This window comes from Brevibacterium yomogidense (assembly GCF_900163715.1).
GTDB lineage: Bacteria > Actinomycetota > Actinomycetes > Actinomycetales > Brevibacteriaceae > Brevibacterium > Brevibacterium yomogidense_A.
In genome coordinates this window covers 1-57,671 of sequence record NZ_FWFF01000008.1, presented here as the reverse complement: position 1 = coordinate 57,671, position 57,671 = coordinate 1, and the positions used below count along the sequence as shown (strand labels likewise).

47 protein-coding genes, 3 tRNA genes and 1 pseudogene (1 of these 51 running past the window's edge) are annotated in these 57,671 nt (G+C 68.5%); 14 read left to right on the top strand and 37 right to left on the bottom strand.

Translation table 11 applies throughout. The features are described from left to right. The 3 genes from FM105_RS05635 to FM105_RS05625 form a co-directional block, all read right to left on the bottom strand. Positions 1-133, bottom strand: the 5' end (the start) of a protein-coding gene (locus FM105_RS05635) for an alanine/glycine:cation symporter family protein (protein ID WP_179207087.1). It extends 1,442 nt beyond the left edge of the window; only the first 133 of its 1,575 coding nucleotides appear in the window; it begins with the start codon at positions 131-133; the stop codon falls past the left edge of the window. A 179-nt stretch (positions 134-312) separates the two neighbouring features. After that, positions 313-3,876 (bottom strand): Rne/Rng family ribonuclease, encoded by a 3,564-nt coding sequence (locus FM105_RS05630; protein WP_256970253.1) that lies wholly within the window; start codon positions 3,874-3,876, stop codon positions 313-315. A gap of 264 nt (positions 3,877-4,140) precedes the next feature. Further along, positions 4,141-4,692: an NUDIX hydrolase gene (locus FM105_RS05625; protein ID WP_087006255.1), complete on the bottom strand. Its 552-nt coding sequence runs from the start codon at positions 4,690-4,692 to the stop codon at positions 4,141-4,143. 107 nt (positions 4,693-4,799) lie between these two features. On the opposite strand from FM105_RS05625, the gene FM105_RS05620 reads away from it, so the two are divergent. After that, positions 4,800-5,435: a vitamin K epoxide reductase family protein gene (locus FM105_RS05620; RefSeq protein ID WP_256970252.1), complete on the top strand. Its 636-nt coding sequence runs from the start codon at positions 4,800-4,802 to the stop codon at positions 5,433-5,435. A 193-nt stretch (positions 5,436-5,628) separates the two neighbouring features. Here the strand turns inward: FM105_RS05620 and ndk are convergent, their stop codons facing one another. The 7 genes from ndk to FM105_RS05585 all read right to left on the bottom strand — a co-directional run bounded on the left by ndk (position 5,629) and on the right by FM105_RS05585 (position 14,943). Beyond that, positions 5,629-6,051, bottom strand: coding sequence for a nucleoside-diphosphate kinase (gene ndk, locus FM105_RS05615; RefSeq protein ID WP_087006048.1), 423 nt, complete (start codon positions 6,049-6,051; stop codon positions 5,629-5,631). A 112-nt stretch (positions 6,052-6,163) separates the two neighbouring features. Next, positions 6,164-6,535 (bottom strand): DUF4233 domain-containing protein, encoded by a 372-nt coding sequence (locus FM105_RS05610; RefSeq protein ID WP_087006045.1) that lies wholly within the window; start codon positions 6,533-6,535, stop codon positions 6,164-6,166. After that, positions 6,532-8,094 carry a bifunctional folylpolyglutamate synthase/dihydrofolate synthase gene (locus tag FM105_RS05605; protein ID WP_256970251.1) on the bottom strand — a complete coding sequence of 521 codons (1,563 nt, stop codon included), beginning with the start codon at positions 8,092-8,094 and terminating at the stop codon, positions 6,532-6,534. The genes FM105_RS05610 and FM105_RS05605 overlap by 4 nt, the downstream gene beginning before the upstream one ends. Continuing rightward, positions 8,091-11,369 (bottom strand): isoleucine--tRNA ligase, encoded by a 3,279-nt coding sequence (ileS, locus tag FM105_RS05600; protein WP_087006042.1) that lies wholly within the window; start codon positions 11,367-11,369, stop codon positions 8,091-8,093. The genes FM105_RS05605 and ileS overlap by 4 nt, the downstream gene beginning before the upstream one ends. A 265-nt stretch (positions 11,370-11,634) precedes the next feature. Next, complete coding sequence (locus FM105_RS05595; RefSeq protein WP_087006039.1) at positions 11,635-12,879, bottom strand: FAD-dependent monooxygenase; 1,245 nt, start codon at positions 12,877-12,879, stop codon at positions 11,635-11,637. Between the two features lie 4 nt (positions 12,880-12,883). Next, positions 12,884-13,636, bottom strand: coding sequence for an SDR family oxidoreductase (locus FM105_RS05590; protein WP_087006036.1), 753 nt, complete (start codon positions 13,634-13,636; stop codon positions 12,884-12,886). 116 nt (positions 13,637-13,752) lie between these two features. Then, positions 13,753-14,943, bottom strand: coding sequence for an acyltransferase (locus tag FM105_RS05585; RefSeq protein WP_087006034.1), 1,191 nt, complete (start codon positions 14,941-14,943; stop codon positions 13,753-13,755). 83 nt (positions 14,944-15,026) lie between these two features. Between FM105_RS05585 and valS the strand changes: the two genes are divergently transcribed. Both valS and FM105_RS05575 read left to right on the top strand, forming a co-directional pair. Then, entirely contained in the window at positions 15,027-17,705 is a 2,679-nt protein-coding gene (gene valS / locus FM105_RS05580) for a valine--tRNA ligase (RefSeq protein ID WP_087006031.1), read from the top strand. A gap of 183 nt (positions 17,706-17,888) precedes the next feature. Next, positions 17,889-18,554, top strand: a complete 666-nt coding sequence (locus FM105_RS05575; protein ID WP_087006028.1) for an AIM24 family protein — start codon at positions 17,889-17,891, stop codon at positions 18,552-18,554. 132 nt (positions 18,555-18,686) lie between these two features. Here FM105_RS05575 and FM105_RS05570 read toward each other — a convergent pair whose 3' ends face one another. From FM105_RS05570 to FM105_RS05515, 12 genes are all read right to left on the bottom strand, one after another. Continuing rightward, positions 18,687-19,412, bottom strand: a complete 726-nt coding sequence (locus FM105_RS05570; protein ID WP_087006025.1) for a transcriptional regulator — start codon at positions 19,410-19,412, stop codon at positions 18,687-18,689. 261 nt (positions 19,413-19,673) lie between these two features. After that, positions 19,674-20,957, bottom strand: coding sequence for an ATP-dependent Clp protease ATP-binding subunit ClpX (gene clpX, locus FM105_RS05565; RefSeq protein ID WP_087006247.1), 1,284 nt, complete (start codon positions 20,955-20,957; stop codon positions 19,674-19,676). Between the two features lie 162 nt (positions 20,958-21,119). Further along, positions 21,120-21,770, bottom strand: a complete 651-nt coding sequence (locus tag FM105_RS05560) for an ATP-dependent Clp protease proteolytic subunit (protein WP_087006244.1) — start codon at positions 21,768-21,770, stop codon at positions 21,120-21,122. Between the two features lie 35 nt (positions 21,771-21,805). Next, positions 21,806-22,396: an ATP-dependent Clp protease proteolytic subunit gene (locus FM105_RS05555; protein ID WP_087006241.1), complete on the bottom strand. Its 591-nt coding sequence runs from the start codon at positions 22,394-22,396 to the stop codon at positions 21,806-21,808. A gap of 270 nt (positions 22,397-22,666) precedes the next feature. After that, positions 22,667-24,088, bottom strand: coding sequence for a trigger factor (gene tig, locus FM105_RS05550; protein ID WP_087006022.1), 1,422 nt, complete (start codon positions 24,086-24,088; stop codon positions 22,667-22,669). A 177-nt stretch (positions 24,089-24,265) separates the two neighbouring features. Then, complete coding sequence (locus FM105_RS05545) at positions 24,266-24,892, bottom strand: ABC transporter permease (protein ID WP_087006019.1); 627 nt, start codon at positions 24,890-24,892, stop codon at positions 24,266-24,268. 102 nt (positions 24,893-24,994) lie between these two features. Further along, positions 24,995-25,642, bottom strand: coding sequence for an ABC transporter permease (locus FM105_RS05540; protein ID WP_087006016.1), 648 nt, complete (start codon positions 25,640-25,642; stop codon positions 24,995-24,997). 10 nt (positions 25,643-25,652) lie between these two features. Beyond that, positions 25,653-26,738, bottom strand: a complete 1,086-nt coding sequence (locus tag FM105_RS05535) for an ABC transporter ATP-binding protein (protein ID WP_087006014.1) — start codon at positions 26,736-26,738, stop codon at positions 25,653-25,655. Further along, on the bottom strand, positions 26,735-27,628 hold the full coding sequence (locus FM105_RS05530) for an ABC transporter substrate-binding protein (RefSeq protein WP_087006011.1): 894 nt from the start codon (positions 27,626-27,628) through the stop codon (positions 26,735-26,737). Before FM105_RS05530 ends, FM105_RS05535 begins: the two co-directional genes overlap by 4 nt. A 222-nt stretch (positions 27,629-27,850) precedes the next feature. Next, positions 27,851-28,450, bottom strand: a complete 600-nt coding sequence (locus FM105_RS05525; RefSeq protein ID WP_087006237.1) for a cysteine hydrolase family protein — start codon at positions 28,448-28,450, stop codon at positions 27,851-27,853. A gap of 59 nt (positions 28,451-28,509) precedes the next feature. Further along, entirely contained in the window at positions 28,510-29,934 is a 1,425-nt protein-coding gene (locus tag FM105_RS05520; protein ID WP_087006234.1) for a purine-cytosine permease family protein, read from the bottom strand. 279 nt (positions 29,935-30,213) lie between these two features. Further along, the gene (locus tag FM105_RS05515) at positions 30,214-31,455 is read right to left on the bottom strand and encodes a hypothetical protein (RefSeq protein WP_087006008.1); all 1,242 of its coding nucleotides are present in this window, start codon (positions 31,453-31,455) and stop codon (positions 30,214-30,216) included. A 243-nt stretch (positions 31,456-31,698) separates the two neighbouring features. Here FM105_RS05515 and FM105_RS14660 point away from each other — a divergent pair, with 243 nt between their 5' ends. Beyond that, positions 31,699-31,848, top strand: a complete 150-nt coding sequence (locus tag FM105_RS14660) for a hypothetical protein (protein WP_179207084.1) — start codon at positions 31,699-31,701, stop codon at positions 31,846-31,848. A gap of 333 nt (positions 31,849-32,181) precedes the next feature. On the opposite strand, the gene FM105_RS05510 is transcribed toward FM105_RS14660, so the two are convergent. Further along, positions 32,182-32,255: transfer RNA gene (locus FM105_RS05510), tRNA-Pro, on the bottom strand. Positions 32,256-32,371: 116 nt separating this feature from the next. On the opposite strand from FM105_RS05510, the gene FM105_RS05505 reads away from it, so the two are divergent. The 4 genes from FM105_RS05505 to FM105_RS05490 all read left to right on the top strand — a co-directional run bounded on the left by FM105_RS05505 (position 32,372) and on the right by FM105_RS05490 (position 36,012). Next, positions 32,372-32,442: transfer RNA gene (locus tag FM105_RS05505), tRNA-Gly, on the top strand. Between the two features lie 186 nt (positions 32,443-32,628). Next, on the top strand, positions 32,629-33,504 hold the full coding sequence (locus tag FM105_RS05500) for a CPBP family intramembrane glutamic endopeptidase (protein ID WP_143275831.1): 876 nt from the start codon (positions 32,629-32,631) through the stop codon (positions 33,502-33,504). A gap of 117 nt (positions 33,505-33,621) precedes the next feature. Then, the gene (locus tag FM105_RS05495) at positions 33,622-35,379 is read left to right on the top strand and encodes a DNA-3-methyladenine glycosylase 2 family protein (RefSeq protein WP_087006005.1); all 1,758 of its coding nucleotides are present in this window, start codon (positions 33,622-33,624) and stop codon (positions 35,377-35,379) included. Positions 35,380-35,466: 87 nt separating this feature from the next. Next, positions 35,467-36,012: a methylated-DNA--[protein]-cysteine S-methyltransferase gene (locus tag FM105_RS05490; RefSeq protein WP_087006002.1), complete on the top strand. Its 546-nt coding sequence runs from the start codon at positions 35,467-35,469 to the stop codon at positions 36,010-36,012. A 15-nt stretch (positions 36,013-36,027) separates the two neighbouring features. On the opposite strand, the gene FM105_RS05485 is transcribed toward FM105_RS05490, so the two are convergent. After that, the gene (locus FM105_RS05485; RefSeq protein WP_087005999.1) at positions 36,028-36,690 is read right to left on the bottom strand and encodes a TetR/AcrR family transcriptional regulator; all 663 of its coding nucleotides are present in this window, start codon (positions 36,688-36,690) and stop codon (positions 36,028-36,030) included. A 260-nt stretch (positions 36,691-36,950) separates the two neighbouring features. Between FM105_RS05485 and FM105_RS05480 the strand changes: the two genes are divergently transcribed. Next, entirely contained in the window at positions 36,951-38,150 is a 1,200-nt protein-coding gene (locus FM105_RS05480; protein WP_179207083.1) for a DUF418 domain-containing protein, read from the top strand. On the opposite strand, the gene FM105_RS05475 is transcribed toward FM105_RS05480, so the two are convergent. Together FM105_RS05475 and FM105_RS05470 are read right to left on the bottom strand one after the other, a co-directional pair. Next, entirely contained in the window at positions 38,074-38,532 is a 459-nt protein-coding gene (locus FM105_RS05475) for a ribose-5-phosphate isomerase (protein WP_087005993.1), read from the bottom strand. The genes FM105_RS05480 and FM105_RS05475 overlap by 77 nt on opposite strands. 89 nt (positions 38,533-38,621) lie before the next feature. Beyond that, a complete protein-coding gene (locus FM105_RS05470; protein ID WP_179207082.1) occupies positions 38,622-39,227 on the bottom strand; it encodes a mycothiol-dependent nitroreductase Rv2466c family protein in 606 nt (201 codons plus the stop codon). 170 nt (positions 39,228-39,397) lie between these two features. Here FM105_RS05470 and pepN point away from each other — a divergent pair, with 170 nt between their 5' ends. The 3 genes from pepN (at position 39,398) to FM105_RS05455 (ending at position 44,019) form a co-directional block, all read left to right on the top strand. Next, on the top strand, positions 39,398-42,022 hold the full coding sequence (gene pepN / locus FM105_RS05465; RefSeq protein WP_087005988.1) for an aminopeptidase N: 2,625 nt from the start codon (positions 39,398-39,400) through the stop codon (positions 42,020-42,022). A gap of 217 nt (positions 42,023-42,239) precedes the next feature. After that, positions 42,240-43,412 (top strand): mechanosensitive ion channel family protein, encoded by a 1,173-nt coding sequence (locus FM105_RS05460; RefSeq protein ID WP_256970250.1) that lies wholly within the window; start codon positions 42,240-42,242, stop codon positions 43,410-43,412. Positions 43,413-43,575: 163 nt separating this feature from the next. Continuing rightward, a complete protein-coding gene (locus FM105_RS05455) occupies positions 43,576-44,019 on the top strand; it encodes a globin (RefSeq protein WP_087005985.1) in 444 nt (147 codons plus the stop codon). A gap of 48 nt (positions 44,020-44,067) precedes the next feature. On the opposite strand, the gene FM105_RS05450 is transcribed toward FM105_RS05455, so the two are convergent. Both FM105_RS05450 and FM105_RS05445 read right to left on the bottom strand, forming a co-directional pair. Beyond that, positions 44,068-44,760 (bottom strand): hypothetical protein, encoded by a 693-nt coding sequence (locus FM105_RS05450; RefSeq protein ID WP_087005983.1) that lies wholly within the window; start codon positions 44,758-44,760, stop codon positions 44,068-44,070. Then, positions 44,753-45,307 carry an acyl-CoA thioesterase gene (locus FM105_RS05445; RefSeq protein WP_256970249.1) on the bottom strand — a complete coding sequence of 185 codons (555 nt, stop codon included), beginning with the start codon at positions 45,305-45,307 and terminating at the stop codon, positions 44,753-44,755. Before FM105_RS05445 ends, FM105_RS05450 begins: the two co-directional genes overlap by 8 nt. A gap of 190 nt (positions 45,308-45,497) precedes the next feature. Between FM105_RS05445 and FM105_RS05440 the strand changes: the two genes are divergently transcribed. Further along, positions 45,498-46,385: an acyl-CoA thioesterase gene (locus FM105_RS05440; protein ID WP_087005980.1), complete on the top strand. Its 888-nt coding sequence runs from the start codon at positions 45,498-45,500 to the stop codon at positions 46,383-46,385. Between the two features lie 122 nt (positions 46,386-46,507). Here the strand turns inward: FM105_RS05440 and ettA are convergent, their stop codons facing one another. The 8 genes from ettA to FM105_RS05400 form a co-directional block, all read right to left on the bottom strand. Continuing rightward, positions 46,508-48,190, bottom strand: a complete 1,683-nt coding sequence (gene ettA, locus FM105_RS05435; RefSeq protein ID WP_087005978.1) for an energy-dependent translational throttle protein EttA — start codon at positions 48,188-48,190, stop codon at positions 46,508-46,510. Between the two features lie 112 nt (positions 48,191-48,302). Next, a complete protein-coding gene (locus tag FM105_RS05430) occupies positions 48,303-49,067 on the bottom strand; it encodes a DUF6993 domain-containing protein (protein WP_087005976.1) in 765 nt (254 codons plus the stop codon). 150 nt (positions 49,068-49,217) lie between these two features. Then, entirely contained in the window at positions 49,218-49,730 is a 513-nt protein-coding gene (locus FM105_RS05425) for a single-stranded DNA-binding protein (RefSeq protein ID WP_087005973.1), read from the bottom strand. 174 nt (positions 49,731-49,904) lie between these two features. Continuing rightward, the gene (locus FM105_RS05420) at positions 49,905-51,512 is read right to left on the bottom strand and encodes a GTPase (protein WP_087006222.1); all 1,608 of its coding nucleotides are present in this window, start codon (positions 51,510-51,512) and stop codon (positions 49,905-49,907) included. Positions 51,513-51,610: 98 nt separating this feature from the next. Beyond that, complete coding sequence (locus FM105_RS05415; protein WP_087005970.1) at positions 51,611-53,320, bottom strand: dynamin family protein; 1,710 nt, start codon at positions 53,318-53,320, stop codon at positions 51,611-51,613. A 199-nt stretch (positions 53,321-53,519) separates the two neighbouring features. Continuing rightward, positions 53,520-53,592 (bottom strand) — tRNA-Arg (locus tag FM105_RS05410). Between the two features lie 159 nt (positions 53,593-53,751). Beyond that, positions 53,752-54,069, bottom strand: coding sequence for a thiamine-binding protein (locus FM105_RS05405; protein WP_087005966.1), 318 nt, complete (start codon positions 54,067-54,069; stop codon positions 53,752-53,754). Between the two features lie 6 nt (positions 54,070-54,075). Continuing rightward, complete coding sequence (locus tag FM105_RS05400; protein ID WP_087005962.1) at positions 54,076-55,272, bottom strand: acetyl-CoA C-acetyltransferase; 1,197 nt, start codon at positions 55,270-55,272, stop codon at positions 54,076-54,078. A gap of 375 nt (positions 55,273-55,647) precedes the next feature. On the opposite strand from FM105_RS05400, the gene FM105_RS05395 reads away from it, so the two are divergent. Then, entirely contained in the window at positions 55,648-57,228 is a 1,581-nt protein-coding gene (locus tag FM105_RS05395; protein ID WP_087005959.1) for a cell division protein, read from the top strand. A gap of 139 nt (positions 57,229-57,367) precedes the next feature. Here the strand turns inward: FM105_RS05395 and FM105_RS14655 are convergent. Then, positions 57,368-57,671, bottom strand: a pseudogene (locus tag FM105_RS14655) (HNH endonuclease signature motif containing protein); the annotation flags it as partial.

The window sequence follows — 57,671 nt, the reverse complement described above, 5'->3', positions numbered from 1 at the left end:
CAGAGAAGAAGACGATGCCGGAGAAGACTCCGACGACGGGATCGAGGACGCTGTTGACCGTCTCCTCGATGGAGGATACAACGCCCTGACCCGCGGGTTGCGCGCTCAAGGCAGCGCTCAAGTATGTGTTCATGGTCACAGAGACTACAAGCGCGCATGACTCACGTCACACTCAGGATCGATCGCCGCGCCACTGTTTATCTGATTGTTACCTGTGCAGATATGAACAGATCACCGAAAACGCAAAGACCCGGCCATCGCCGCAGCGATGACCGGGTCCCGACCCGACGGAGGAACACCGTCGAACGAGCGTCAGTCGTCCATGCCCAGCATGAGGATGGGCCCGGCAGACGCCGGCGGCTCCGACGTCGCGGCGGGGCTCTCCGTCGACGGCTCCGCACTCGAGGATTCTGTGCTCGACGGCTCAGCACCCGACGGCTCGGCGCTCGACGGCTTCGCCGCGGGCCGGTCCGCCTTCTTCGCGACCTTCGTCTGCACCGTCGTCGTGGAGTCGGCGCCGATCATGAGCGGCATCGGTCCCGTCGGCTCCGGCAGTGCCGGCGCCTTCGGCTCGGAGTCCGCGGGAGCTGCCTCGGCTGCAGGTGCGGCGTCGACAGCGGGTGCGGCCTCTGTTGCAGGTGCGGCCTCGGCTGCGGGTTCAGCAGTCTTCGCAGACGAGCGAGAACGACCACCCCGACGGCGTGACCTGCGTCCGTCCGACGTCGACTCATCTGTGCTGCTCCCCGACGACGTGCTCCCCGACGACGTGCTCGCCGACACATCGGAGGTCGATGCGGCCTCTGTGCCCGTTCCGTCCGCGGATTCGTCGTCGGACTTCTTGAGCGTGGCCTTCGCGATGGCTGCGACGGCAGAGCGCGACTGGCTGTTCAGCTCGTCCAGGTCCCGCTCCTCGTCCTGCCCTGCATGCTGAGCCTTCGACCCGCGCGACGATCCGTCCGAACCGCGTCCGCCGTCCGCAGCGCGGCGCGAGTCGGACCCGCGGTGAGAGTCGGAGCCGCGCGACGATCCGCCGTCGCCGCCCTTCCGCTGCCCGCGGCCGCGCTGGCCGCCTCGCTGTGATCCGCCCGAGTCCTTCTCATCGGTTCCCGGCAGCATGAGTCCGCGTCCCGACAGATCCTCTCCGGCCTCGGACAGCGATTCTGCGAGACCGGTGCCGATCCGCTTGCGCGTCATCTGCACGAGTCCCAGGGACGTGACCTCTGCGACCTGGTGACGGGTCCTGTCGCGCGCGAGGCACTCGACGAGCCTGCGTGTCACGAGGTCGCGGTTCGACTCGAGCACCATGTCGATGAAGTCGACGACGATGATCCCGCCGATGTCCCGCAGACGCAGCTGTCGGATGACCTCGTCGGCCGCCTCGAGGTTGTTCTTCGTGACCGTCTCCTCGAGGTTGCCCCCGGAGCCGGTGAACTTTCCGGTGTTGACGTCGACCACGGTCATCGCCTCGGTCCGGTCGATCACCAGCGAACCGCCCGACGGCAGGTTCACCTTCCGGCTCAACGCCTTCTCGATCTGCTCGTTCACGCGGAAGTGATCGAAGATGTCGGTGCCTGACGCACCGGACTCTGCGGTGTCGGTCCCCTCCGCTCCGTAGCGGCTCACGCGCTCCAGGAGGTCGGGTGCGACCGCTTCGACGTACTCGTGGATCGTGTCCCACGCGCCTTCGCCGTCCACGACGAGCGAATCGAAGTCCTCATTGAAGACGTCACGGATGATCCGCACGATCATGTCGGGCTCGCTGTAGAGCAGCTTGGGTGCGGACGCCTTGGGTGCCTTCGACTTCTTCTCGATCGACTCCCAGCGCTTCGTGAGGCGGTCCACGTCGCGACGCAGCTCGTCGTCCGACGCGCCTTCCGACGCGGTGCGCACGATGACTCCGGCCTGCTCCGGCAGGATCTCCTTGAGCAGCTTCTTGAGGCGTGCGCGCTCGTTGTCCGGGAGCTTCCGGCTGATGCCCGTCATGGAGTTGCCGGGGATGTAGACCAGGAAGCGGCCGGGCAGCGAGATCTGGCTCGTCAGCCGCGCGCCCTTGTGGCCGACCGGATCCTTCGTCACCTGGACGAGGACCGAATCGCCGGAGCTGAGCGCCTGCTCGATGCGCTGCGGCTTGCCGTTCATCCCCAGAGCGTCCCAGTTCACCTCACCGGCGTAGAGGACCGCGTTGCGGCCCTTCCCGATGTCGATGAACGCGGCCTCCATGCTGGGCAGCACGTTCTGGACACGGCCCATGTAGACGTTCCCGATGAGGGACGCCTGCGCCTTGTGCTCGCTGAGGTAGTGCTCGACGGTCACGCCGTCCTCGAGCACTGCGAGCTGTGTGCGATCCGACTGCTCGCGGACGAGCATCGTCCGGGTGACGGATTCGCGACGTGCGAGGAACTCCGCCTCGGTCAGCAGCGGGCGTCGCCTGCCGGCCTCCCTGCCCTCGCGACGACGCTGGCGCTTCGCCTCGAGGCGCGTCGAGCCCTTGATCGCGGTGACCTGATCGTCGCCCGTCGAACCGGTGTCTCCCCCACCGCTGTCGCGACGGGATGAGCGCCCACGACGGCGACGGCGACGGCGCGAGGAACCGGAGTCGTCGTCGGAGTCGTCCTGCCCGTCGCCCGATCCGTCGGAGGATCCGCTGTGGCCGTCATCCGACGAACCGCGCCCGGAGGCATCGCCATCGGCCTGATCGCCGTCGGTGCGTCCGCCGTCGGAGCGCCCGCTATCGGACCCCCGGCTGCCGGAGCCTCGCCTGTTGGACCCCCTGCTGCCGGAGCCGTCGGAGGCGGACTCGTCGTCGGAGGAGCCGTCGTCCGCGCCTCTCCCGCCGTCCGCGTCCGAGGCCGAACCACCATCGCCGTGCGCGTCATCGCTGCCGGATGACCTGCGGCGGCGTCCGCGTCGGCTGCCGCGACGGCCGCCGTCCGCGTCTGAGGTCGACTCGTCGTCGTCGCCGTGCCCGCCGGCCTGGTCACTGCCGTTCGCATCATCGTCGGACCCGTCCTCCGAGGACCGGTCACGACCGCGCGAGCGACGGCCACGGCCTCCGCGGCGGCGACGGGAGCGGCCGCGGCCGTCCCCTGACCCGTCGTCAGACCCGCTGTCGTCGGAATCGCTGCGGTCGGATCCGCTGCGGTCGTCCGTCGACGAGTCCGCGTCGTCGTCTGTCTGCCCCTGATCGTCGTAGCGGTCGTCGGAGTCGTAGTCGTCGTCCGAATCGTCGTCGGAGTCATCGTCCGCGTACCAGTCGGGGTCCGCCGGCTGCGCGTAGTCCTCCTGCGGCGGCTGGAAGAGCAGGCCGCCCCCGGCCGGCGCGGCGACCGGTGCGAAGGCGCCGGTCGTGGCATCGGTCGAGTGGGAGAACGGATTGCGAGGATCCACCGCGCGCGACGAGCTCACGCTGGTCGCATCGTCTTCCTCGTCGGCACGTGAGCCGGCCGACGCATGAGCACCGTCACCGGGGTGGGTGCCGGAACCGCTGTCGCTGTGGGCGTCGTCCTCGTCGGAGTCGCGATCGGATGCATACGACTCGAAGACGAGGCCGCGCAGAGATTCGGCCGAGCGCTCCGAACGCGCCGTGCGCGATCGGCTCCCCCCGCCCGAGGTCGTCGTCGGCTCTGCGGTCGTGGCGGCCGCGACATCATGACCGCCGTCCGCGCCCTCATCGTCGTCGGGGCCGAGGTCATCGGCGTCGTCGCCCTCGTGCTCACGGAGGCGGGCTGCGGCCGCCGCGATCTCATCGAGTGCAGACAGGGTGTCCGGGTCGGCGTCAGAGGAATCGTCGGCTGCATCGTGCGAGGCGCGCAGCGACGCGAGATCGGCCAGGATGCCCGCAGTGGGGTCCAGGTCGTCGTCGTGGGTGTTGGACATGGGTCGGATCTCCTGCCCACGATCGGGGCGCCACACCTGCGTCCCGACCGCGGTCGGTCGTCAGCGCCCGGCGATCAGCGGCGGGCATGGAAACCTGCGGTGCGTCGTATCCGGCTCGCGCGAATGCGCGCGGCGGCCTGACACGTGCCGCTTCTGCTTGGCATACCGGCGCGAGGGTGCCGCACGGCGAAGTGTCCGTCATGCGCTGCTCGGCTCGGTGGAAGCGGGCCTGGCCCGGGTGTGTGCGGGCCTGCACTCCGATCATTATGTCACAGGCAGACTGCGCGTTCTCTGAAGACGTCGCCACAGATCCAGTGCGTATCCGACCGTCGACACCACGCGCACACCGTCACGCGCGCGGTCCGGCCCGGCGGACGTGTGGTCGGGAAGGCGCCCTGCGGCCTGCGGGCCGGGTGCGACGTCGTCGATCGGCACCCAGGCCGCGTACTCCGTGCTGCCGCCGACCTCCAGCGTGCCGAGCGTCCCGCCCGTCACCACCGCCTCGAAGATGACGGCGGCGCTCTTGAACGGCCTGCCGCCGGGTTCGCCGTCCCCTCGCCGCTGCGGCGTGAACGTCCGCGCGCCGAGCATGCCCACGATCTCCGCGTCGAAGCCGGTCTCCTCCTTCACCTCACGCACTGCCGCCTCTTCGAAGCCCTCGTCATACTCGACGCCTCCACCCGGCAGGGTCCACATGCTCCCCCACCGCGTCCGGTCCGCACTGAGCATGCTCAGCAGGATGCATTCGCGCCCGTCCTGCCGGCTCACGATGACGCAGTAGGCGGCGAGCCTCGTGTCGTAGTCCCGGAACTCCATGCCAGCACAGTACCGCTCGGTCGACTCAGTGCCCCCGATCGGCGCCGCACCGCCCATCGGGACTCTCAGCCTTTGCGCACCCGGCCGCCCGGTGTCATCCTTTCTCCGTGAGCACACTCGACGCGCCCCCCGCACCCGCACAGTCCCGCCGGTGGTTCACCGGTCATCGCGGGATGGGCACGTTCCTCGTCCTCACCGGGGTGATCGGGATCGTGTCGTCGTTCGCACTCACGGTCGACAAGATCACCCTCCTTGCGAACCCGGACGCGGTGCTCGGCTGCGATCTGAACCCGTTCTTCTCCTGCGGCAGCGTCATGGAGTACCCGCAGTCGGAGATCTTCGGATTCCCCAACCAGCTCTTGGGCGTCGTCGCGTTCGTCGTCCCGATCGTCCTGGGCGTGCTGCTCCTGTCCCGCGTCGACATCCCCCGCTGGATCATGAACGGCCTCGCGATCGGCCTGCTGGGCGGGATCGTGCTGGTCACGTTCCTGCAGTACACATCGATCTACACGATCGGCGTCGGCTGCCCCTGGTGCATGGTCGTGTGGGTCGTGACGATCGTGCAGTTCTGCGTGGTGCTCGCAGCGAACGTGCTGCGCGGCGCGTTCGGACGATCCGTTCAGGACTCGACGCTCCTCCGCGTCCTCGCCTCGATGCCGCTGCTCATCGCCGGTGTCTGGCTGCTCGTCATCGCGACCGCGATGGTCACGCAGTTCTGGACATATTTCGGCTCACTCATCTGAGCCTGCTCTTCGGGCTCTCTCATCCGGGCTCTCTCACCCGATCTCCCTCATCCGACCGTCATCTGAGTGCGCACAGCCCGAGGGCGGGACCGGTCGAAGACCGGCCCCGCCCTCGCGGTCGTCTCAGTGCAGTTGCCTCAGTGCAGTCGCCTCAGCGCAGTCGTCTCAGCGCAGTCGCCTCAGCGCATTCCTCTCAGGCGTTCGCAGGGAACCAGATCCCGATCTCGCGCTCGGCGGATTCGACGGAATCCGAGCCGTGCACGATGTTCTTCTGGACCTTCTCGCCCCAATCCCTGGCGAGGTCGCCCCGCACGGTGCCGGGAGCAGCCTCGGTGGGGTCCGTGGTCCCCGCGAGCACGCGGAAGCCGCGGATGACGCCCTCGCCCGACGCGATGACCGCGACGACGGGACCGGACTTCATGAAGTCGACGAGGGGCTGGTAGAACGGCTTGCCCTCGTGCTCTGCGTAGTGCGCAGCCAGCTGCGCATCCGTCGGGTGCACGAGCTCGAGTCGGTCGAGGCGGTAGCCCTTCCGCTCGATGCGGGCGAGCACGTCGCCCACGAGTCCGCGTTCGACGCCGTCGGGCTTCACAAGGATGAGCGTGCGCTCTGACATGGAGTCTCCAATTCTGAGGTGGGCAGATGCTGCGTAGAGCAGGTGGTGGTCAGTCGGTCTTTCCGGTGGCCAAGTCTAACGGCGGCGGGCCTTCCCTCTCACAGCGACCGGACTATGCCTCCCGTTCGGCCGATTCGCGGTCGATGCGCCGGCCCCAGTACGCTCCGAGCGCCCACATCGAGCCGAAGATCACCGCGATGATGATCAGTGCCGGCATGATGATGCCCAGTCCGAGGATCAGGCCCTGGCCGATCCAGCCCAGGAGAATGCCGGGACGCTGCTCGAACCTCCTGCGCGGCAGCAGTGCTGCAGCTGCGATGAGGACGAGCGCGGTGAACGACAGCAGCCCGACGAACACTCCGAACGGGACGAGGTCCGGCCGCAGGCCGTACCCCGTGAGTCCCGCGAAGTAGAGCACCAGCACTTCACTCACGAGCACGGTCCCGCACAGCAGCGGCAGCTTCGACTTCGCCTGGACGCTCATGCGATCCCTCCGCGTCCCAGCAGGACCCGCGCCTCCGCCGCCGTCAGCAGTGAGCCCGTCACAGCGATGCCGGCGCGCGCGCGTTCGCCGGCGGAGGCCTCGGCGGTGTCCGCCAGGTCCAGCGCGGTCATGAGCGCGTCCTTGACGGTGGGACGGACGATCACATCGTCCTCGTCGAACCATTCCGCCGCGGCGGCCGCGAGGTCCTCGGGGTCCATCGCACGGTCGCTGAGCGTCTGCGTGACGATGACGCGGTCCGCGAAGCGATGCACGTGCTCGAGCACTCCGTGCGGGTCCTTGTCCGCGAACATCCCGAGCACGGCCGTCACGTCGGTGAGGTCGAACGCCTCATCCATCGCCTCGGCCAGCGCTCGTGCACCATCGGGGTTGTGCGCGCCGTCGACCAGGATGGTCGGCTCCGCCTTGAGGACCTCGAGCCGGCCGGGGCTGGTCATCGCGGCGAAGGCCTCCCCCACCGCGTCCTCGGCCAGCGGACGGTCGCCGCCGGTGAGGAACGCCTCTGTCAGCGCCACCGCAGTCGCGGCGTTGTGCGCCTGATGCGCGCCGTGCAGCGGGAGGAACAGGTCCGGGTAGTCACCGCCGATGCCGCGCAGCGAGACCATCTGGCCGTCCACGGCCAGGGTGCGGTCGACCACGCCGTAGCCCTGGCCCTCAGTCCACGCGTTGATGCTCCTGCGGGAGACTTCGTCCGCGAGCACCGCGAGCACCCCGTCGGCCGGCTGGTCGGCGATGATGGCGAGCGGTTCCGGTTCCGGAGTGGGATCGACGGTGCGGTCGAGGATCCCTGCCTTCGTGCGGGCGATCTCCTCCACCGTGTCGCCGAGGTAGGCCTGGTGGTCGAGGCCCACTGCGGTGAAGCCGCAGACGCGTGCGTCGACGACGTTCGTCGAATCCCATTCGCCGCCCATGCCGACCTCGAGCACCATCACGTCGACCGGAGCGTCCGCGAACACGGCCAGCGCGAGCACTGTGAGCGCTTCGAAGAACGTCAGCCCCGGTCGCCCCTCGTCCGCGAGCGCCGCGTCGATCATCTCCAGGAACGGTTCGATCTCGTCGTAGACGCGGGCGAAGGTCGCAGCGTGGACGTCGTGTCCGTCGACGCCGATCCGCTCGGTCACACGGGTGAGGTGCGGGCTCGTGAAACGGCCCACGCGCAGGTTGTGCGCACTCAGCAGCGTGTCGACCATGCGGACCGTCGACGTCTTCCCATTCGTCCCGGTCACCATGATCGCCGGTGCCGCGGTGTGGATGTCGCCCAGCAGCTCGCACGCCCGCCTGGTGGCGTCGAGGCGGAGTTCGACCTGGGTCTCCCCCGCGCGTGCCAGCAGTGCCGCGTACACGCGGGCGAGCGCCGCGGTGTCCTCCGCCGTCTCCACCGGTGCGTCGAGAGCCTCCTCCTCTGCATCGGAGCCGCCCGCGAGGTCGTCACGGGAGCCGTCCGCGACGTCCTCCTCAGTATCGGCCCAGAACGCGGAGCCGGACGCAGAGCCGTCGTCCTCCGGAAGGATCGGCGCGAGCTCGTCATCGTGGCCGGTCATGCCCGCACCACCCGCACGGAGACTCCCTCTCCCAGTTCGCGGACGGCCGTCGCGTCGTCCGCCGCAGCGTCTGCTCCGGCGACGTCGAGCGCTTCGGCGAGCACTTCGCCGGCGACGAGGTCGCGGTGGGCCGTCAGTGCCGTCGCGACGGCCTCGGGCGCGTACAGGGTGACCCGGATGCGATCCGAGACGTGCAGGGCAAGCTGCTTGCGCACGCCCTGGATGGCACGGATCGCATCGCGAGCCGTGCCCTCGGCCTCGAGCTCGTCGGTCAGTGCGGTGTCCAGCGCGATGAAGCCGCCGTCCACCGGTGCGAGGGCCAGGGACTCCGATGCGGACTCCGCGTGCTCGTCGAGCGCGTACTCGCCCTCGACGAGCGCGATGCCGCCCGCGGTGACGATCCCGTCCTCGACGGACCAGTCACCCGTCTTCGAACCGCGGATCGCCTGCTGCACGTCCTTGCCCAGGCGCGGGCCCGCCGCACGGGCGTTCACGGTGAGGCTGCGCTCGAACGAGAAGCCCGCCTCACGCGCGTCAGCGGTGCCGAGCACGCGCACGGACTTGACGTTGAGCTCGTCCGCGATGATCGACGTGAACTCCTCGCCCATCTCGAGGTCCGTGACGAGGACCAGGTCCGACAGCGGCAGGCGCACGCGGAGGTTGCGCGCCTTGCGCAGCGCGGAGCCTGCCGAGCACACGGCGCGGGTGAAGTCCATCGCGTCGACGAGGTCCCGGTCCGCGGGGAACGCCTGGGCGTCCGGGTAGTCCGCGAGGTGGACCGAACGGCCGCCGGTGAGGCTCTTCCAGATCTCCTCCGTCGCGAACGGCAGGAGCGGGGCGATCGCGCGCAGCAGCGCCTCGAAGCTCGTGGCGAAGACGTCGAAGGTCGGATGGGTCTCCTCCGAGCCGTCCCAGAAGCGGCGACGCGAGCGCCGGACGTACCAGTTCGTCAGCATGTCGAGGTGGCTGTTCGCCAGGCCGCACGCCGCCCAGATGTCGTACGAGTCCATCGCGGACTGGAACTCATCCAGGAACTCCCGCGTCTTGGCGACGAGGTAGCGGTCGAGCACCTGGTCCGACTCCAGCGAGTCCTGCGCCTCGTAGCCGGAGGCGGGGCCGGCCGGACCGTCTGCCGTGTTCGCGTACGTGGCGAAGAACTGCCATGTGTTCCACAGCGGCAGCAGCACCTGACGCACTCCGTCGCGGATGCCCTGCTCCGTCACGACGAGGTTGCCGCCGCGCAGGATGGAGCTGGACATGAGGAACCAGCGCATCGCGTCCGAGCCGTCGCGGTCGAAGACCTCGCTGACGTCCGGGTAGTTGCGCAGGCTCTTCGACATCTTCTGGCCGTCGGAGCCCAGGACGATCCCGTGGCAGATCACATCGCGGAACGCCGGCTTCTCGAAGAGCGCCGCCGCCAGGATGTGCAGCGTGTAGAACCAGCCGCGCGTCTGTCCGATGTATTCGACGATGAAGTCCGCCGGGTAGTGGTTCTCGAACCACTCGGCGTTCTCGAACGGGTAGTGCACCTGGCCGTACGGCATCGAGCCGGAATCGAACCACACGTCGAGGACGTCCTCGACGCGGCGCATCGTCGACTTCCCCGTCGGATCGTCGGGGTTCGGACGGGTGAGGTCGTCGACATAGGGGCGGTGGAGGTTCGGCTCGCCGTTCTCGTCCACGGGCAGGCGGCCGAAGTCGCGCTCGATCTCTGCGAACGAGCCGTAGACGTCGAGGCGCGGGTACTCCGGGTCATCCGACCGCCACACAGGGACCGGGGATCCCCAGAAGCGGTTGCGGGTGATCGACCAGTCGCGGGCGTTCTCCAGCCACCTGCCGAACTGCCCGTGCTTGACGTTGTCCGGGACCCAGGTGATCTCCTCGTTCGTCGCGAGCATCGTCTCCTTGATCGCGGTGACGGACACGAACCAGGAGGACACCGCGCGGTAGATCAGAGGATTCCGGCAGCGCCAGCAGTGGGGGTACGAGTGGTCGTACGTCTCGTGGCGCAGGAGCAGCGCGGAGCGGCCCTCCATCGGACCCGTGTGGTTCTTGAGGTCGCGGACGATGTCGCGGTTCGCGTCGAATACCTGCTGACCGCGGTAGTCCGGCACCTGGTGGTCGAAGCGTCCCGCGTCGTCCACGGGGCGCACAGCGGTGATGCCGTACTCGTCGGTGAGGAGCTTGTCCTCCTCACCGAAGGCCGGCGACTGGTGGACGATGCCCGTGCCGTCGTCCGTCGTGACGAAGTCGGCCGACAGGATCGTGTGCATCCGCTCGCCGTACTCGGACTGCTTGCCCTCGAAGTACGGGAAGGGCGGCTCGTAGGTGCGCCCCACGAGGTCGGCGCCCGTGTACTCGCGGACGATCTCCGGCTCCTCCCCCAGCTCGCGGGAGTGCGCGGCGAGGAGGGCGCGGGCGAGCACGAACGTCTTCCCGGCGAACTCCTCCGGGGCATCCGCACCGGCCTTCACGGCGACGTAGTCGGTGCCCGGGTGCACGGCGACCGCCTGGTTGCTGGGCACGGTCCACGGGGTCGTCGTCCAGATGAGGACCCACTCGTCATTGCCGTCCGCGTCCGGTTCGCTCAGCTTGTAGCCGATCGTGACCGCCGGATCCTGTCGCATCTTGTAGACGTCGTCGTCCATGCGCAGCTCGTGGTTGGACAGCGGGGTCTCATCGGACCAGCAGTACGGGAGGACGCGGTAGCCCTCGTAGATGAGGCCCTTGTCGAAGAGGGTCTTGAAGACCCACAGGACGGATTCCATGAATGTGGGGTTGAGGGTCTTGTAGTCGTTCTCGAAGTCGACCCAGCGACCCATCCGGTTGACGTAGTCCTGCCACTCATCGGTGTACTTGAGGACCGAGGCGCGCGCGGCCTCGTTGAAGGTGCCGACCCCCATCTCGAGGATCTCGTCCTTCGTCTTGAGTCCCAGCTGCTTCATCGCCTCGAGCTCCGCGGGCAGTCCGTGGGTGTCCCAGCCGAAGCGGCGCTCGACCCTCTTGCCGCGCATCGTCTGGTAGCGGGGCACGACGTCCTTCACGTAGCTGGTGAGGAGGTGGCCGTAGTGCGGCAGGCCGTTCGCGAACGGGGGTCCATCGTAGAAGACGAACTCATTCTCACCGGCTGTTCCCGCATCACGCGACTCGACGCTCGCCCGGAACGTGTCGTCGGTGTCCCAGAAGTCCAGGATGCGCTGTTCGAGCGAGGGGAATGAGGGTGAGGCCGACAGGCCGAAGGCTGATCCCGGCTTGGGATAGATGTTTTCGCTCATGAGCGTCCTTTGGTGAGCGGGGCCGCGCACCCGGTGGCACCCGTCCCCTGTTTACGGTTCTTCCCGTGCGAGGACGACTGCACGCGCACGCGCTGCCGCGGTACCACCCCGCTTATCCGCATCCGCGTCCCCGCGGGGACGCGCGAGCGGATCGCTCATTCGGCTGTGACGGGCCGTCCCGTCCGGGTCTACTGGGCGGCGCCCTGGGCGTCTGCCGTTCTTCCGGATGCTCCCCGGTGATGGCCGGATCGATGCACAGGAGAGTCTAGCGCACGGCGGCGTTCCCGCGCACGGTGCGCAACCGCGGCGGATCACCCGGTCCGGACCACTCCTGCACGGCGCGCGCCTGCGCGCGAAGCGCTGACTCCGGTGCCGCCGCGAGGAGCGCATCGCGTACACGGCTGAGGCCGGCGCCCGGCCGGTGGGCGATGTCTCCGAGGAGGCGGGACGTCCTCGCGATGCGTTGGGTCCGCGGTCTGCGCCGCGCATCGTAGAGGGCAAGCGCATCCGCGATCCACTGCGGGTCGCCGGCGGAAGGGGCCGGTGTCGAAGGAGTCAGTGCGGAAGGGCCCAGGACCGCGCAGAGCTCTGCCGCGTCTTCGAGCCCCTGGCCCCCGCCCTGGCCAAGATTCGGGGTCATGGCGTGTGCCGCGTCGCCGATCAGCGCGATGCGTCCTCGCACGAACGACGCGAGCTCACCTGCGAGTTCGAGGATGGGGAGGCGGTGAACGGAGGAGGGTTCGGTGGCTGCGATGAGTTCGGGGATCGGTGCGTGCCACGAGCCGAACAGTGCGTCGACCGCTGACGCCTCGTCGTGGAACACCGCATCCTCCGGCATCGTCGCGACTGCGAACCAGTACACCCGGCCGTCCGAGAGCGGCGCCATCCCGAATCGGGTCCGCACGCCCCACGTCTCCCCGGCCTCGCCGCGAAGATCCACGGGGTGCGACGTGATCCCGCGCCATGCGCCGTAGCCCGCATATCTGCCGCCCGGGTCGTCGGGGAAGGCCTGGCGCACCACGGACCGCATTCCGTCCGCACCGACGACGAGGTCGAACACCTCTTCGTGCACGTCGCAGTCGGTGCACGACCAGCGGACGCGGCCGTCCATCGTGGCGGAGATGACGCGCGCCCCGGTGCGGATGACGACGGACTCAGGCACTGCTCCGACGAGGAGTCGGTGGAAGTCACCGCGGTCGACCACCCGCATCTCGGTGACGGCGTCGCTGGGGAGGCGTGCGAGCCACCGGCCGTCGGGGGCGCGCTGCCCTCCGCGCAGCAGCCGGACGTCGCCGTCAGTGAGGTCGCGGAATGGTGCACCCAGACCCAGAGAATCGAGCGCACGCATCCCACCGGAGAACACTGTGAGCCCCGAACCTCCGGAGCGCACTGCGGGAGCCTCCTCGAACACCGTGACGGTCGCGCCCGCCCGGGCCGAACCGATCGCGGCGGCGAGCCCCGCGATCCCCGCGCCGACGATCGCGATGCGGAGGCCGCGAGGTGCCGTCACCTGCTCAGAGCCCCTGGTTGCGTGCGACCTTGTGCTGGGCGGCCTGTGCGATGGGGCGGATGACCATGAGGTCGACGTTGAAGTGGTGGGGCCGGGTGAGCGTCCACACCACTGCCTCGGCGCAGTCCTCGGCGGTCAGCGGCTTCTCGACGCCCGCGTACACCTTGTCCGCCGCGTCCTGGGACCCCAGGCGCTTGCGGGAGAACTCCTCCGTCGCGACCATGCCCGGCGCGATCTCGATGACGCGGACGGGACGCCCCGCGAGCTCGAGCCGCAGGGTCGCCGCGACGGAATGCGCGCCGTGCTTCGAGGCGACGTATCCGCCACCGCCCTCATAGGCGATGTGGCCCGCGGTCGACGACATGACGACGATGTCGCCGCGGCCCGATTCCTCCAACGCGGGGAGCAGTGCCTTCACACAGCGCACGACGCCCAGGACGTTGAGGTCGAACATCTCCGCCCAGCCCTCGACGGATGCGTCCTCCACCTGGTCCTGCCCGTACGCGGCCCCGGCATTCGCGACGAGTGAGTTCACCGGACCGCCCGCCAGCACCTTCTCAGCCATCTGGGCGACCGATTCGTCACTCGTCATGTCCGCGACGATGACCTCGCAGCCCGTCTCCTGTGCCAGCTGGGCGAGCGCATCCTCCCGGCGGGCGACGGCGACGACATCCCAGCCCTGGTCCCTCAGCTGACGGACGGTCTCCCTGCCCATCCCCGAACTCGCTCCCGTGACGACGGCTCGCAGTGCACTCATGTGTGTCTCCTCTTCGCAGAAAGGTCTGTCCGCACGCACCTCGACGGCGCGGCAGCGGGCTCCTCCTCCAGTCTAGTGAACCCGCTCACGCACGCATGTGCTTCAGCACGCACCGCTCACGCAGGCGCTGGCTCAGAGCCCGGACGGTCGAGGTCGTCTGTGTCGCCTGCGTCGGCCGTTTCGGGTGAGGGGACCTCGGGCACGGTATCCGTCTCCCGCCGCGGAACGGCCGCGACACCGGTCGGGACCTCGCCGAAGGCGATCCGCACGACGGGCGTCCGCAGCGCCACCTTGGTGACGATCGCGCAGATGAGCGCGTAGACCAAGGGCAGGAGCAGGCCGTGCAGAAGGACCGCACCGACCGAGTCCGCCACCCCGATCACATCGCGCAGCGAGTACACGAGGAGCGGATGGAGGAGGAACACCCCGAACGAGTACGGGAAGAGTCGGCGCAGGCCCAGGTAGCTGCGTGAGTCATCCGAGAAGAACCGGTGGAGGATGAGGTAGCCGGTGAGGCTCATGACCACGACGGTCGGCGCCATGTACTCGTAGACGATCACCCACGGCTGGTCCCCGGGACCGAAGCCCGCCCACAGCGCGGTGAAGGCGATCGAGCCGACGAAGCCCACCCACGCCCACACCAGCTTCGCGCCGCGGACCAGATGGTCGCGCATGATCCAGCCCAGCAGGTAGTAGCCCATGAGGGGGAGGAACCTCGTCGCGATGTTCGGCTCCCCCACCCCCGCGAGCACCGCGGAGAAGTGGTCGACCATGCCGATGCCCAGCAGGACGAGCGCGGTGCCCCACTGGGCCCGCCTCGACCCGTGCACCGTCAGCTGCCGCATGAATGGGGTCAGCAGCGTGAGCAGGGCCAGCACGTAGAGGAAGTAGAGCTGGACGAACGGCGAACCGGTGAGGATCGCGGTCAGGGGGTCCCACCCCGTCTCGCGACCGGACATCGCGAACAGGCGGTAGGGGACGTAGACGGCGGTCCACACGACCAGCGGGACTCCGATGCGCCAGAAGCGCTTGGAGAGGAAGTCCCTCGGCCGGCCGCCCTTCGTCGGATCCAGGGCGAGGGCCCCGGCGATCATGAGGAAGACGGGGACGGACCAGCGGCTCGCGGAGTCGATGACGTTCGCGACCCACCACGGCGCGGTGCCGTGGTCGGTGAATCGCAGTCCCACGGTGTCCGCGATGGCGTGGATGGCGACGACCGCGAGGATCGCCAAGGACCGGGTGGGGTTCATCCACTGGGTGGACCGCGGAGGCGGTCCGGTCTCATCCACACGGTCGATCAGCGCCATGGGCACAATCATGGCAGGGAGGCGGGGCGGAACTCATCCTGCCCCGTCCAGGAGGCCGATCACCATATGGAACAATCGCACGCATGACGACTTCCGACAGCACACATGACTCGGTGCACCTTCCGGACAAGCCGGCCCTCGAGGGCCTCAGGGACAAGTGGGACGCGGCATGGGGTGAGAGCGGCGTCTACGCGTTCGACCCGGACACCACCCGCGAGGACGTCTACTCGATCGACACGCCCCCGCCCACCGCCTCGGGCTCGCTCCACGTGGGACACGTTTTCTCCTACACGCAGACCGACGTGATCGCCCGCTACCAGCGGATGCTGGGGAAGAACGTCTTCTACCCCCTGGGATGGGACGACAACGGCCTGCCCACCGAGCGCCGCGTGCAGAACTACTACGGCGTCACGTGCGACCCCACGCTCCCCTACGACGCGGACTTCGAGCCGCCCGCGAAGGCGCCGCGCAGCGCCCGGGACTACGTGAAGGTCTCGCGTCAGAACTTCATCGAGCTGTGCCTCACACTGTCCGCTGAGGACGAAGCGGTCTTCGAGCATCTGTTCCGCTCCGTGGGCCTGTCGGTCGACTGGAAGTACACGTACAGGACGATCGAGGACACCGCCCGCGCCGTGTCGCAGCGCGCGTTCCTCGCGGACCTCGCCACCGGCAACGCCTACTCGCAGGACGCGCCCACGATGTGGGACGTGACGTTCGGCACGGCGGTCGCGCAGGCTGAGCTGGAGGATCGTGAGAAGGACGGCGCCTATCACAAGGTGGCCTTCTACCCGAGTGCCGCAGACGGCACCGCCGACACCGCGCAGGACCCGGTCGTCATCGTCACGTCGCGTCCCGAGCTCATCCCCGCCGTGGTGGCGCTCGTCGCGCATCCGGACGATGAGCGCTACCAGCCCCTCTTCGGAAAGACAGTCGTGTCGCCGCTGTTCGGCGTCGAGGTCGAGGTCCGCTCGCACCATCTGGCGAAGGCCGACAAGGGCACGGGCATCGCGATGGTCTGCACGTTCGGCGACCTCACCGACGTCACGTGGTGGCGCGAACTCGACCTTCCGACCCGCGCGGTCGTCACGCGCGACGGGCGCCTGCAGCGCGAGACGCCCGAGTGGATCGCGGAATCCGCGAAGGCGGACGCGGCCGAGGCCTACCAGAGGCTCGCGGGCACGACCACCTTCACAGCCCGCAAGGAGATCGCGCAGCTGCTCGCCGAATCCGGCGACCTCCTCGAGGACCCGGAGGCCATCACGCACCCGGTGCCCTTCTACGAGAAGGGCGACAAGCCGCTCGAGGTCGTCGCCTCCCGCCAGTGGTACATCCGCAACGGCGGCCGGTCCGCTGAGCTGCGGGACGACCTCATCGCCCGCGGCCGCGAGCTCGAGTGGTATCCGAGCTACATGCGATCGCGCTACGAGAACTGGGTCGACGGGCTGAACGGCGACTGGCTGGTCTCCCGTCAGCGCCACTTCGGCGTGGCCATCCCGCTGTGGTACCGGCTCGATGCCGACGGCACACCCGACTACGACGCCCCGATCGTTCCAGACGACGCACAGCTGCCGGTCGATCCGCTCGCGTCCGCACCGAACGGGTTCAGCGAGGACCAGCGCGATGTGGCGGGCGGCTTCACCGCCGACCCGGACGTCCTCGACACCTGGGCGACCTCGTCGCTCACCCCGCAGCTGGTGAGCGGATGGTCGCGCGACGAGGAGCTGTTCGCGAACGTGTTCCCGATGGACCTGCGACCGCAGGGCCACGACATCATCCGCACCTGGCTCTTCTCGACGGTCGTCCGCGCGAACTCCATCAACGACTCCGTGCCGTGGCGCCGCACCGCACTCTCCGGATGGATCCTCGATCCGGACCGGAAGAAGATGTCGAAGTCGAAGGGCAATGTCGTCGTCCCCAGCGACATCCTCGCGGAGCAGAAGCCCGGCTTCGGCCCCGACGCGGTCCGCTACTGGGCGGCCAGCGCCAAGTTCGGCGCGGACACCGCCTATGACACCCAGCAGATGCAGATCGGCCGCCGCCTGTCGATGAAGCTGCTGAATGCGTCGAAGTTCGCACTCGCGCAGGGCGTGCACGCGGACCTCATCGGCCGCGAGGACCTCATCACCCACGAGCTCGACCGGTCCGTGTCCGCGGCGCTGCGCACTGTCGTCGCCGACGCGGGCCGTCACATGGAGGCGTACGACAACGCGCAGGCTCTGCGCATCGTCGAGTCCTTCTTCTGGGACTTCACGGATGACTACGTCGAGCTCGTGAAGGACCGCTCCTACGGGGCGCAGGGCGAGGAAGCGCAGCTCTCTGCGCACGCGACGCTCGCGACCTCGCTCGACACGCTCCTGCGGCTCTTCGCACCGTTCCTCCCGTTCGTGACGGAGGAGGTCTGGTCGTGGTGGCGCGAGGGGTCCATCCACCGCGCGCCGTGGCCGACCGCCGAGCCCGCGCAGGTCCCCACAGACATGCTCGGCAAGGTGGCCTCCGCGCTGTCCAAGCTCCGCCAGACGAAGACGGAGGCGAAGGTGTCGCAGAAGACCCGCATCACCAGCGCGGTCCTCCATGCCCCCACCGACGTCCTCACCGCCGTCGCAGCGGCACGCGGCGACCTGCTGGCTGCCAGCCGCGTCGACGACCTGGACGTGCGGACGAGCTCCGTCACCGCGGCTGAGGTCCCGGCCGGCGCCGAAGGTGCCGACGTCGAGGCGTCCGTCACCGTCTCGGACGTCGTCTTCGCGGAGTCACCTGCCTGAGCTCAGCCGTGACGGGCCCGGGCCTCGCGGAGCTCGAACCGCGCGGGTTGGTGCTGATCTGCACCATTCCTCGCCGCGTCCCCACGACGCGAGCGCACTACTGTGGGGCGGGGAGCCCCACGCGGGTGCCCCGCCCCACAGTCGTTCGTCCGCACGCGCGGACGCAGGAAGAACAGGTGAGTCATGAGGTCAGAGCTCTTCAACAAGCGCAATGCGGAGATCCAGTCGACGGAGCGGTGGACGATGCAGTCGCAGAAGATGCTGCGCACGATCGTCACACCGCAGTCGCCCATCATCGCTACCAAGGGGGCGATGGTCGCCTATCAGGGCAACGTCCAGTTCAAGCACCAGGGATCCGGCTCCGTGGGGAACTTCCTCAAGAAGCAGGTGACCGGCGAAGACACCCCGATGATGCGTGCTGAAGGTGCCGGAGAGGTCTTCTTCGCCCGCAACGCCGCGAACATCTTCATGATGCAGCTCGAGGGACCCGACGATGCCCTGAGCGTGAACTCCGCGTCCCTGCTCGCGTATGACCCGACGCTCACCGAAGACATCCGCCGGGTCAAGGGACTCGGCTCACTGGCCTCCGGTGCCGGACTCTTCAACGTCGTCCTGTCCGGCCAGGGCATGGCCGCCCTCGCCTGCCAGGGAGACCCGCTCGTCCTCGACTGCTCGCAGCAGCCCACCTATGTCGATCCGCAGGCGGCTGTGTGCTGGTCCGCCAACCTGTCGCCGGACATCCACACCGATGTGTCGATCGGATCGTTCGTGGGCCGTGGCTCGGGAGAGTCCGTCCAGATGAAGTTCCACGGTCCCGGCTTCGTCGTCGTGCAGCCGTCGGAGATGTGAGGCTGCCCCTGCTCGATCTCCATGCCTTCTCATGGCTGAGGGGCTCTCCTCACTCGAGGAGAGCCCCTCAGTCATGGGAGGTCACAACTGGCAGATCGTGAGCAGCAGCTGGCGGATGCGGAGTGGCAGGTGTCAGGAAGCGGGGATCTCGAAGTCCGCCTCGAACGGATCGATCAGCTCGTCAGAGCCGATCACCTCAGCACCTGCACGGGTGTAGCTCATCTGGTAGGAGTCGGCGCGTTCGTCGGCCAGGAACGCGATCCAGCCGGTGTGCTCTCCCCCGTCCCGCCGGGACACGTCTTCGAAGACCGGATAGTCGGCTGCCTCGAGCTCATCCTCGACCATCCGCGTCTTGTTGTTCCAGAAGTCCGCGCCGTCGTCCCATGAGATCTCGAAGTCGCCCATCGAGACGAGACCGCCGTACTCCTCACCAGGACTCACCGACACCTCGAGCAGGACGACCTCTCCGCCGTCCGCGATCAGATCCGCCTGCTCCTCGGACGGGAAGTCCCGCACCGCCGAGAGCACCTCGATCGAGTCGCCCATGTCCGGATCCTCGAGCGTCTCTCCGATCTCCACCTGGGTCTCCTCCCCGGCCGCTCCCCCAGACTCGCCGGAGTCGGCCCCGTCGGAAGAATCATCGGCGCCCTCGCCGGCGTCGCCTTCCGCGCTGTCCTCCGCACCGGGTTCGTCGTCCGATCCCTCGCTCTCGACCGGCGCAGCGGCCCGCTCGTCCACGGCTGCGTCGTCAGCCGCAGCTCCACCCCCACCGCACCCACTGGCGGTCAGGGTAATGCCGAATGCGGCGGCTGCGGCGAGTGCTGGTCGGATGGACTTCCTGCGGGTGATCGTCTTCATGGTGTCCTCACAGAGCTTCAGGTATGAGCGGGCGGTGTCGCGCTGACGGAGGAGAATCTCCCTGAGCGATGCCCTTCGGATACCGTCGAGCCTATTCACCCGTACGGTTCCTGAATGACCGCCCGTGTGACAGCTCCGGCACACGAGAACCCGGATGGACACAGACTCCGGAAACGCAGGAAGGTCCACCGCCGCAGCGGTGGACCTTCAAGAGTGAGCCTTCAGAGTCGAGGCTCGCGCACGGAAACCGTGCTCCGCGGATCAGGCGCTCTTGCGCCGGGCCTGTCCGCGCCCCGGCTTCGACGCGTCCTTCGGGATGAGCGTCGGAGCGACGTTGTCCTCGACCACGTCCTTCGTCACGAGGACGCGATCCACATCGTCGCGGGACGGGATGTCGAACATCACCGGCTGGAGGACTTCCTCCATGATCGAGCGCAGGCCACGGGCACCAGTCCCCCGCAGCAGCGCGAGGTCGGCGATCGCTTCGAGCGCCTCCTGCTCGAACTCGAGTTCGACGCCGTCGAACTCGAACATGCGCTGGTACTGCTTCATGAGGGCGTTCTTGGGCTCCGTGAGGATCTCCATGAGGGCCGCACGATCCAGGTTGCCGACCGCGGCGATGACGGGGAGGCGACCGATGAACTCCGGGATGAGTCCGAACTTGTGGAGGTCCTCCGGGAGCAGTTCCTGGTAGATGTCCGCATCGTCATCATCGGCCGACTGCAGCAGCGCGCCGAAGCCGATGCCGTGCTTGCCCCTGCGCGACGAGATGATCTCGTCGAGGCCTGCGAACGCACCCGCCACGATGAAGAGCACGTTGGTCGTGTCGATCGTGAGGAACTCCTGGTGCGGGTGCTTCCGTCCGCCCTGCGGCGGCACCGCGGCCTCTGTGCCCTCGAGGATCTTCAGCAGCGCCTGCTGGACGCCTTCACCGGACACGTCGCGCGTGATGGAGGGGTTCTCCGACTTCCGCGCGACCTTGTCGATCTCATCGATGTAGATGATGCCGCGCTGCGCGCGCTCGATGTCGAAGTCCGCCGCCTGGATGAGCTTCAGCAGGATGTTCTCCACGTCCTCGCCCACATAGCCCGCCTCCGTCAGCGCCGTGGCGTCGGCCACCGCGAACGGGACGTCGAGCTTCCGAGCGAGCGTCTGCGCGAGGTACGTCTTGCCGGAGCCGGTGGGCCCGACCATGAGGATGTTCGACTTCGCGATCTCCACATCGTCGTCCCGCTGCGCCTCCGTCTGCGTCCGCAGGCGCTTGTAGTGGTTGTAGACGGCGACCGCGAGGGCGCGCTTCGCAGGATCCTGTCCGACGACGTACTCACCCAGGAAGTCGTAGATCTCCCGCGGCTTCGGAAGTGTCGTCTCCTCGACTTCCTCTGCGGCGGAGCTCAGCTCCTCCTCGATGATCTCGTTGCACAGACCGATGCATTCGTCGCAGATGTAGACGCCCGGACCCGCAATGAGCTTCCGGACCTGCTTCTGCGACTTCCCGCAGAAATTGCATTTGAGGAGATCAGCTCCCTCTGCACTGCGCGCCACTGTCACCGCCTTCCACGGGGTGCGCCGCGTGCAAGCGGAGCCCCCGGTCATGTGTCTCCCCACAGCATCCCATACCGCACGGACACGGCGGCCCAAGACCGGTCAGGCGTGTCACGCCCGACCCTGTCCTGGACCGCCGTCCGGAGCGCGGTATGCGCGATGTCACGCGGGGCGCGCCACCTTGCGCGACGTGAGGACCTGGTCGACGAGACCGTAGTCCTTCGCCTGCTCCGCCGTGAGGAACAGGTCGCGCTCGATGTCGGTCGAGACCTGCTCCGGCGTCTTGTTCGAGTGATCCGACAGCGTCTGCTCGAGCCACTGGCGCATGCGCAGCACCTCGTTCGCCTGGATCTCGATGTCGGAGGCCTGGCCCTGGCCCTGCCCCTGCATCGCCGGCTGGTGGATGAGCACCCGCGCGTTCGGCAGGGCCAGACGCTTGCCCGGTGCACCGGCGGCCAGCAGCACCGCGGCGGCGGACGCCGCCTGGCCCAGGCAGACCGTCTGGATCTCCGGCTTCACGTACTGCATCGTGTCGTAGATCGCCGTGAGCGCGGTGAACGAGCCGCCGGGCGAGTTGATGTAGAGCGTGATGTCCCGATCCGGATCCTGCGATTCGAGGACGAGCAGCTGGGCCATCACGTCGTCGGCGCTCGTGTCATCGACCTGGACGCCCAGGAAGATCACGCGGTCGTCGAACAGCTTCGTGTAGGGATCCTGGCGCTTGAAGCCGTACGGCGTCCGCTCTTCGAACTGCGGCATGACGTAGCGGGACGAGGGCATCTGTCCGGCAGAGCTCCACGGTGTCTGGTTCATCATGTGTCCTTCAGTGTTCCCTTCGCTGCCGTGAGTCATTTGCTCGCAGGATTCGTGACGTCCTTGGCGCTCTGGACGACTCCGTCGATGAAGCCGTAGTCCAGGGCCTCGCTCGCCGTGAACCAGTTGTCGCGGTCGTTGTCCTCGAGGATCTTCTCGAGGGACTGGCCGGTCTGCTCAGCCGTCAGCTCCGCCATCTGGCGCTTCATGTGGAGGATGAGCTCCGCCTGGATCTTGATGTCCGTGGCGGTGCCGCCGATCCCGCCCAGGGGCTGGTGCATGAGGATGCGCGTGTGCGGGGTCGCGAAGCGCTTGCCCTTCGCGCCGGAGGACAGCAGGAACTGCCCCATCGACGCGGCCATGCCCATCGCGACGGTGCCCACGTCGGGCTGCACGTACTGCATGGTGTCGTAGATCGCCATCCCCGCCGTGACGGAGCCGCCCGGCGAGTTGATGTAGAGGAAGATGTCCTTCTCCGGGTCCTCCGCCGCCAGCAGCATCAGCTGGGCGCAGATGACGTTCGCGTTGTCATCGCGGACGTCGGATCCCAGCCAGATGATCCGCTCGCGCAGCAACCGGTTGTAGATGTGGTCGTCGAGGCCCAGACCGCCCTGTGTGTCGGCCATGACGGGGCTCGCCGAGGAGTTGCCTCCAGTGCTCACGTCTCACTCCTGTCGTCGGTGTCGGTATGTCTCGAAGCGTAACCCGCGCCTCCCCCCGATTAGTCCTCCGGACACCCTGTGTTCGCCCTCAGCGTGAACACCTCCGGATCGCGGCGCCGCTTCGTCGATGGATGGGCCCGGTGAATGGGTAGAGCCCCCGGACACAGTCCGGGGGCTCTGGGCGTCTGCGCGGTCAGGGACCGGTGACGAGCGCTCCGCTGGGGAGCGTGCGCGTCACTCCTTGTCGGCGGACTCCTCTGCAGTCTCTGCGGAATCCGCGGCAGAGGCGTCGGTCGCCTCCGACTCGACGGTCTCCTCGGTGCCTGCGGCTTCTTCCGCTGCGGCCTCTTCCTCCGCCGCGGCCTCGGCAGCTGCGCCGCCGGGGGTCGTGAAGGCTGTCATGTCGAGGACGTTGCCCTCGGAATCCTTCACGACGGCCTTCGCCAGCGCTTCGGCGAGGCCCTTGCGACGTGCGACGTCGCCCATGAGCGCCTGGACCTGGCCCTGCTGATCGAGCATCTGCGCGAACTGGTTCGGGTCCATGCCGTACTGCTGCGAGGCGTTGATGATGTACTCGATGAGCTCCGGCTGGGAGACCTCGATCTCCTCGGCCCGGACCACGGCGTCGAGCACGAACTGGACGCGCAGGTTGCGAGTCGTCTCCTCCGTGACCTCGGCGCGGTGGACGTCGTCCTCGAGGCGGCTCTCGCCCTCGAGGTGGCGGTGCACCTCGGCCTCGACGACGTTCGACGGGACCGGCGGGTCGATGCGCTCGAGGAGGGCCTCGAGGACCTTGTCGCGCGCCTCGACGCCCTGGTCGAACTCCTTCTTCTCCGCGGCCTGCTTCTTGAGGTCCTCGCGGAGCTCCTCGACCGTGTCGAACTCGGAGGCCAGCTGTGCGAACTCGTCGTCGACCTCGGGCAGCTCGCGGACCTTGACGTTCTTGACGCTCAGCGTGACGACACCGGTCTCGCCGGCGCGCTCACCGCCGGCCATCGTCGTCTCGAAGGTGGTCTCCTCGCCCTCCGACAGTCCGTCGAGCGCCTCGTCCATGCCTTCCAGCATGGTGCCTGAGCCCACCTGGTAGGAGATGTCCGCTGCCTGGTCGATCTCCTCGTCGTCGATCTTCGCGACGAGATCGAGCGTGACGAAGTCATCCTTCGCCGCCGGACGATCGACCGTGACGAGCGTGCCGAAGCGCTCGCGCAGCTCGTCGAGCTGCGCGGCGACGTCTTCGTCGGTCACCTCGATGTCGTCGACCTCGACCTCGATCGAGTCGAAGGCGGGCAGTTCGATCGTCGGGGCCACGTCGACCTCGATCGTGACCTTCAGGTCACCCTCGTCCTTGCCGTCCAGTCCGGGGATGTCGGTGACCTCGACCTCGGGCTGACCCAGCGGAGTGAGGTCGTTCTCTGCGAGCGCCTCCTGGTAGAAGCCGTCCAGGCTGTTGTTGACGGCTTCCTGGATGACGGCCGGGCGGCCGACGCGCTGATCGATGATGCGCGCGGGGGCCTTTCCACGGCGGAACCCGGGGATGTTCACCTGCTTGGCGAGTTCCCGGTAGGCCTCGTCGACGCTCGGCTTGAGCTCGGCGAACGGCGCGTCGATGCTGAGCTTGACCCGGGTGGGGTCGATGGTCTCGACGGAGCTCTTCACAGTTTCCCTCTCGTTGTCTGCTGCGCTGTAGCGTGTGCACGGCCGGGCCGTACACGGCATGATGCGGAGCGGACGGTCACGTGCTGATGTCTGCGGGCGCACACGGGCGTCCGCACATAGTCTGCAATATTACGCACCGTCCCCTGCATTTGCAGAATCAGGCCTGCATTTGCAGTATCAGGCGGTCGCGCGGCGCCGCGAGGGCCGCCCGGGGGCCACGGCCCGTGACACCAGAGCGAGCGCACCATCGAGCACGAGGGCGACTCCCGCGACGAGCGCCGCGCCCAGGAGGACCCGCCCGTAGTCATACAGCGCGAGACCGTCGAAGATGAAGCGCCCGAGGCCGCCCAAGTTCACGAAGGCCGCGATCGTCGCCGTCGCAACGACCTGCAGGATCGCGGCACGGAAGCCGCCGACGATGAGCGGCAGCGCGATCGGCAGCTCGACCTGGGCGAGCACCTGCCGCTCGTCCATCCCCATCGCCCGCGCCGCGTCCACCGTCACCGGATCCGCATGGGCGATGCCTGCGGCGGTGTTCGCGAGGATGGGCGGGATCGCGAGGAGGATCAGTGCGATGGTCGGCGGCACGATGCCCGCGCCGATGAGCAGGACGAGCAGCGTCATGAGTCCCAGGCTCGGCAGTGCACGCAGCGCGTTCGCGGCACCGATGGTCCAGGTCCCCCGGCCGGTGTGGCCGATCAGCAGGCCCAGCGGCAGCGCGACGAGCGCCGCGGCGCCCACGGCCAGTCCGGTGTATCCGAGGTGCTCGAGCACACGGAGGAGGATCGTGCCGATGTCAGTCATCCGCACCCCTTTCAGCTCCTGGTCGGTACCTCGCGTCAGGTCCTGGTCGGTACCTCACGTCGTTGCGTGGGCGCGTCGTCGCGTCGCCCTCTGCTCGCTTCGTCATGAGGCGGCCCCTGCAGTCCGGCGCCAGCGCGTCAGCGACCACCCGGCGAGCGCGATGAGGCGATCCAGGAGGAGCGCGAGCGCCACGGTGCCGATGATGCCCGCGAGGATCTGATCGGGGTAGCTGCGCTGATAGCCGGCGGTGAAGAGACTGCCGAGGCCACCGATCCCGATCACCGCGCCGACGGATACGAGCGACACGTTGGTGACCGCCACGACGCGCAGAGCAGGCGTCAGCACGGGGACGGTGACCGGCAGATCGACGGCGACGATGCGGCGCAGCGGCGCGTAGCCCATCGCACGCGCCGCATCGCGCACATCCCCCGGCACCGCATCGAGCGCGTCGAGGACGGAGCGGACGAGCAGAGCGAGGGAGTACAGGCTCAGCGCCAGCACGACGTTGATGGGATCGAGGATGCGGGTGCCGATGAGTCCGGGGATGACGACGAAGAGGGCCAGTGACGGGATCGTGAAGACGATCGCCGCGACGACGACGGCGATCGATCGTGCCCGCGGAAGACCGCGCAGCATCGCCCCGAGCGGGACCGCGACGAGCAGTCCGATGACGGTCGGCAGGAGCGCGAGCACCGTGTGCTCCGCGAGCAGCGCGGCGAACATCTCGCCGTTCGCGAGCATCCAGGTCATGGCCGGCTCGTCATGATCGGTCCGCGGGGGCTGCGAGCGCACGGAGGACGGTGTTCCGGTCCAGCCACCCCACTGCGCGGCCTTCCTCGACGACCACGGCGGCGTCCGCTGGTGACGCGAGGACCGCATCGAGCGCGGATCTGAGCCCGGCGCCCGGGATGTGCCCGTCACCGGCGGGGATCCGCGACTCCCCGCGCAGCCACGCGACGGGCCCGCCCTCGTCATCGAGCTGGAGGCGCCATGGCTCGTCGGTCGTGTGTGACTCGGGAACCATTCCCCCAGGCGACGGCGCGGTCACGGACCCCTGCGCGTCCCTCTCCCCCAGCGGGTGGACGGGCAGGTCGTCGGCGTGGAATCCCAGAGACCGGAATCCCCGATCGCGGCCGACCATCTGGGCGACGAAGGAGTCGGCTGGACGTTCGAGGATGGTCTGCGGCTCCGCGTACTGGTGGAGCGTCCCTCCCGGACCGAACACCGCGATGCGATCCCCGAGCAGCAGTGCCTCGTCGATGTCGTGGGTGACGAAGACGATCGTCTGGGACAGCGTCGTCCGCAGACGCAGGAGTTCGGCCTGGAGCTCGGCGCGGACGACGGGGTCGACGGCGGAGAAGGGCTCGTCCATGAGCAGGATCGGCGGGTCCGCGGCCAGGGCCCGTGCCACACCCACGCGCTGCTGCTGCCCGCCGGAGAGCTGGCTCGGGAACCGGTCGTCCAGCTCCGGTCGCAGGCGGACCAGGCGCAGCGCAGCGCGCGCTCTCTCCCGCGCCTCGGCCTTGGACATGCCCGTCAGCCGCAGTGTGGTCGCGGCGTTGTCCAGTGCGGTGCGGTGGGGGAACAGGCCCGCGCCCTGGATGACATAGCCCATCGACTGGCGCAGCGACACGGTCGGGACAGCTGCGATGTCCTCCCCGTCGACGAGGATCCGACCGGTCGTCGGCTCGACCATGCGGTTGATCATCCGCATCGACGTGGTCTTCCCGCATCCGCTGGGGCCGACGAACACCGTGAGGGAACCGGAGGGGACGACCAGGTCGAGATGCTCGATCGCCGTCGTCCCGTCCGGATACGTCTTCGAGACCCCCTCGAACTCGATCATGAGTCCAGCAGTCCTCGCTCCTCCAGCCAGTCTGCGGCGGCTGTGGCGGGTTCGGCCTTCTCCTCCCCCGACACCCGGAGGTTGAGGGCGACGAGGTCGTCCGTCGTCAGCTCTGCAGAGACGGCATCGAGTGCGGCCTGTGCGTCTGCGGTGAGGCGGTCCTGTCGCACCACGGGAACGACGTTCTGCGCGGCGAAGTGGCCCTCGGGGTCCTCGAGCACGACGAGGCCCTCCGCCTCGATCGCCGGATTCGTCGAGAAGATGTTCGCCGCCTGCACGTCGCCGCCCACCAGCGCGTCGACCGTGGCCGGGCCGCCGCCGTCGGCGATCGGCTCGAAGCCGTCCACCGTCACGTCGTACGTCTCCTCGAGCCCGGGCAGGCCGACCGCGCGCTCCGCGAACTCCGGAGGGCCCGCCATCGTCAGGTCGTCGCCGTGCTCGGCGAGGTCCCCGATCGCCTCGAGGTCCCAGTCCTCGGCAGTCTCCGCGGTGACGACCACCGAGTCCTTGTTCTCCGCTTCCGCGGGCTCGAGTCCGTCGAGTCCCTTCGCCTCGAGTGCCGCGGGCAGCGCCTCCGCGATCGATTCGGGACTCGATACGTCTGCCTCCGGGTCGAGGAAGAGCAGGAGGTTGCCGGTGTATTCGGGGATCACATCGATGGATCCGTCGGAGAGCGCGGGGATGTAGGCCTCGCGAGAACCGATGTTGAACTGCGTCTCCACCTCTGTCCCCGCACCCTCGAGCGCCTGGGCGTAGAGGTTGCCGATGATCTCCGACTCCGTGAAGTTCGCACTGGAGACGACGATCGGCCCCTCACCCGCGTCCTCGTCGCCGCCGGCGAGCGGGTCCGACACGCAGCCTCCCAGTGCCATGAGCACTGCTGCGGTCATGGCCGTCGTGACTAGGGGTCTTGGTCTCACAGCGGGTCCGCCTCGTCTCCGGTGCCTCGGCACTCCGGTCCGTCGTGATCCCGGTGCTCCGACACGTCTGTCCTGGTGAGTGCCGTCTGTCCTGGTCGGTGCTCTGACCTGGTCGGCGCTCAGTCCTGGCCTGCCCTCTGAGCGTACAACGGACGACGTCAGCAGTGACGCAGGGCACGTGAGTCCACCGAGTCACGTGATGGCTGGGGACGCCGTGACCCGGATCTGCGGGTCGAAGAGATCCATGACGCGCAGAGCGGCGGCTCCGTCCGCGCGTGTCGATCCCGCGCAGGCGTCGGAGAATACCGTCACGTGGGCGCCGGCGTCCGCTGCGGCGAGCGCGGTCGCGATCACGCAGCAGTCGGTCGAGACCCCGGCGAGGACGAGGTGCGGGGCATCGCCTGTGAGAGCGCGGAGCTGCGCGCCCCACTTCCCGAACGTCGGCTCGTCGACCGTGGGACGCCCGCTGAGTCCGGCGGCACTCTGCACGAGGTCAAAGATCCGATCATCGGCGGGCCGATCCGCGAACGGCCAGGCCGCGAAGTAGGGTCCCCACGAGGTCGCCCGTCCCGCGGCGGTGCTCCGCGGGGCGGTCGGCAGCCACCGGGTCACGATGACGCGGTCGCCGAACTGCGGAGCGATCCGCTCGATGACCGACCAGGCAGATTCGAACTCCGCAGACGCCCAGTCCGACGACGGGTCCGCGAAGATCACCTGAGGGTCGATCACGACCAGCCAGGGGGCCTCGGGCGCGGTGGTGCCGTGGGCCGACGCCGAGGCGGTGGTCGGCACAAGCGGAACCGGCGCCTCGGCGGTGGGGTCCGGGTTCTCCGTGCTGGAGTGCGGGTCCGTCACGGGACGGCCACCTCCTCCTGGCGACGGATGGTCCGCTTCCGGGCGAACCACGTGACGCCGAAGGCGAGGACCAGCGCAACGAGCACGCCCAGGTTCGCGTACGCCCAGTCGCCGTCACGACCGCCCAGGGGTCCGAGCAGGTAGCCCTGCCAGTTGTTCCAGGCGGCGTCGTCGGCGAAGCCGTTGACGACCAGGCCCCACCCGATGAGCGAGGCTGCGACCATCGTCGTGACGGACACCCAGTCCACGGAGCCGTAGCGGCCGGCGGGGTCGAAGAGCGCGGCCTCGTCGTACTCGCGGCGACGGGAGAGGACATCGGCGATGAGGATGCCCGCCCACGCCGCGAGCGGGACGCCCAGCGTGATGAGGAACGACTGGAACGGTCCGATGAAGGACTGTGCGAAGAACACGACCCAGATCGTGGCGACGGTGAGGATCACTCCGTCGATCGCGGCGGCGAGCGGACGGGGGATGTTGATCCCGAGGCTCAGCAGGGTCAGTCCGGACGAGTAGATGCCGAGCACCGCGCCGGACACCAGCGAGAGGACGGCGGTGAGGAGGAACGGCACGAGCGCCCACAGCGGGAGGATCGAGGCGAGCGCACCGACGGGGTCGTCCCCCACTGCGGCGCGGAGGCCGTCGTCCGAGCCCGCGAGCAGGAGGCCGAAGACGACGAGGATCGCGGGTGCCGCGGATCCGCCGATCGTGTTCCACACGACGATCTTCCCGTCCGAGGTGTCCCGACGCTGGTAGCGCGACCAGTCCGCGGCGATGTTGATCCAGCCCAGCCCGAACCCGGTCATCACCATGACCAGCGCGCCGATCACCTGCTGGGTGGAACCGGACGGGTGCGCGAGCACGGCGCCCAGGTCGATGTGAGGGACCGTGAGGGTCATGAAGCCGATCGTCATCGCGCCGGTGAGCCACGTGAGCACCGACTGCAGCCGGATGATCGTGTGATAGCCCAGGACGGACGCCAGCACGATGAGTGCTGCGATGACGAGCGTGGCGGCGATGAGGACGCCGGTCCCCGACGGGAGGCCCAGGGCGGAGAAGACGGTGGCCGTGGCGAGCACGGCGGAGATCGCGAGCATCGTCTCCCACCCGATGGAGGTGAGCCACGAGGCGATGCCGGGCAGCTTCTGTCCGTGGACGCCGAACGCCGCACGTGAGAGCACCATCGTCGGTGCGCTGCCCCGCTTCCCCGCGATCGCGATAAGGCCGCAGAGCCCGAAGGACACGACAATGCCGATGAGCGCGACGACCGTGGCCTGGACGAACGAGATGCCGAAGTCCAGGATCCAGGAGCCGTAGCTCATGCCGAAGACGGACACGTTCGCGGCGAACCACGGCCAGAACAGGTGGTGGGGCTTCGCGGTGCGCTCGGACTCCGCGATGACCTCGATCCCCGCGCGCTCGATGAGTGCCGGTGCGGCGGCTGCCGGTGATGCGCGAACGGCGGTGGCGGCGGTGGGTGCGGGTGTCGCGTGTGGGGGTGGAGGTGTCGCGTGTGGGTGTGGGGCTGGGTGTGGGGACGAGACTGGATCAGGCACGGGCGTCTCCTCTCGGTCGGGTGGAACGCTTCGTCGCGCCGAGGGTCCGGATCGTCGTCGTTCCGCGGATGCGGTCCGCTGGTCGGGCAGTGCCTGACGCGCCGCGGACGTGCGGTTCGGGCTCGATACTAGCTGACGAAGCGCCCTTTATCGCGCTTCTGCGATAAAGTTCTGCGGCCCGGCCCGCCGCCCGCGGACACCGACGATGATCCCGCGCAGGAGGAGTGGCACGAGGAGGCCGACCGCGAGCATCACGGCGGCGAGCGCCACGCGCTGCGCCTCGACGGGGACCGGGCTGAGCGCGACGATGAGGCCCGAGTTGAGCACGGCCAATCGGAACCACAGCAGCCGTCCGAACTCCGCGTCCACGGCAGCGCGGACACGCGGCCCGCCGCCCAGGACGGTCGGGATGAGCTGCGACAGGGCGCCGGTGAGGAGCTGCAGGGTGAAGCCCAGCACCGCGATCAGTGTGATCGGCAGGTAGCCGCCGGCGATCGCGCCCCACGAGCCGGCCGTCGCGACGTGCACGATGAGGGACACGAGCAGGACGAGGCCCCAGACGAGGGCCGCGGCCGCGAACACCCCCGGCGCACGGCGCGGTGGCGCCGTCCGGACGGGACCCACCAGCGCCCGTCCCCACCAGATCACGCCCAACAGGTGAACGAGCAGACCTGCCACGACGAGCCCTTGCAGGGCCGCGAGCGCACCGATGTCGATGAGAACGATGCCCGCGAGCACGATCGGGAGCGCCTGCTGCGCGAGCACCGCGGCCCGCGGGTCGACGCGCGTCCTGAGCATCGTGGGCCAGAACGTCACGAGCGTGCCAATGATCGTGAGCCCCAGCCAGCCGAGCAGCATCGTCAGCGTGTGCGCGGTGAGGAGTCTGCCGAAGAGCTCGCTCGCGGGCCAGCGCGCCAGCAGCACTCCGAACACCGCTCCCACCGGCAGGCACACGGACGCGGCGAGGTAGTACCGGACGGTGACGCCGAATCGGCTCGGCAATGCAGCGCGCAGTCTCCGGGCCATGGCGATCCCGTGCCAGACGACCACGGCGGCGACCACGGATGCACCGACGACCACGAGCGGCCACAGCGATATGGGCACGCCGGTGATCACGCAGAGGACCCCGACGACCATGCCCGCTTGGCGGAGCGACTGATGCGCGGCGGGGTCGACGGACTCCGGGGTCTTGAGCAGGGCCTGGGCGAAGAAGGTGCTCCAGACGAGGACCGCATGGGTCATCGCACCGAGCAGGGCCAGGTGGACCATCACCCACACGGCTTCCCGCAGATACGGCTGGATGACGGCGGCGACCGCGGCGAGGAGCAGCCAGAGGACGACCGGGAGGTCGCGCAGCGGCGAGACACCACCGCGGCGGGGGCGTCCCACCTGCGGCCGGCGCCCCGACCCTGGCGCTGACTCCGGCCTCGGCCTCGGCCCTGACCCCGGCGCTGGCCCCGGCCCTGAAGACAGTCCCATGCACGTAATTCTACGAGCCTCTGCACCCGTGGCCCGTCCCAGCATCGGGACGGTGATTTGAACTGCGGCTGTGTATCGCGTTTCCATGTTCTGAGAACGATCTGCGCCGACGACGTGAGGTTGACGCGGACATGACAGCTCGAAAGGGACACGATGCCAGACGCCACCCCGTTCAGCTCCTACCTCGCCTGCAGCCCGACACAGCGCGCAGCGCACCTGAGCGAGGTCCGGACGCTCGCCGAGGAGCACCCCGAGAACCCGATCGGCCTCACACTCATCCTCGAGCACCTCGAAGCGATGTGAGCCGACCGGCGAGCTCGCCTCTCCAGCACTCCGACGGGGCCACCATCTCGCCGAGGCACCACCTTGCCGGGGCCACCACTTCGCCGAGGCACGACCTCGCCGGGGCCACCACCTCGCCGGGGCCACCACTTCGCCGAGTGAGTGCAAACCGGTCCACGAACAGCCCGGTCGGGACCACATAGCACTCACTCGAGGAGCGCTAGAGGCCGTTCAGCCTGAGATCCGGGGGCTCTGAGATCCGGGGGTACGGGGCCGCCGAATCGTCCGTCCGCGTAGGAGAAACAGAAGAAGAGGTGGGACATCGCCTGAGCGATCTCCCACCTCTTCCGTCGGTCGGGATGACAGGATTTGAACCTGCGACCCTCTGCTCCCAAAGCAGATGCGCTACCAAGCTGCGCCACATCCCGCGACCTCGTCATACTAGCCCAGCCGGGGAGTCTCCTGCTAAACGCCCTGAGCCGTCGCACGACCCGCCCCCGATTTTGCGCAGCACTCCCGATTGCTCTAGAGTCAGACGTTGTTCGGGGATGTAGCTCAATGGTAGAGCCTCAGTCTTCCAAACTGATGGTGCGGGTTCGATTCCCGTCATCCCCTCCGATACGAAAGCCGCTGGTGACAGCGGCTTTCGTCATTCACCGACGCCTCCCGTGCATTGCCTTCTCTCGCGCCTTGACGCCTCTCGCGCCTTGACGCCTCTCGCGCACTGTTGCCTCCCCGAGTCCGGACACCTCCTCGCGGGACCGCCCTCGCCCGCCGGCAACCCCCTCGTAGACTGGGTGCATGCACGACGACGGCCCGAGCGCGAAGACGCCCAGACCCGCCGCCGAACCGCCGAGGTCCACTCCCCGCCTCGGTCACGCCACTCCCCTGTCCACCCTGAGCCTCGGAGGGCTCGGCGCAGCGCTCATCGCGATCGCGGCAGTGCTGATCTTCGGCTTCCTCACGCCGTGGGGCTACCTGCCGCTCGTCGCAGGCGTCGCGGTGGGCTTCGCAGCGTCGCGCCCGCTGGGACGGGACCTCGGCCTCATCGCGCTGGGCCTGGGCATCGTCAGCACGATCTCCGTCGAAGCCGATATCGAGTGGCCGAACTTCTTCCTCATGGGCGCGGTCCTCACCGCCGCCGTCGTCGTCCCCTACATCGTCCACCGCAGACTGCTGCGCGACGACGCGATCCGCTACCCGCGCCGCCGCGGCGAGCCGTGGTCGAAGCTCGAGTGGGGCTGGCTCGCCTTCGTCCTGCTTGCCGGCTGGTTCATCCTGCCGCGCTACTTCATCCATTCCGGCACGTACCAGAATTGGCCCGCAGTGGAGTCCCCGAGCGAGATCGGCCGCCTCTTCGTCGGTGTCAACGCCGTGGGCATCTGGGACGAGCTCTTCTTCATCTGCATGATCTTCACCCTGTTGGCCCGACACTTCCCGTTCTGGACGGCGAACGTCCTCACCTCGATCATCTTCGTGAGCTTCCTGTGGGAGCTGGGATACCGCTCCTGGGGCCCCCTGCTCACGATCCCGTTTGCCCTCGTCCAGGCAGTCATCTTCACGAAGTCGCGCTCTCTGCCGTACACGATCACGGTCCACCTGCTCTTCGACTTCATCGTCTTCTGCTCGATCGTCCATGCGCATCACCCCGAGTGGCTTCCCATCTTCTGGTACTGAGCCCCGCCCCGCGCTCCGACCTTCTCACTCCCATCCCCGCGCTCCCACCCCCGCGCTCCCGACGCCCATGTCCGAAAACCGCCAGCGGCGCTCCTGCGAACCTGGTTGACTGGAGGCATGCAGACGCTGAGGACGCACACCGCGGTGTGCGCAGAAGGGGACCCGGGCTTCCCGGAGCACTACCGCGCGATCAGTGCGCGCGATGCCCGCTTCGACGGCCAGTTCCTCACCGGGGTGAAGACCACCGGCATCTACTGCCGCCCCTCGTGCCCCGCGCTCACGCCCAAGCCGCAGAACGTCGTCTTCCTCGTGACCGCAGCTGCCGCGCACGAGGCGGGGTTCCGGGCATGCCGTCGCTGTCTGCCCGACGCGGTCCCCGGCACCCCGGCCTGGAACCTCCGCAGGGACGTCGCAGCCCGTGCGATGCGGCTCATCGAGGACGGCGCCGTCGACCGCTCCGGCGTCACGGGCCTCGCGAGGACGCTGGGCTTCACCCCGCGCCACCTCACACGCCTGCTCAGCGCCGAGCTGGGTGCCGGTCCCCTGTCGCTCGCCCGCGCCCACCGCGCGCAGACCGCCCGCACTCTGGCGACGGAGACGGACCTCTCCTTCGCAGACGTCGCCTTCGCCGCCGGCTTCAGCTCCGTCCGCCAGTTCAACGAGACCGTCCGCGATGTCTTCGCAGCCACACCGAGTGAACTGCGAGCTCGCCGTCGCCCCCGAACACCACCCACGCGCGGCACACCCACCACACGCTCCTGCCCAGCCACAGCCTCCTCGGACTCAAACGCCACGGTGTCAAACCTCTCGGACTCACACGCCGAGTCCCCAGCAGCACCCGCGTCGGACATCCGCCTCGCGGTCGACCTCCCCGTGCGCTCCCCCTTCGACGCCACAGGGATGTTCGCGTTCCTCTCCGCCCGCGCGATCACCGGCGTCGAGACCGCCGACCTCACCGACCCTGCTCGCCTGCGCTATGCCCGCACCCTGGCACTGCCCCACGGACCCGCCGTCGCCGAGGTCGTCGCCACCGCCCAGCCCCCGGCACCTGCACCCGAACCCGCGCCTTCACCCGGGCCCGCATCTGCACACGCTCACGAAGCCCAGTCCGGAACCGCACGCCGCCCGTGCGTCGACTGGTCGATCCGCGCGCACCTCACGCTCACCTCGCTCGCGGACGCGCCCACCGCCATCGCCCGGCTGCGGCGCATGCTCGACCTGGATGCGGACCCCCATGCAGCAGACGCGGTGCTGTCCAGCGACCCGCTCCTCGCACCGCTCGTCGCCGCCGCACCCGGCGCTCGACTTCCCGGCGCCGTCGACGCCCACGAACTCGCGGTGCGGGCGGTCATCGGCCAGCAGATCTCCGTCGCCGCCGCCGGTACCCACCTGGGACGGCTCGTCTCTCATGCCGGCACGCCCCTGTCGACCCATGTCCCCGGCCTCACCGCCCTCTTCCCCACTGCCGAGCGCATCGCAGCAGCGGTCGTACCCGTCCCCGCGGGGACGCCTCTGGACCCGGGCAGACCGTTGCGTCTCCCCCGTCGCTCGCTCGCAGCGATCCATGATCTCGCCGCGGACCGCGCGGACGGGAGCCTCGACCTCCACCTCGGCATGGACCCCTCGGACATGCGAGCCGCGCTCCTGCGCAGACGGGGCATCGGCCCGTGGACGGCTGCCTACATCACCATGCGTGTGCTGGGCGATCCCGACGTCTGGCTGCCGGGAGATGCCGCCCTGCTCACCGCCGCCCGCGCACTGGGGTGCGACGACGACCTCGACACGCGTTCAGCGGCGTGGGCGCCATGGCGCTCCTACGCCGTCATCCGGCTCTGGCGCGCGAACGCAGACGGGCCTCCGGCGAAGTCCACGTGACACCCGAAAGTCCCCTCAGCTCCAATCCCCTCAGCTCCAGCCCCCACAGCACCGGCCCCCTCAGTCTCAGACCCGCAAGGACGTTCCATGACCCAGCTCCCCGCTCTCGCCACGACACTCGACACCCCCGACGGTCCCTTCACCGCCATCGTCGATGCGCACGCCGTCCTCGCGTCCGGCTGGACGACTGACCCGGACGCACTCGTCGCCCTCATCCACCCCGCACTGCGTCCCGACTCCGTCGCCACCGATCCCACCGCGACCGGCGCCGCCGTCCGGGATCTCGCCAACACCGCCGCCGAGGCCGTCCGCGCCTACTACGCGGGCGACTTCACTGCGCCTGCCCACGTCCCTGTGGTCCAACAGTCGGGCGAGTTCCGCACGCATGCGTGGGAGGTCCTCCGCGAGGTCCCCGCAGGTGCTCCCGTCACGTACACCGAGTACGCGGAGGCCGCCGGACGGCCGGCTGCAGTGCGTGCAGTCGCCGGAGCGTGCGCGCTCAACGCCGCCGCGCTCTTCGTACCGTGCCACCGCGTCGTGCGCACGGACGGATCGCTCGGAGGATTCCGCTACGGCCTCACGATCAAGCGCAGTCTGCTGGAGCGGGAGAAGGACGCAGCTTCTCACACGTGAGGTGGGCCGCAGCCCTCACGACTGCGCACCGCTCGAGCGGCGGCCCTCCACCGCACGGACTGCGACCAGCGCCGCCTCGACGAGGCGCTGGGCCCGTTCCGCTGTCATGTACTGCGGCTCCGTCATCCGTGAGACCGCGATCCCGTCGAGCGAGGCGAGGAGGAGATCCGCTGCAGATTCCGGGCCCGTGTGTCCCGGTTCGATCTCCGAGATGAGGTACGCGAAGAGACCTCGCAGCCGTGCCCATGCACTCCGGTGGATCCCAGCGAGCCCCTCGTTCACACGTGACGTCGCCACGAAGTCCAGCCACACCCCACCCAGCCGGCGGGACTCCTCATCGACGAGCGCCAAGCCGATGCACATCGTGCGCAGCACCAGGAGAGGGTCGCCGGGACTGTCCTGTCGCGCAGAGCCGCCGGGGCTGTCAGGAGCTTCCGCACCAGCGGCGGCATCGTCACGAGCCTGAGCCTCGAACAGCGCCGTGAGCTGAGCCATGGCGCCCTCGAGCATCTGAGCCTTCGTCCTGAAGTGATGCTGGACCGCACCGATCGACACGCCGGCACGCTGTGCGACCGCCCGAACACTCGCCCTGTCGATCCCCTCATCCGCTATGACGTCGACCACAGCCTCGAGGATCCGGGAGCGTCCGCCTGTGATGCCTGAGCCGTCGTCCGTCATGGCCCTCACGATAGCGTCCTCGAGCAGCGGGCCGTGCGGCCCGCAATACAACCAATACGGGCGTATTGCACTGCAGGCAATACGTCCGTATTGTCTGAGTCATGAGTTCCTCCCGTCGCCTGGCGAGCACACCAGCAGACGCGACAACCCCAATAGTTCCGGCAGACGCGACAACCGCCACCGACAGTGGTCCGCTGAACGCGTCTCCTCCCACCGGACCTCGTCGAGAAGCAGGCCTCGACATCGTTCGAGGCCTCGCAGTGCTGGGAACCTTCGGCACGAACGTCTGGCTCTTCACGCATCCGGCCGGGATGTTCGGCTCACTCGTCGACCCGCTCGCAGGGATCGACACTGACGCCGAGCTCTTCCTCTACGGACTCGCGGCGGGACTCCCCAATGGGAAGTTCCTCGCCCTGCTCATGATGGTGTTCGGCATGGGACTGACCATCCAGCACGCCGCGTGGAATCGCAGACAGGCGGGCGGCGACAGACAGGCATCCGGCGAGCGCCGCAGAGACTGGTTGCGCTCCTACGCTCCGCGCGCACTCATTCTGCTGCTGGACGGCGCGGTGAACTTCGTCCTCGTCGCGGAATTCGACATCCTCATGGGCTATGCCTTCACCGGCTTCATCGTCGCGGCGCTGATCGCGGGCTCACCTCGCACCGCACGCGTCTGGACGTGGTGCGCGGGCCTCATCCATGCGGGTGGGCTGCTGCTCCTGGCCGCACTGGTCCTCACACCGGTCGCCCCTCCGACTGCCGCCACAGACCCCACCGGAGAGGCAGCAGCGGTGCACCAGGACGGATCATTCCTCGACCTCGCGCTCTTCCGCCTCGATCACTCACTCATCTTCCGCGCGGAGCCGGTCCTCACTCTGGCGATGGGAGTCTGCCTCTTCCTCGTCGGTGCTCGCCTCTATGACCGGGGAGTCTTCACCTCGCACGGCGGTCCGCTGCGCAGGCGCCTCATGATCATCGGTGCGTGCGCTCTTCCGATCGATATCGTCCTGGGCTTCACCGGGTTCGCGTCCGGGATCCTCCTGCAGCGCTATCTCACTGCACCATTCGTCGCCCTGGGGCTGCTCGGCCTCATCGCGCACATCGCCCGCACCCGTGCCGCGCACACCCTCGCGGGACGGTGGGCCGCCGCAGTGGGTCGCATGTCCCTGAGCGTCTACGTGGCGCAGAATCTTCTCGCCGGTGCGCTCTTCTACGGGTGGGGCCTGGGACTCGCGGGCCGCTTCCCCGATCACCGGATCGCGATGACCCTCATCGCCGTCGTGGTGGTCGTCACCGCCATGATCGCCTTCGCGCTCGCCTGGCAGACGACAGCGGCCCGCGGCGTCATGCGCCGCGGGCCGCTCGAGGCGATCAGTCACGCACTCAGCGCGACTCGTACGCGGCGATCTGCCCGATCCGACGATTGTGACGCTCATCGTCGCTGTACGGAGTCGCGATGAACGCATCGACGATCGCGATCGAATCGGCCTCCTCATGCTGACGCGCACCGACGGACACGAGCCACGCGTCGTTGTGCTCACGGGCCAGCTGCGCGATCTCCGTGTTCCAGGCGAGCGCACAGCGGGCGCCGGCGACCTTGTTCGCAGCCATCTGCTCGCCGTTCCCGGATCCGCCGATGACGACGCCCAGCGCGTCGGTGCCGTCAGCACGAGCGGCGACCACGGCCTCGGCGGCGGCGATGCAGAACGACGGGTAGTCGTCCAGGGCGTCGAACTCGAGCGCGCCGTGGTCGATGACCTCGTGCCCGGAATCGGTGAGGTGCGCCTTCAGAGTCTCCTTGAATTCGAAGCCTGCGTGGTCGGTGCCCAGGTGGATCTGCATGGTGAGCCTTTCAGTCTGAGACGGAGAAGTGGGCAGCGGACGGGTCGGTCCGCTGGGATACGGCGGTCAGTACAGGCGGAGTCCGCCGCTCAGTCGAAGATGGGTCCGGTGGTCCGGGTGCGCTTGAGCTCGTAGAAGCCGGGGATGCTCGCAGCGGCGAACACACCGTCGAAGAGCTTTCCGGCGTCCTCGCCCTTCGGCGCGGGCGAGACGACCGGACCGAAGAAGGCCACGTCACCGACCGCGACGACGGGAGTGCCGACGTCCTCACCTACCTTGGAGATGCCCTCCTGGTGCGAGGCGCGCAGCTGCTCGTCGTACGCGTCCGATCCTGCGGCGTCGAGCAGCGAGGCGGGAAGGCCGACCTCGTCGAGCGCCTCGGCGCACGCCTTCATCCAGTCCTTCTCCTCACCGGGGTGGATCCGCGTGCCGATCGCGGTGTAGAGGTCGCGGATCACGCCTTCGCCGTGCTCGACGCGGGCGGCTGTGACGACGCGTGCGGGCTCGATCGCCCGGTCCATCGACTCCCGGTATTCATCCGGGAGTTCGCGGCCCTCATTGAGGACGGAGAGGCTCATCTGGTGGAAGACGACGTCCACGTCTCGCACCTTCTCCACCTCGAGTGCCCAGCGGGACGTCATCCACGCCCAGGGGCAGATCGGGTCGAACCAGAGATCCAGAGTCGAAGCAGCCAAAGTCCCCTCCCAAGGGATCGAGTGGGCATATGCGGCACCAGCCTACGCCGCCGGGTGCACAGCCGGCCCGGTCGCCCGACTCGGGCAGCGTCCCGCATGTCAGAATGAGGACAGGAACGACACCGATGCACACTGATGCAGACCGATGCAGACCCCCACCGGAGGACCGTATGCCGCAGCACAATCTCACCCGCGCAGAGGCGCAGGACCGCGCCGGGGCTCTGGATGTGCACTCATACGACGTCACGCTCGTCCTCGACGGCACGGGCAGCGGCTTCCGTTCGGTGACGACCGTCGCGTTCTCCTCCGTGAGCGGGTCGGGCACCTTCATCGACGCGATCAGCGAGAGGATCGACCGGCTGATCCTCAACGGCGAGGAGCTGGAGCCCGAGCGCTTCGTCGAGGACGGCCGCATCGCACTCCCCCATCTGGCGGAGAAGAACGTCCTCACCGTCGACGGGCGCTTCTCCTACATGAACACGGGCGAGGGCATGCACCGCTTCGTCGACCCGGTCGACGGCGAGACGTATCTCTACACGCAGTTCGAGGTGCCGGACGCGCGTCGTGTCTTCGCGGTGTTCGAGCAGCCGGACCTCAAGGCCTCCTTCACGTTCACCGTGCTGGCCCCGTCGCACTGGACCGTCGTCAGCAACTCCCCCACCCCGCAGCCCGACGCGGCGGCGCAGGCCGCCGCCGGGCTCGGCATCGACGGGACCGGGCTGTCCGTGTGGCAGTTCGCCCCGACACCGCGGATCTCCAGCTACATCACCGCGATCATCGCCGGGCCCTACTCCTCCGTGCATTCGTCCCTCACCAGTGCGGACGGCTCCGAGGTGCCGCTGGGCGTCTTCTGCAGGGCGTCGCTGGCCGACCACCTCGACGCGGACGACCTCTTCGAACTGACCCGCGCGGGCTTCGCGTTCTTCGAGCGCCTGTTCGGTGTCCCGTACCCGTTCGAGAAGTACGACCAGCTGTTCGTCCCGGAGTTCAACGCGGGCGCGATGGAGAACGCGGGCGCCGTCACGTTCCTGGAGAACTACGTCTTCCGCTCGCGTCCCACCCGGGCGATGGTCGAGCGACGCGCGGTCACCATCCTCCACGAGCTCGCCCACATGTGGTTCGGGAACCTCGTGACCATGCGGTGGTGGAACGACCTGTGGCTCAACGAATCCTTCGCGGAGTACATGTCGACGCTCGCCGCCGCAGAGGCGACGGAGTTCACCGACGCCTGGACCACGTTCGCGACTCTGGAGAAGTCGTGGGCGTACCGCCAGGATCAGTTGCCGTCGACGCACCCGATCGTCGCGGAAATCTCCGACCTGGAGGACGTCGAGGTCAACTTCGACGGCATCACGTACGCGAAGGGCGCCGCCGTGCTCGGCGCGCTCGTGGCCTACGTGGGCCGCGAGGAGTTCTTCACCGGCGTGCAGGAGTACTTCTCCGCGCACGCCTGGTCGAACTCCGTGCTGGACGATCTGCTCCGCCCGCTGGAGAAGGCATCCGGCCGCGACCTCCGCGCGTGGTCGCGCTTGTGGCTCGAGGAGTCCGGCGTCAACGTGATCCGGGCGCTCCCCTCCCGGGACGACGCCGGCGCGCTCACCGCACTGACGCTGACCCAGGAGCCGCACATCATTCCGGGCCAGCCGGTCCCCAGCCTGCGCCCCCACCGACTCGGTGTGGGCTTCTACCGCCTGGACGAGGACGGTCGCTTCGCCCGCCTCGCGACGGTCCACACGGACCTGGACGGGGATTCCGTCGACGTGGAGCTGCCGGACGGCGCATCCGCCGCCGAGGTCGTCGTCGCCAACGACGGTGACCTCACCTATGCGAAGGTCCGGCTGGACGAGGAATCCCTGGCCCTGGCATCGGAGCACCTGAACGGCTTCGACGACTCGCTCACGCAGCTGATCGTCCTCTCCTCTGTCTGGGACGCTGTGCGCGACGGCGAGCTGCCGGCAGCCCACTACGTCGAGCTGCTCCACCGGCATCTGCCCGCGATCACGCATTCCTCCGGGCTGCTCGTCCAGCTGCGCCAGCTCGCGACCGCTCTGGACGCCTACGTTCCGCATGCGCGCAGGTCCGACCTGCGCGCGCGGATGGCCGACCGCCTCTGGGAGCTCACCGGCGGTGCCGACGGGATCCCCGCCGGATCGGACCAGCAGCTGCAGCTCTTCCAGGCGTTCTGCCGCCAAGCATCCACGGATGCCCACATGGATGCGCTCGAATCCGTCCTGGTCGACGCGGGGACCGTACCGGGACTCGTCGTCGACACCGACCTCGCCTGGACGATCGTCACGGCGCTGGCCGCCGGTGGGCGCTGGACCGACGTCCGCATCGCCCAGCACCTCCGCACCGACGACACCGCCGCAGGGCAGCGCGCTGCGGCCACCGCGAGGGCCTCCCGGCCATCCTCGTCGGCCAAGACGCAGGCATTCCTGGGGCTGGTCGACGACCGCTCCCTGCCGAACGCGATGATCGGCGCGATCGCGCAGGGGTACGCCCGCGGGCTCGAGCACGACGACGGGACGCTCGTTGCCGCGAATGCGCCGCTGACTGATTTCAGCCGGGAGTACTTCGATCGCGTGACGGGCTGGTGGGAGTCGCGGACCCTGGAGATCGCCCAGACGCTCACCCTGAGTCTCTTCCCACCGGCATCGGAGCGCACGGCGAAGGCCACCGAGGCGTGGATCGAGTCACATCCGAAGGCGCCGAAGGGGCTGCTGCGGCTGATGCGGGAGAACCTCGACACGACACTCCGCGCGCTCCGCGCGCAGGCCGTCGGCCTGGAGGACTGACCGACCGCGCAGAGTGCGGACGTGCAGGTCAGCCGAAGCACGGCCTCGGCGGCGGATGCTCCGTACCGGTGGCCGCCGGCGGCCGACTGCGGGACTGCGGGGGCACCTCGGCGGGGACTGCCGACAGCCCTCCGTGACCGCACCGTGGAGTGTCCTCTCAGACAGCGCGCGAAACATGAGTGTGCTGTCCAGGATCCGACGTTAGTGTCGGGGCAGTATGGCAATCCTCCCTCTCCTCCACGCAGTCCCGTCGCTGCTGACGAGCACCGCCTCCAGCGTGCTCGCAGCACCGCAGACGGCGGACGCCTCACCTGAGCCGTCGACCTCTGCAGATTCGACTCCCACCCCGACACCGTCACCTCCGTCGGTGGAGGACGTGCAGCGCAGCGTCGAGGAGTCAGCCTCCTCCGGGCTCGAATTCATCACCGGCACCGGCCTGCGCGTCGCCGTCATCATCCTCGTCGCGATCGTCCTGACGTTCGTCTCCAGGCGCCTCATCCACCGTTTCGCCCAGTCGATCGCGGAGGGCCACACCAAGCGGGGGATCATCTCCAAGGGCGACCGGCCGCAGTCGGGCGCTGCGGATGCTGCAGCGCGGACGCGACGCGCGCAGAGATCCACCACGGTGGGGTCCCTCCTGAAGTCGATCGCCGCGATCATCATCTGGCTCCTGGCCGTGCTGATGGTGCTCACCGAACTCGGCTTCGACCTCGCGCCCATCCTTGCATCCGCCGGCATCGCCGGCATCGCGCTGGGCTTCGGCGCCCAGACACTCGTGAAGGACTACCTCGCGGGCTTCTTCATCGTCATCGAGGACCAGTACGGGATCGGCGACGTCATCGATGTGGGCGAAGCGATCGGCACCGTGGAGGAAGTGGGTCTGCGGACGTCGAAGATCCGCGCGCTCGACGGCACGCTGTGGCATGTGCGCAACGGCGAGATCCTGCGCGTCGGCAACTTCTCCCAGGGCTTCGGCAACGCGCTGCTCGACCTGCCCTTCCCGTACGACGCGGACGAGCAGACCGTCACGACGATCATCAACGATGCGGCATCCGCTCTGCGCGAGCTCGAGCAGTACGACGCCGTCATGCTGGAGGCTCCGGAGATCATGGGCGTGCAGGAGATCAGCGGCGAGGCGGTCACCATCCGCGTCACCATCAAGACGAAGCCGGGCGAGCAGTTCGCGGTCGGTCGTGCGTTCCGCGGCGAGTTCAAGCAGCAGATGGCGGCGCACGATCTGACAGTGCCATGGAGCCAGGCCGTCATCCGCACGATGCCGAATCCGACCGCGGCCTCCGCGACGCGCAGGGCAGCCGACCACGCGGCGGAGAAGTCCGACGGCGAGTCCGGCGGGAGCAGCTCGGAGGCCGCTGCGCCGCCGAAGGAGTGAGTGCCGGCCGCGCAGCACTGGCCGACGAGCAGCCGCCTGTCGGTCACGGGGCGAGGCATTCCAGCACCGGGATGCGGCCGCCCGGGACCGGGCCGAGACTCTCCGGTACCGTGGCGAGCAGGACAGCGGACCATCCGATGCCTGCAGACGAGGAGCCCCATCCATGACCACGCCCCGCACGACGATCCCCGTCGGACGACCGTCGAGCGTCTTCGAGTCCGTCGGCGGACATGAGACCTTCACCGCTCTGGTGGACGCGTTCTACGCGGGGGTGGCCGAAGACGAGGAACTCATCGCGATGTACCCGGACGGTCTGGAGCTCGAGGGGGCGAAGTGGCGGTTGCAGGCGTTCCTCGAGCAGTACTTCGGCGGCCCGACGACATACTCCGAGCAGAGGGGCCACCCGCGTCTGCGGATGCGGCACATGCCGTTCCCCGTCACGTTCGATGCCCGCGACAGGTGGCTGCATCACATGCGGGGCGCTCTCGATGCGATCGCGCTGCCACCCCTGTACGACGAGCTCATGTGGGACTACTTCCAGCGCGCCGCCACTGCGATGGTCAACACCGGGGACGGCGACCGGCAGCCTCCGGGCCCGCTGATCTGAGAGAGGCCCGCCGACCTCGGTGACCGGGGGGGGGTCGGACCAGACACCTCATCGGACCAGCACGTGTCCCCCGGGCATGCTCAGTCGTGTCCACACCCCTGACCGCAGGACGTGGGCGGCGCCGTCGCCGGGGAGGAACCCCAGCACGTAGGCACCGAACGCCGCGCCGGCGGGGATCGGCTGCGAATGCTCCGTGTCCGACGATTCCGGCGTGTAGCCCACTTCCAGGGCGGTGCGCGACCAGACCTGCTTCCGCAGCGAATCGACAGCGTGCGAACCCGCCCGCTCCGGCGTTCCTCTGGCGACTTCTCCGATCCCGTCTTCGGCCACGCCCCTGAGCGACCCGACGCTCACAGTGCCCAGCGGTTCCCACGGTCCGCGGGGAGGCGAGATGCCTGCCCACGAGGCCCGGACCTCGGCCGGGGGGATCGAGATTCCGCGCACTGACTCGCCATCCGCCTCGAGCCGCGCGAAGCGATCGAGCAGAGCTCGAGCGTCGACCACGACGTCGAGTCCGTCCATCGCCGGGGTCGTGATCCGCAGCATGCGCATGCCCAGCACCAGCGGCATGCGGTCGCCCAGGCCGTGGGGGTGGAGCGGGGCGACGGTGAGGACGAGGACGTCGTTGGCGACGGCCATGCGCACGGCAGCGTCGTCATCAGCGTGGGCGGCTCGCGAGACGAGCGTCTTCCAGTCCTGCAGGGCCGTCGGGTCGACCGGGATCAGCAGATCGTCAGACATGGCGGAGCCGCACAGGTGCCGTCACTGCGGCTTCGAGCTCTTCCCGTTCATGATCGCGGATGCGACGAGCGCGGCCGCTGGCCGTGTCGACGAAGACGACCTCCGTCTCTGCGACAGTGTAGGCCCTCGCCCCGTCAGGCTCTGCGATGACGTATCCGACCGTCATCGACACAGCGGACACGGCGGAGATCACGCAGTCCACGGCGACCGGGCCCTCACGGTACGGGATGGGTTCTCGGTACTCGATCTTGTGGGAGAGCACGAGGAGGTCGGTGTCAGCACTCGCGCGGCCCAGGACGTCCGGCAGGCCCGAGCCCAGGACGACCCGGCCGGCGCCCGGCACCTCCGTGTTCGCGGCGTCGCGCGCAGCGGTCGGCGATCCGAAGGCCCGCACACGTGCCTCTTCCAGCACCCGCAGCTGGGTCACGTTGTTGACGTGGCCGTACGCGTCCATATCGCCCCAGCGCAGCTCGATGAGCACGCGGGTGAAGGAGCCGGGGATGAGCGGGTTCGTGAGAACCGAGGACGACTGGTGCATGTCCTCCATCCTGCCATCCACCACGCGTGCGGCCTGCATCAGGATCCACCGGACGAGATCCCCGCACGTCCCTGAACGATCGATCAGACGGAGCGGTAGGATCAGTGCATCACGCGCGCGGAACCCGGGTGGAACCGGATGCGACGGCGCGCGCCAACGACTGACGACGACCCAGCGGTACAGCCGCGAGGAGGAGACCATGGACGCGACAGCGGACATCGACGAACTGCAGCGGGTGCTCGACCTGCGCCGGCTCGACACACCGGGGATCGGCGGCGAGGAGCACAACTTCCAGGGGTGGAACCAGCCCAAGCCGGGTGACGTCCTGTTCGGCGGGCAGGTCCTCTCGCAGTGCGTGGTCGCCACCTCCGCCACAGTGGCCGACGACCGCCCGATCCATTCATTCCACGGGTACTTCCTGAGGGCCGGGTCGGTCTTCTCCGATCTGACGTTCGGCGTCGACGTGCTCCGGGACGGAGGATCGTTCTCCGCCCGGCGCGTGCAGGCCTACCAGGATGGTCAGCCGATCTTCACCGGCATGGCCTCGTTCCAGCGCGATGAGGAGGGCCTGGACTACCAGGACACGATGCCGGCCGACGTGCCGGCGCCGGAAGAGCTCCCCTCGCTCACGGAGCAGCTCGCGCACATCGATCATCCTCTGCTCGAGGGCTGGGTCTTCAAGCGCCCATTCGAGATCCGGGGAGTGGAGCCCGCCATCCAGGCCCGGTTCCAGGGCGAGCAGAAGGCGTCGGAGATGTTCTGGGTCAAGACCGTCGCGCCGTTCGGCCATGACCGTGTGCTGAACGCGGCGGCTCTGGCATACGTGAGCGATTACAACCTGCTCGAGCCGACGCTGCGGGTCCACGGGATCCCCTGGTACACGCCGCAGCTGCGGATGGCGAGCCTCGACCACGCGATGTGGTGGCACTCCCCCGTCGACTTCGATGACTGGCTGCTGTTCGACCTCACCGGCCCGAGGTCGAACAACGGTCGAGCGCTCGGCACCGGCCGCGTGTTCTCCCGCGACGGTCGCCTCATCGCCAACGTCTCGCAGCAGGGGATGCTGCGACTCAAGCCGAAGAGCTGAGCGAGTTCGTCGAGCTACACGCACCCGACGAGCTCGACGAGTTCTTCGACGAGTTCAGGTGAATGTCTGGAGGGCCCCCTCGAAAGGGGGCCCTCCAGACATTCACCTGGCGCGCGTGCGGCTCAGTCGCGCGTCAGACGGCGGTGCGTGACGCGGTGCGGACGTGCCGCATCCTCGCCCAGACGATCCACCTTGTTCTTCTCGTATGCTTCGAAGTTGCCCTCGAACCAGTGCCACTTGGCCGGGTTCTCATCCGTGCCCTCCCACGCGAGGATGTGCGTGGCGACGCGGTCCAGGAACCAGCGGTCGTGGGACACGACCACGGCGCAGCCGGGGAACTCGAGCAGAGCGTTCTCGAGCGAACCCAGGGTCTCGACGTCCAGGTCATTGGTCGGCTCATCGAGCAGGAGCAGGTTGCCGCCCTGCTTCAGCGTGAGCGCGAGGTTCAGCCGGTTGCGCTCACCGCCGGAGAGGACGCCGGCCTTCTTCTGCTGATCCGGGCCCTTGAAGCCGAAAGCGGACACGTAGGCGCGTGACGGCATCTCGACGTTGCCGACCTGGATGAAGTCGAGTCCGTCGGACACGACCTCCCACAGGTTCTTGTCCGGGTCGATGCCGCCACGGGACTGGTCGACATAGGAGATCTTCACGGATTCGCCGATCTTCAGCTCTCCGCCGTCCAGCTCCTCCATGCCGACGATCGTCTTGAACAGCGTGGACTTGCCCACGCCGTTCGGACCGATGACGCCGACGATGCCGTTGGGCGGCAGCGAGAACGACAGACCGTCGATGAGCGTGCGCCCGTCGAAGCCCTTCTGCAGGTTGTCCGCTTCGATGACGAGGCTGCCCAGGCGCGGGCCGGGCGGGATCTGGATCTCCTCGAAGTCCAACTTCCTGGTCTTCTCCGCCTCTGCCGCCATCTCTTCGTAGCGAGCGAGGCGTGCCTTGGACTTCGTCTGCCGGGCCTTCGCGTTGGACCTCACCCATTCGAGCTCGTCCTTGAGGCGCTTCTGCAGCTTCTGGTCCTTCTTGCCCTGCACCGAGAGGCGTTCCTGCTTCTTCTCGAGGTACGTCGAGTAGTTGCCCTCGTACGGGTACAGGTGTCCGCGGTCGACCTCTGCGATCCACTGCGCGACGTGGTCCAGGAAGTACCTGTCGTGAGTGATCGCGATGACGGCGCCGTGGTAGCTGGAGAGGTGCTGCTCGAGCCACAGCACGGATTCGGCGTCCAGGTGGTTGGTGGGCTCGTCGAGGAGCAGCAGGTCGGGCTTCTCCAGGAGGAGCTTGCACAGTGCCACGCGACGGCGCTCACCGCCGGACAGGTGGGTGACCGCCATGTCGCCGGGCGGGCAGCGCAGGGCGTCCATCGCCTGCTCGAGCTGCGAGTCCAGGTCCCACGCATCCGCGTTGTCGATGGCTTCCTGGAGCTTGCCCATCTCTTCCATCAGGGAATCGAAGTCTGCGTCCGGGTTCGCCATCTCCTCGGAGATCGCGTTGAACCTGTCGACCTTGCCCTTGATCTCGCCGACTGCCTCTTCGACGTTGCCCCGCACGGTCTTCTCCTCATTGAGAGGAGGCTCCTGCAGGAGGATGCCGACTGTGTATCCGGGGCTCAAGTGGGCTTCGCCATTGGAGGGCTGCTCCAGCCCCGCCATGATCTTGAGGATCGTCGACTTGCCGGCGCCGTTGGGGCCGACCATGCCGATCTTCGCTCCGGGATAGAACGACATCGAGACATCGTCGAGGATGACCTTGTCACCGTGCGCCTTGCGCGCCTTGTGCATGGTGTAAATGAATTCTGCCATAGTGCCTTCCAGCCTATAGCTCGAGCACGCCTACGACTATTCCGACGCGGGCGTCACGCATCACCATGTGTGGACTGGTGCGGCTGACGGTCTGGCGCCGTGCGCGGACGGGTCAGTTGCCCCCGAGTCCCGCTCCGCCGGAATCGTCACCGGAACCGCCCTCAGCGCCGCTGTCGGAGCCCTCTTCGGCTCCCCCGTCGCTGGAGCCGCCATCGCTGGAGTCTTCGCCACTGGAGTCGCTGCTGGAGCCTTCGTCACTCGAGTCCCCGCTCGAGTCCCCGCCGGAGCCTCCGTCGCTGCCGTCCTCCGAACCGCTCGAACCACTGTCGGAGCTGTCTTCCGCGCCGCCGGATTCTTCGCCGTCATCTGCCGACTCTCCGGAGAAGTCCTCTCCCGGGATATGTCCGGCACCGTTGTCCCCGGCGCCGTCCTCCCGCGGCTCACCGCTGGGCTCGGGCGCGTCCTCGGGACGATCGACAGCGCCGTACAGGCACGTCCCCGTCGACTCCGACGGCGGCATGAGGCTCGCGAAGATGTCGCCTTCCCTGATCTCACCGACGATGCAGCCCTCCTCGAGCAGCACCGCGAACATCTTCGAGGAGACGCCGGTGTCCAAGGGCGTCTTGTCCTGTGTGGCTTCGAGCTGGCCGGCGTCGTAGCCGGCGTCCATGAGGGTGTCGAAGAGGGATTCGGAGGTCGGCAGCTCCCCCTCCTCCTCGACGAGCGGCGCGAGCACCGCCGTGACGTCATCGACGATCGCAGGCTCTTCGGATTCCACGACCTTCGGCTCGGACGGTTCACGTTCGAACACGGAGCAGCCGGTCAGCAGAAGCGCGACGGTGCCCGTGAGGGCGGCGAGTCGGCGAGTCGTGACCATTCGAGTCCTTCCGGAGTGCGATTGCGCGGATCCCACTCTAGCGCCGCACGGCCTCCTCGACGACTCGCCGCTCCCGAGCGGGCCTGAAGCACCATGCCTCAGCACCGACCGGCCCCTGCACAGGCTCGGACTGCTCAGACGCGAGGCCGCTCAGAACGGTGCGCCCGCCGGTTCGCGCTCCTCCTTGTCCTGCGGGGCCGCGTCGGCCAGTGCTGCGGTCGGGGGCTCGTCACCGGCTCCGACGGGCGGTGGGACGGGCCCGTCTCCCTCACCCTCGCCTCCGTCCGGGAGAGGCTCAGCGTTCAGGGTGCTGGAGCTGACGAACTTCGCGACGCCGAACAGCAGGTTGGGACCCACGACATCGGCCACGATCGTGCCGCTGGTGCCGGTGCGCCCGTCCTTCTCCCAGTCACGCAGTCGCAGTTCGCCCGCGACGATGATGCTGTCGCCCTTGTGCACGCAGTACGCCATGTTCTTCGCCAGCGCACCATAGGCGTTCACGTCGAACCAGCTCACCCCGCGGCTCACGACCTCACCGGTCGCGCCGTTGAAGTAGTCGTGGTTGACGGCGATCCGGACGTTCGCCCAGGGACGGCCGTCGTCGAAGGCGCCGGAACGCGGTTCCTGGCCCACCGTTCCGACGAAGACATTCGTGAACTTCATGTGACTCCCCTTCCACCCAGCGGGAGGGCGTCTCCCTGCCCGTCAGTGGAACGACCACATCGTGCCGGCGCCGGACGTTCAACGAGCCCGCCACAGCTGTGGAAACAGCGATGGTGCGCACACATGCTGTGTGCGCACCATCGTGCGACGCGGGATTCGACCTGTGACGCGGAGTCAGCGCAGCCCGTCGTGGATCCGGCGGTGGTCGTCGACGACAGCGGTGATCGGCTCGAGGAACGCGCTCTCGGCAGTGGAACGGACGGCGTCCTGAAGCCTGACGGTGATGGAATCCGCAGCGTCGACTGCACCCTTCTTCCGAGCGCCTGACGCCCAGGAGGACACGACGAAGGACCCGACCACCCCTCCCACGAACAGGACGACCGGCACGATCCACAGGAGCGGGCCCGGTTCGAACCCGACTCCGACGATCGCGATGATCTGGATGACCAGCCACCCCAGACCGACGAGGGTCGCGGCGAAGAAGAGCACCTGGAGGATCCCGGCCAGCGTCCACCAGCCGGGCTGTCGGCGCGGGACCTCGACCGCGGTGATCGCCTGGTCGAGGTTCTCCGAGAGCGCTTCCGAACTGGCGCGCTCCTCCTTCGCGACCCGGTTGCGCCAGACCGACGGCATCCCGGACACCGCCGCGTCGACCAAGTCGTGCGCGGCCAGGCTCACGCGCGCACGCTGGGCACGTGTCACCTCGGGCGATCCGGCGCGGATGAGGTCGTCACGGTCTGCTCCGTGCTTCGCTCCCAGCGGATCCGCCTGTGAGCGCTGCATCCACGCGAACACCGGATACGCGGTCCGCTTGTATGCGCGACGGAGGTAGTCGTCGTGCACCGTCTGCGCGATCGCATCGACTCCGGCGGCATCGGTCATCGCGTCCACGAGCTCCTGCGCCCCGCGGATGTCCGCGATTCCGTCGGGTGGCTCACCGATCTCTGCGAGGACGCGACCGTTGACGGTGCGCACGTCGGCCAGCAGCCGTTCCGTGACGGCACGCTTCTGCGCGACCGTCTCTGACAGGATCCGACGCAGACCGTCCACGCCGTGTCGGGTGACGGCCGATGCTGTGCGGACACGCGCGTCCACCAGGCCATCCGCCTGCAGGAGCGACGCGAAGTGGGTGGAGGCGTCTTGGCGCTCCGCCGGTGCGATCCTGTCGATCTGGTTGAGCACGAACACCATCGCCGTGCTGTGCTCCGCGAACGCGGCGAGGTACCCCGTGTGCAGGGAGTAGTCGGCGTACTTCTGGGGATCGACGACCCAGAAGACCACATCGACCAGGCCCACCATGCGGTCGGACTCCAGGCGGTGTTCGCTGGCGGTCGAGTCATGGTCGGGCAGGTCGATGAGGATCAGCCCGTGCAGCGCGGACTCGTCGTCACCGTCCAGTGCGGATTCGCGCCATGTGCGGTTCTCCACCGGCACCTCGAGCCAGTCGAGGAGCTCCTCTCCCCCGGATCCCCACACGCAGGCGGTGGGCTTCGAGGTGGTGGGGCGCCGGACGCCGACCTGGGCGATCTCCAGCCCCGCAACGGCGTTGAACAGGGACGACTTCCCTGAACCGGTCGATCCTGCGAACGCGACGACCGTATGCTCCTCGCCCAGTCGCATGCGCTCGTCGACACGGGCCAGGAGGTCCCTCGCGTCGGTGACGATCGCGGGGCGCAGTGTGTCCTCCCCGCGGTCGAGCGCGTACCGCAGGCCCTCCGTGAGACGGCCCAGCTCATCGCGCGACGGGTCGGCCCCCGCCCCTGCGTCTGAACCCGTCGACATGGCTGTGCTTGGCGATGTGCCAGCGCCCGACAGTGTGCCGGGGCTCGACGACATACCGGGGCCCGACGACGCGCCGGGACGTGTCGACTGCTCGGTCATCACAATGCCTCCTCGAGTCTCGTGCCGCTTCCGCGGAGCGTGCCCGCCTGCCGGGGCGGGACCTCGGCCGCGGCGAGGGCGTCGTCGAACGGTGCGCGGCACGACGCCAGGAGCTCCTGTGCGGAGTCGAGCAGGCGAGTGCGGACCGTGTCGGCCAGGTCGCGCGTCACCTGGTCGCCGAAGATCGTGTCAAGCAACTTCCCCGCCACGACAGCGGTGCCGCCCGCGATGCCGACCTCTGCACCCGTCAGCCCGCCGGTGCCCGCGAACGCGGCGAGCATGACGACCGCACCGACGCCGTTGACGCCGAACGACAGGATGCGGGCCTTTGCACGCTTCGACTGTCCGACGTCGCGGACGAGCTCGTTGACGCTCGCGGACCATTCCGTGATCGCCCTGTTCACACGCGCGTCGAAGTCCGCGGGGACACGGAAGCGGGCGAAGCCGTCGTCGCCGTGTGCTGCGATGAGCGCCGCACCTGCCGGGGAGTCCTCCCAGCTCATGCGCGCGCCCGTGACAGCTTGGACGGCCTGCTCGCGGATCAGCAGGCTCACGCTCTGCTCGATCGCGAGCTCGAGCGGTTCGGCGGTGTCCCTCTTGCCGGTGACTGCGGCGGTGATCCGGTCACGCAGCCGCGCGACGGTGGGCTCGAGGCCGCGGAAGAACTGACCCGCACCCACGAAGTCCTGCCAGCGGGCCAGGACCTCGCCGCGCAGTACGCGGCCATCGGCGAGCGATGACGCCAGTTCGTCCGTGGCGGAGCCGAAGCTGTCGTCGACCGCTGAGCTCAGGCGGGCGTGCGCATCCTCCTGCTCGACGATGTGTGCGGCCAGCTCCTCGGCGCGCGGAGGGACTGTGGCCAGAGCACCAATGAGGGTCTTCTCGACGACGCGCGATCGGGCGGCGTCGCTGCGACCCAGGTTGAGGATCCACGAGGTGAGGGTGAAGACGGCGGCTTCCGGGAGCAGCCCGTCCTCGAGCGGGACCTCCGGCACGGTGAAGACCGGCGAGGACCCCAGCCCGGCGTCGCTCAGCAGATCCGTGAGGTGGCGGCGGACCTCGCGATTGGCCTCGGTCGGGACACGATCCAGCACGAGCGCGACGGTCGTGCCGCGGGCCTGCGCCTCGGTGAGCAGTGCCCACGGGACGGCGTCCGCGTACCGGGCCGCGGTCGTGACGAAGAGCCAGAGATCTGCGGCTGCGAGCAGCTGGCGGGCGATGCGCCGGTTCGACTCCATGACGGAGTCGATGTCCGGCGAGTCGAGGAGTGCGAGGCCGGGAGGGACGGAGGCATCGGCGACGAGTCGCAGCTGCGGCTTGTCCAGCTCCGTCTCCTCACGCGTCACGCGTGCGAAGCCGGCGAGCACGCGGTCGGACTGGAAGTGCTCCGCGTCATCGGGGTGGTGGACGAGGACGGGAGACCGCGTCGTCGGGCGGATCACACCGGATTCCGTCACGGACCTGCGAAGGATCGAGTTCACAAGGGTCGACTTGCCGGCTCCCGTGGAACCGCCGATCACCACGAGCAGCGGCGCATCCGGATTCTGCACGCGGGGCAGCAGGTAATCCTCGAGCTGATTGCGAAGCGAGTGCTGGAGAGCCCGGGCGTCGGGGGCTGAGGCGGTCTCCAACGGGAGTCGGGCTTCCTGCACGCGTCGCAGCAGGTCCGCGAGCGCGGAAGCGGCGTCTGCGCCGACGGACTGGGTCATTGAGCGGGCATCCACGCGTCAATCATCGTCGCGATTCGCGACGACCTCCACTCACCACGCCGGGAACCCGCGGTTTCACTGAGAGTTGGTGCTCTTCAGGTATCTGCAACTGGAGTAGATCCCGGACACTTCCGGCTTCAGCGACCCTGCAGCCGACAGCCTCATAGCTGTCGATCTCACCGTCACTGGTAAGAGGAAGTGCCCCCAGCAGGATTCGAACCTGCAACCTACGGATTAGAAGGCCGTTGCTCTATCCATTGAGCTATGGGGGCGTGTCGCCTTGTGACGACCACGCAGTATCCTACCGCCGCCGAGGCGCCGGGCACACTCCAGCAGGACTCCACTGGACGTGTGCTCCGACTCCCCCGGCGCAGCAGTCATGCGGGTCGGTAGTGCCCGATCCACTCGTTACTCGGACGCGGGTCCGCTCGTTACTCGGAGGCGCGGTCGATCGCCTGCTCCAGTCGCTCCAGCTTGCCTTCCAGCTCACCGGTGCGACCCGAACGGATGTCGGCCTTCACGACCAGCGAGACGCGGGGGCCGAAGGCGGCCACAGCCTCGGTCGCGGCCTTCACGACGGCGAACACCTCGTCCCACTCTCCTTCGAGAGTGGTGAACATCGAGTCCGTGCGGTGCGGGAGTCCGGAATCCCGGACCACCTTCACCGCGGCGGCGACGGCGTCATGGACGCCGCCGTCACCGTCCGGATCGGCACCGCCGGACGGTGCGACAGAGAACGCGAGCAGCATGCTGGATCAGCCCTTCGGAACAGTGATGATGAGAGCGTCGCCCTGACCGCCGCCGCCGCAGAGTGCCGCGACACCGGTGCCGCCGCCGCGACGCTTGAGCTCGAGTGCCAGGTCCAGGACGATACGAGCGCCGGAGGCACCGATCGGGTGACCCAGTGCGATCGCCCCACCGTTGACGTTGACCTTCTCAGGGTCGACGCCCAGGTCTGCGGTCGAGGCGAGGCCGACAGCGGCGAACGCCTCGTTGATCTCGTAGAGGTCGAACGAATCGGCCGCGACTCCGGCACGCTCCGCCGCTGCCCGGATGGACTGCGACGGCTGGTGCTGCAGCGACGAATCGGGGCCGGCCGTCCACGCGTGGGCGCCGATCTCCGCGAGGATCGGCAGGCCGAGCTCCTCCGCCTTCGCCTTGGACATGACGACGACTGCGACGGCACCGTCGGAGATCTGCGACGCGTTGGCCGCCGTGATCGTTCCGTCCTTGCGGAAGGCGGGACGCAACTTGCCCATCGACTCAGTGGTCGAGTCAGCGCGGATGCCCTCATCGTGCTCGACGGTGACCTCGCCCTTGCGGGTCTTCAGCGTCACCGGGGTGATCTCCTCGGCCAGGTGGCCCGCTTCCTGTGCTGCTGCAGCGCGCTGGTGCGACGTGGCTGCGAACTCGTCCTGCTGCTCCCGTGTGAAGGAACGCTTCGGATCGTCCTCGTCGTTCGCGGTCTCCGTGAGTCCGCCCATCGCCTGATCGGTGAAGGCGTCCCAGAGGCCGTCGTAGTCCATGTGGTCGCGGACCTGGACAGTGCCGTACTTGTATCCGGCGCGGGACTTCTCGAGCATGTGGGGCGCGTTGGTCATCGACTCCTGGCCGCCCGCGACCACGACGTCGTACTCACCGGCGCGCACGAGCATCGCCGCCTGTGTGATCGCGTTGATCCCGGACAGGCAGAGCTTGTTGATCGTGATCGCGTTGACGGTCATCGGGATGCCCGCCTTCACTGCGGACTGGCGTGCAGGGCCCTGCCCGAGTCCGGCCTGGAGCACCTGCCCCATGATCACGTGCTGGACCTGGTCCGGGCTCACACCCGCACGGGTGAGTGCCCCGCTGATCGCTTCAGCTCCTAGGTCGACGGCACTGAGCGAGCCCAGCGCTCCAGACATCTTCCCGAATGGGGTGCGCGACCCCGCGACGATGACGGCTTCGGTCATTGTTCCTCCTCATGAGAGTGCTCCTGCACCACCGATCGATGTGCTCGGATCGGAGTGCTCAGCACCAGACGACTGTGTTCTGCATCGCACGTCCCCTACAGCCTATCGAAGGCCACGGACTCCCCTGAACTCTCGGGGCACCCTGAGGGATGGCAGACGAACGATCCGCCCGACCTCATAGGTACCTGGGACAGTCCGCCCATTGGCCGATACGGGTGCCGCTGGAGGGCCCCCACGCATTAGAGTGGGTTCCGAAGCGCGGCGGGACCGCGGCCATGCGGGCATACGTCCAGCAGAGTCACTGTCCGGTGAGGAGAGACTCCGACCAGCCGCCATACAGCGATCGAGCATGATCTGAAGAGGATGGGAGCCTCAGTGACGCCTCCAGAAGAGTTCCGCACCGCGATGCGCGGTTACGAGAAGAGTGAAGTCGATACGCGCATCGGGCAGCTCAAGAAGGAGATCGACTCCCTGCGCAAGGCGCTCAAGGACGCGCGCAGCCAGGTGATCAGCGCCGACCGTGCGAAGCTGCAGGTCGCTGGAGAGCTCTCCGAGGCCAAGCAGCAGCTCAAGAAGGCCGCCAACGCGCAGCCTGAGACTGACGGAGCACCGGGCACCCGGATCGACCATCTCCTCAAGATCGCGGAGTCCCAGGCTCGGGAGACCCTCGCCCAGGCGACCGCGGATGCCGAGACGATCCGCAACAAGGCGCGTGCGGATGCCGCTGGCCAGCGCGCGCGGATGCGCACGGAGTCCGACGACACACTGAGCGGTGCGCGTTCCGAGGCCGAGGCGATCACCTCGTCCGCAGAGCTGCGCGCATCCGAAACGATCACCGCGGCCGACAAGAAGGCGAAGGAGACGATCGCCTCGGCAGAGCGCGAGGCGGAGCGCCTCCGTTCGGTGGCGACGGCCGAAGCATCCGATTCTCGCGAGTCCCTCACGCGGGAGCTCGCCACGATGAGCGCCGACGCGGAGGAGGCAGCCGCGCGAGTCCGCAGCGAAGCGAAGACGGAGGCCGACGAACTGCGTGCCGCAGCGCAGACGGAGGCTGACGAACTTCGCAAGGACGCGCAGGAGAAGGCGGATGCTCTCCTGGCGGATGCGAAGTCCCGTGAGGATGAGACGCGGAAGACGTCCGAAGCCCTCGAGCTCGAGCTCGCCACCAAGAAGAGCGACTTCGAGAAGGCCGAGAAGGAGCGCTTCGAGACGTCGAAGGCGGAGAACGACCGTCTCTTCAAGGAAGCACAGGAGCGTGCGGAGAAGGCCGAGGCCGACGCGAAGGCGGCGACGGAGCGTGCGGAGAGCACTCGGAATGACGCGGTCGAGCAGGCCGACACGATCATTGCGGACGGCAAGAAGCGCGCGCAGACGCTGATCAGCGAAGCGCGTGCGACGGCGGAAGCCACCATCGAGGAATCGCAGGCTGAATCCCGCCGGAACGTGCAGTCCGCACAGTCGCAGGTCGATCTGCTCACGAAGCAGCGGAAGACGATTGCAGCGCAGCTCGACCAGCTCCGCTCCATGTTCGCGAACCCGGGCCTCCTGCCCACGACCGATGAGTCGAAGGAGCCCAGCCCGGAACGGGTGGCTGCGGGCGCTGTGCCCACGGAGAAGATCGCAGACGAGGACGAGCTCAATGCTCTTCGCGCGGAAGCGGGTATCGACGCAGAGGCCGATTCGGACGGCGATCAGGACACGGACGAGATGTCAGTCTCTGAAACTGCGTCCGGGCACGCTGCGGACGCGGAGGACGCCGAGGCCGTGGTCGTCGATGCAGAGACAGATGACCCCGCGCCCGAGGCCGCTGACGACGCCGCCGATCAGGGCAGCGAGGACGAGGCTGCCGAAGACGACGCAGATGAGTCCGCCGACAGTGCAAAGGATGGCTCCACCGGCAAGCCGGGAGCTCCCACCCTGCATGGACGCCCGCAGGCGAACAACCGCCTGCGCTGAGTCATCGGTGACGTGACGACGTGACATCGGCTGTGGCCGAGCGGTGATCCGCTCGGCCACAGCTGTTTCTGCCCGTGCGCCACAGCACCGTACGACTGTGCGAGCTTGTTCGGGGCCAGGCTCACTCCTGCCCTGGACGTCAGAACGGGGGTGGCACCTCGCCGGGGGCGCCAGGTTCGTCAGGTACCTCGACTGTGGTGAACAGGTCCGGGCCCTCGTAGTCCTCCCCTACCGGTGCCCGATCCAATATCTCCGCCCGCGCCACCAACACCTCCGGATCAGGAGGATCGAGCCCCGCTGCCAACGGCGGCGGGCTCGTCGATGCGGTCTGTCCCATCGGCAGCACCCACGCCACCTCATTCCTGCCCAGACGCTGCAGCCAGATGATGCCCTGAGTCTTCAACTCATGATGGTGCTTACACATCGCATGCAGGTTCTCCATC

Excerpts from the sequence above, each read along its gene's own strand:
- FM105_RS05455 (WP_087005985.1), top strand. The coding sequence starts at position 43,576 with ATGACCACGCCCCGCACGACGATCCCCGTCGGACGACCGTCGAGCGTC.
- FM105_RS05590 (WP_087006036.1), bottom strand. The coding sequence starts at position 13,636 with ATGAGTGCACTGCGAGCCGTCGTCACGGGAGCGAGTTCGGGGATGGGC.
- FM105_RS05400 (WP_087005962.1), bottom strand. The coding sequence starts at position 55,272 with ATGACCGAAGCCGTCATCGTCGCGGGGTCGCGCACCCCATTCGGGAAG.
- FM105_RS05490 (WP_087006002.1), top strand. The coding sequence starts at position 35,467 with ATGACCCAGCTCCCCGCTCTCGCCACGACACTCGACACCCCCGACGGT.
- FM105_RS05475 (WP_087005993.1), bottom strand. The coding sequence starts at position 38,532 with ATGCAGATCCACCTGGGCACCGACCACGCAGGCTTCGAATTCAAGGAG.
- FM105_RS05495 (WP_087006005.1), top strand. The coding sequence starts at position 33,622 with ATGCAGACGCTGAGGACGCACACCGCGGTGTGCGCAGAAGGGGACCCG.
- FM105_RS05555 (WP_087006241.1), bottom strand. The coding sequence starts at position 22,396 with ATGGCCGACACACAGGGCGGTCTGGGCCTCGACGACCACATCTACAAC.
- FM105_RS05560 (WP_087006244.1), bottom strand. The coding sequence starts at position 21,770 with ATGAACCAGACACCGTGGAGCTCTGCCGGACAGATGCCCTCGTCCCGC.
- FM105_RS05545 (WP_087006019.1), bottom strand. The coding sequence starts at position 24,892 with ATGACTGACATCGGCACGATCCTCCTCCGTGTGCTCGAGCACCTCGGA.
- ettA (WP_087005978.1), bottom strand. The coding sequence starts at position 48,190 with ATGGCAGAATTCATTTACACCATGCACAAGGCGCGCAAGGCGCACGGT.
- FM105_RS05625 (WP_087006255.1), bottom strand. The coding sequence starts at position 4,692 with ATGGAGTTCCGGGACTACGACACGAGGCTCGCCGCCTACTGCGTCATC.
- valS (WP_087006031.1), top strand. The coding sequence starts at position 15,027 with ATGACGACTTCCGACAGCACACATGACTCGGTGCACCTTCCGGACAAG.
- FM105_RS05445 (WP_256970249.1), bottom strand. The coding sequence starts at position 45,307 with ATGGAGGACATGCACCAGTCGTCCTCGGTTCTCACGAACCCGCTCATC.
- FM105_RS14660 (WP_179207084.1), top strand. The coding sequence starts at position 31,699 with ATGCCAGACGCCACCCCGTTCAGCTCCTACCTCGCCTGCAGCCCGACA.
- pepN (WP_087005988.1), top strand. The coding sequence starts at position 39,398 with ATGCCGCAGCACAATCTCACCCGCGCAGAGGCGCAGGACCGCGCCGGG.
- ileS (WP_087006042.1), bottom strand. The coding sequence starts at position 11,369 with ATGAGCGAAAACATCTATCCCAAGCCGGGATCAGCCTTCGGCCTGTCG.
- FM105_RS05405 (WP_087005966.1), bottom strand. The coding sequence starts at position 54,069 with ATGCTGCTCGCGTTCTCTGTCGCACCGTCCGGCGGTGCCGATCCGGAC.
- FM105_RS05485 (WP_087005999.1), bottom strand. The coding sequence starts at position 36,690 with ATGACGGACGACGGCTCAGGCATCACAGGCGGACGCTCCCGGATCCTC.
- FM105_RS05535 (WP_087006014.1), bottom strand. The coding sequence starts at position 26,738 with ATGATCGAGTTCGAGGGGGTCTCGAAGACGTATCCGGACGGGACGACG.
- FM105_RS05540 (WP_087006016.1), bottom strand. The coding sequence starts at position 25,642 with ATGACCTGGATGCTCGCGAACGGCGAGATGTTCGCCGCGCTGCTCGCG.
- FM105_RS05530 (WP_087006011.1), bottom strand. The coding sequence starts at position 27,628 with ATGACCGCAGCAGTGCTCATGGCACTGGGAGGCTGCGTGTCGGACCCG.
- FM105_RS05440 (WP_087005980.1), top strand. The coding sequence starts at position 45,498 with ATGGACGCGACAGCGGACATCGACGAACTGCAGCGGGTGCTCGACCTG.
- ndk (WP_087006048.1), bottom strand. The coding sequence starts at position 6,051 with ATGTCAGAGCGCACGCTCATCCTTGTGAAGCCCGACGGCGTCGAACGC.
- FM105_RS05575 (WP_087006028.1), top strand. The coding sequence starts at position 17,889 with ATGAGGTCAGAGCTCTTCAACAAGCGCAATGCGGAGATCCAGTCGACG.
- FM105_RS05610 (WP_087006045.1), bottom strand. The coding sequence starts at position 6,535 with ATGAGCGTCCAGGCGAAGTCGAAGCTGCCGCTGCTGTGCGGGACCGTG.
- FM105_RS05630 (WP_256970253.1), bottom strand. The coding sequence starts at position 3,876 with ATGTCCAACACCCACGACGACGACCTGGACCCCACTGCGGGCATCCTG.
- FM105_RS05460 (WP_256970250.1), top strand. The coding sequence starts at position 42,240 with ATGGCAATCCTCCCTCTCCTCCACGCAGTCCCGTCGCTGCTGACGAGC.
- FM105_RS05605 (WP_256970251.1), bottom strand. The coding sequence starts at position 8,094 with ATGACCGGCCACGATGACGAGCTCGCGCCGATCCTTCCGGAGGACGAC.
- FM105_RS05450 (WP_087005983.1), bottom strand. The coding sequence starts at position 44,760 with ATGTCTGACGATCTGCTGATCCCGGTCGACCCGACGGCCCTGCAGGAC.
- FM105_RS05425 (WP_087005973.1), bottom strand. The coding sequence starts at position 49,730 with ATGAAGTTCACGAATGTCTTCGTCGGAACGGTGGGCCAGGAACCGCGT.
- FM105_RS05415 (WP_087005970.1), bottom strand. The coding sequence starts at position 53,320 with ATGACCCAGTCCGTCGGCGCAGACGCCGCTTCCGCGCTCGCGGACCTG.
- FM105_RS05420 (WP_087006222.1), bottom strand. The coding sequence starts at position 51,512 with ATGTCGACGGGTTCAGACGCAGGGGCGGGGGCCGACCCGTCGCGCGAT.
- FM105_RS05500 (WP_143275831.1), top strand. The coding sequence starts at position 32,629 with ATGCACGACGACGGCCCGAGCGCGAAGACGCCCAGACCCGCCGCCGAA.
- FM105_RS05570 (WP_087006025.1), bottom strand. The coding sequence starts at position 19,412 with ATGAAGACGATCACCCGCAGGAAGTCCATCCGACCAGCACTCGCCGCA.
- FM105_RS05430 (WP_087005976.1), bottom strand. The coding sequence starts at position 49,067 with ATGGTCACGACTCGCCGACTCGCCGCCCTCACGGGCACCGTCGCGCTT.
- FM105_RS05585 (WP_087006034.1), bottom strand. The coding sequence starts at position 14,943 with ATGGCGCTGATCGACCGTGTGGATGAGACCGGACCGCCTCCGCGGTCC.